Origin of the sequence: Haloferax mediterranei ATCC 33500, assembly GCF_000306765.2 — an archaeon.
GTDB classification, from domain to species: domain Archaea; phylum Halobacteriota; class Halobacteria; order Halobacteriales; family Haloferacaceae; genus Haloferax; species Haloferax mediterranei.
Window position 1 is genome coordinate 1,227,623 of the sequence record NC_017941.2, and the last position, 54,796, is coordinate 1,282,418.

Annotated in this window: 67 protein-coding genes and 2 CRISPR repeat arrays (1 of these 69 only partly in view); of the genes, 44 read left to right on the top strand and 23 right to left on the bottom strand. The window is 57.5% G+C overall.

All coding sequences use genetic code 11. The features are described 5' to 3' along the window. Positions 1-93: 93 nt before the first annotated feature. From HFX_RS06300 to HFX_RS06350, 9 genes are all read right to left on the bottom strand, one after another. Complete coding sequence (locus HFX_RS06300; RefSeq protein WP_004057244.1) at positions 94-1,644, bottom strand: hypothetical protein; 1,551 nt, start codon at positions 1,642-1,644, stop codon at positions 94-96. 187 nt (positions 1,645-1,831) lie between these two features. Next, a CRISPR array of direct repeats spans positions 1,832-2,914; the repeat unit is 30 nt; unit sequence GTTACAGACGAACCCTAGTTGGGTTGAAGC. Positions 2,915-3,019: 105 nt separating this feature from the next. Beyond that, positions 3,020-3,277, bottom strand: a complete 258-nt coding sequence (locus tag HFX_RS06305) for a hypothetical protein (RefSeq protein WP_004057243.1) — start codon at positions 3,275-3,277, stop codon at positions 3,020-3,022. A gap of 577 nt (positions 3,278-3,854) precedes the next feature. Further along, positions 3,855-4,043 (bottom strand): hypothetical protein, encoded by a 189-nt coding sequence (locus tag HFX_RS06315; RefSeq protein ID WP_004057242.1) that lies wholly within the window; start codon positions 4,041-4,043, stop codon positions 3,855-3,857. A 215-nt stretch (positions 4,044-4,258) separates the two neighbouring features. Next, a complete protein-coding gene (locus HFX_RS06325; RefSeq protein ID WP_014732265.1) occupies positions 4,259-4,546 on the bottom strand; it encodes a hypothetical protein in 288 nt (95 codons plus the stop codon). A 5-nt stretch (positions 4,547-4,551) separates the two neighbouring features. Continuing rightward, positions 4,552-4,782, bottom strand: coding sequence for a hypothetical protein (locus HFX_RS06330; RefSeq protein WP_004057239.1), 231 nt, complete (start codon positions 4,780-4,782; stop codon positions 4,552-4,554). Beyond that, positions 4,779-5,303: a class I SAM-dependent methyltransferase gene (locus tag HFX_RS06335; protein WP_004057238.1), complete on the bottom strand. Its 525-nt coding sequence runs from the start codon at positions 5,301-5,303 to the stop codon at positions 4,779-4,781. The genes HFX_RS06330 and HFX_RS06335 overlap by 4 nt, the downstream gene beginning before the upstream one ends. 162 nt (positions 5,304-5,465) lie before the next feature. Next, the gene (locus tag HFX_RS06340) at positions 5,466-6,419 is read right to left on the bottom strand and encodes a hypothetical protein (protein ID WP_004057237.1); all 954 of its coding nucleotides are present in this window, start codon (positions 6,417-6,419) and stop codon (positions 5,466-5,468) included. Further along, positions 6,416-6,982 carry a hypothetical protein gene (locus HFX_RS06345; RefSeq protein ID WP_014732266.1) on the bottom strand — a complete coding sequence of 189 codons (567 nt, stop codon included), beginning with the start codon at positions 6,980-6,982 and terminating at the stop codon, positions 6,416-6,418. The genes HFX_RS06340 and HFX_RS06345 overlap by 4 nt, the downstream gene beginning before the upstream one ends. Further along, the gene (locus HFX_RS06350; protein ID WP_231512902.1) at positions 6,972-7,280 is read right to left on the bottom strand and encodes a hypothetical protein; all 309 of its coding nucleotides are present in this window, start codon (positions 7,278-7,280) and stop codon (positions 6,972-6,974) included. The genes HFX_RS06345 and HFX_RS06350 overlap by 11 nt, the downstream gene beginning before the upstream one ends. Positions 7,281-7,421: 141 nt before the next feature. Here HFX_RS06350 and HFX_RS06355 point away from each other — a divergent pair, with 141 nt between their 5' ends. From HFX_RS06355 to HFX_RS06450, 20 genes are all read left to right on the top strand, one after another. Further along, entirely contained in the window at positions 7,422-7,907 is a 486-nt protein-coding gene (locus HFX_RS06355; protein WP_004057234.1) for a hypothetical protein, read from the top strand. Between the two features lie 47 nt (positions 7,908-7,954). Next, positions 7,955-8,383, top strand: a complete 429-nt coding sequence (locus HFX_RS06360; protein ID WP_004057233.1) for a hypothetical protein — start codon at positions 7,955-7,957, stop codon at positions 8,381-8,383. After that, on the top strand, positions 8,380-8,679 hold the full coding sequence (locus HFX_RS06365) for a hypothetical protein (RefSeq protein ID WP_014732268.1): 300 nt from the start codon (positions 8,380-8,382) through the stop codon (positions 8,677-8,679). Before HFX_RS06360 ends, HFX_RS06365 begins: the two co-directional genes overlap by 4 nt. Beyond that, positions 8,679-9,269, top strand: coding sequence for a hypothetical protein (locus HFX_RS06370; protein ID WP_004057231.1), 591 nt, complete (start codon positions 8,679-8,681; stop codon positions 9,267-9,269). Before HFX_RS06365 ends, HFX_RS06370 begins: the two co-directional genes overlap by 1 nt. 6 nt (positions 9,270-9,275) lie before the next feature. Next, positions 9,276-10,142 carry a hypothetical protein gene (locus HFX_RS06375; protein ID WP_004057230.1) on the top strand — a complete coding sequence of 289 codons (867 nt, stop codon included), beginning with the start codon at positions 9,276-9,278 and terminating at the stop codon, positions 10,140-10,142. Next, positions 10,143-10,601, top strand: a complete 459-nt coding sequence (locus tag HFX_RS06380) for a hypothetical protein (RefSeq protein WP_004057229.1) — start codon at positions 10,143-10,145, stop codon at positions 10,599-10,601. Further along, positions 10,602-13,382 carry a hypothetical protein gene (locus HFX_RS06385; RefSeq protein WP_004057228.1) on the top strand — a complete coding sequence of 927 codons (2,781 nt, stop codon included), beginning with the start codon at positions 10,602-10,604 and terminating at the stop codon, positions 13,380-13,382. After that, a complete protein-coding gene (locus HFX_RS06390; protein ID WP_004057227.1) occupies positions 13,382-13,636 on the top strand; it encodes a hypothetical protein in 255 nt (84 codons plus the stop codon). Before HFX_RS06385 ends, HFX_RS06390 begins: the two co-directional genes overlap by 1 nt. Further along, complete coding sequence (locus tag HFX_RS06395; protein ID WP_004057226.1) at positions 13,633-13,908, top strand: hypothetical protein; 276 nt, start codon at positions 13,633-13,635, stop codon at positions 13,906-13,908. Before HFX_RS06390 ends, HFX_RS06395 begins: the two co-directional genes overlap by 4 nt. Continuing rightward, positions 13,908-14,534, top strand: a complete 627-nt coding sequence (locus HFX_RS06400) for a hypothetical protein (RefSeq protein WP_004057225.1) — start codon at positions 13,908-13,910, stop codon at positions 14,532-14,534. Before HFX_RS06395 ends, HFX_RS06400 begins: the two co-directional genes overlap by 1 nt. A 66-nt stretch (positions 14,535-14,600) precedes the next feature. Beyond that, positions 14,601-16,664, top strand: coding sequence for an autotransporter outer membrane beta-barrel domain-containing protein (locus HFX_RS06405; RefSeq protein ID WP_004057224.1), 2,064 nt, complete (start codon positions 14,601-14,603; stop codon positions 16,662-16,664). Positions 16,665-16,667: 3 nt separating this feature from the next. Continuing rightward, positions 16,668-17,039 (top strand): hypothetical protein, encoded by a 372-nt coding sequence (locus HFX_RS06410; protein WP_231512901.1) that lies wholly within the window; start codon positions 16,668-16,670, stop codon positions 17,037-17,039. Beyond that, on the top strand, positions 17,036-17,329 hold the full coding sequence (locus HFX_RS06415; RefSeq protein ID WP_004057222.1) for a hypothetical protein: 294 nt from the start codon (positions 17,036-17,038) through the stop codon (positions 17,327-17,329). The genes HFX_RS06410 and HFX_RS06415 overlap by 4 nt, the downstream gene beginning before the upstream one ends. Then, the gene (locus HFX_RS06420) at positions 17,326-17,571 is read left to right on the top strand and encodes a hypothetical protein (RefSeq protein ID WP_014732270.1); all 246 of its coding nucleotides are present in this window, start codon (positions 17,326-17,328) and stop codon (positions 17,569-17,571) included. The genes HFX_RS06415 and HFX_RS06420 overlap by 4 nt, the downstream gene beginning before the upstream one ends. After that, positions 17,568-17,921 carry a hypothetical protein gene (locus tag HFX_RS06425; protein WP_004057221.1) on the top strand — a complete coding sequence of 118 codons (354 nt, stop codon included), beginning with the start codon at positions 17,568-17,570 and terminating at the stop codon, positions 17,919-17,921. Before HFX_RS06420 ends, HFX_RS06425 begins: the two co-directional genes overlap by 4 nt. A gap of 1,092 nt (positions 17,922-19,013) precedes the next feature. Then, entirely contained in the window at positions 19,014-19,841 is an 828-nt protein-coding gene (locus tag HFX_RS06430; RefSeq protein WP_004057219.1) for a polysaccharide deacetylase family protein, read from the top strand. Between the two features lie 263 nt (positions 19,842-20,104). Further along, on the top strand, positions 20,105-21,082 hold the full coding sequence (locus HFX_RS06435) for an outer membrane protein assembly factor BamB family protein (protein WP_014732271.1): 978 nt from the start codon (positions 20,105-20,107) through the stop codon (positions 21,080-21,082). Between the two features lie 878 nt (positions 21,083-21,960). Continuing rightward, on the top strand, positions 21,961-22,965 hold the full coding sequence (locus HFX_RS06440) for a Cdc6/Cdc18 family protein (RefSeq protein WP_004057217.1): 1,005 nt from the start codon (positions 21,961-21,963) through the stop codon (positions 22,963-22,965). 363 nt (positions 22,966-23,328) lie between these two features. Then, positions 23,329-23,655 (top strand): UPF0175 family protein, encoded by a 327-nt coding sequence (locus HFX_RS06445; RefSeq protein WP_004057215.1) that lies wholly within the window; start codon positions 23,329-23,331, stop codon positions 23,653-23,655. Next, the gene (locus tag HFX_RS06450; RefSeq protein ID WP_004057214.1) at positions 23,652-24,158 is read left to right on the top strand and encodes a hypothetical protein; all 507 of its coding nucleotides are present in this window, start codon (positions 23,652-23,654) and stop codon (positions 24,156-24,158) included. Before HFX_RS06445 ends, HFX_RS06450 begins: the two co-directional genes overlap by 4 nt. A gap of 88 nt (positions 24,159-24,246) precedes the next feature. Here the strand turns inward: HFX_RS06450 and HFX_RS06455 are convergent, their stop codons facing one another. From HFX_RS06455 to HFX_RS06460, 3 genes are all read right to left on the bottom strand, one after another. Next, a complete protein-coding gene (locus HFX_RS06455) occupies positions 24,247-24,696 on the bottom strand; it encodes an HVO_A0114 family putative DNA-binding protein (protein WP_014732272.1) in 450 nt (149 codons plus the stop codon). A gap of 119 nt (positions 24,697-24,815) precedes the next feature. Further along, positions 24,816-25,205 (bottom strand): hypothetical protein, encoded by a 390-nt coding sequence (locus tag HFX_RS19630; RefSeq protein WP_049917413.1) that lies wholly within the window; start codon positions 25,203-25,205, stop codon positions 24,816-24,818. Then, positions 25,202-25,723 carry a hypothetical protein gene (locus HFX_RS06460; protein WP_231512898.1) on the bottom strand — a complete coding sequence of 174 codons (522 nt, stop codon included), beginning with the start codon at positions 25,721-25,723 and terminating at the stop codon, positions 25,202-25,204. Before HFX_RS06460 ends, HFX_RS19630 begins: the two co-directional genes overlap by 4 nt. Before the next feature lie 314 nt (positions 25,724-26,037). Here HFX_RS06460 and HFX_RS06465 point away from each other — a divergent pair, with 314 nt between their 5' ends. Then, the gene (locus tag HFX_RS06465) at positions 26,038-26,310 is read left to right on the top strand and encodes a hypothetical protein (protein ID WP_004057211.1); all 273 of its coding nucleotides are present in this window, start codon (positions 26,038-26,040) and stop codon (positions 26,308-26,310) included. Between the two features lie 38 nt (positions 26,311-26,348). Here HFX_RS06465 and HFX_RS06470 read toward each other — a convergent pair whose 3' ends face one another. Then, entirely contained in the window at positions 26,349-26,618 is a 270-nt protein-coding gene (locus tag HFX_RS06470) for a helix-turn-helix domain-containing protein (RefSeq protein WP_320055129.1), read from the bottom strand. A gap of 6 nt (positions 26,619-26,624) precedes the next feature. Further along, a complete protein-coding gene (locus tag HFX_RS06475; RefSeq protein WP_004057209.1) occupies positions 26,625-26,903 on the bottom strand; it encodes a helix-turn-helix domain-containing protein in 279 nt (92 codons plus the stop codon). 189 nt (positions 26,904-27,092) lie between these two features. On the opposite strand from HFX_RS06475, the gene HFX_RS06480 reads away from it, so the two are divergent. The 7 genes from HFX_RS06480 (at position 27,093) to HFX_RS06515 (ending at position 34,079) form a co-directional block, all read left to right on the top strand. Next, a complete protein-coding gene (locus tag HFX_RS06480) occupies positions 27,093-27,296 on the top strand; it encodes a hypothetical protein (RefSeq protein WP_004057208.1) in 204 nt (67 codons plus the stop codon). Between the two features lie 3 nt (positions 27,297-27,299). Continuing rightward, the gene (locus HFX_RS20605) at positions 27,300-28,055 is read left to right on the top strand and encodes a helix-turn-helix transcriptional regulator (RefSeq protein ID WP_004057207.1); all 756 of its coding nucleotides are present in this window, start codon (positions 27,300-27,302) and stop codon (positions 28,053-28,055) included. Beyond that, positions 28,052-28,825: a hypothetical protein gene (locus tag HFX_RS06490; protein WP_231512897.1), complete on the top strand. Its 774-nt coding sequence runs from the start codon at positions 28,052-28,054 to the stop codon at positions 28,823-28,825. The genes HFX_RS20605 and HFX_RS06490 overlap by 4 nt, the downstream gene beginning before the upstream one ends. Then, the gene (locus tag HFX_RS06495) at positions 28,822-29,139 is read left to right on the top strand and encodes a hypothetical protein (protein WP_004057205.1); all 318 of its coding nucleotides are present in this window, start codon (positions 28,822-28,824) and stop codon (positions 29,137-29,139) included. The genes HFX_RS06490 and HFX_RS06495 overlap by 4 nt, the downstream gene beginning before the upstream one ends. Continuing rightward, positions 29,132-29,431 carry a hypothetical protein gene (locus HFX_RS06500; protein WP_004057204.1) on the top strand — a complete coding sequence of 100 codons (300 nt, stop codon included), beginning with the start codon at positions 29,132-29,134 and terminating at the stop codon, positions 29,429-29,431. The genes HFX_RS06495 and HFX_RS06500 overlap by 8 nt, the downstream gene beginning before the upstream one ends. Continuing rightward, positions 29,419-30,462, top strand: a complete 1,044-nt coding sequence (locus HFX_RS06505; RefSeq protein ID WP_014732275.1) for a tyrosine-type recombinase/integrase — start codon at positions 29,419-29,421, stop codon at positions 30,460-30,462. The genes HFX_RS06500 and HFX_RS06505 overlap by 13 nt, the downstream gene beginning before the upstream one ends. Before the next feature lie 1,013 nt (positions 30,463-31,475). Further along, positions 31,476-32,818: a CRISPR direct-repeat array (repeat unit 30 nt; unit sequence GTTACAGACGAACCCTAGTTGGGTTGAAGC). Positions 32,819-33,809: 991 nt separating this feature from the next. Then, complete coding sequence (locus HFX_RS06515; protein WP_004057202.1) at positions 33,810-34,079, top strand: DUF7571 family protein; 270 nt, start codon at positions 33,810-33,812, stop codon at positions 34,077-34,079. Positions 34,080-34,504: 425 nt separating this feature from the next. Here the strand turns inward: HFX_RS06515 and HFX_RS06520 are convergent, their stop codons facing one another. Next, entirely contained in the window at positions 34,505-35,152 is a 648-nt protein-coding gene (locus HFX_RS06520; RefSeq protein ID WP_004057201.1) for a DUF4097 family beta strand repeat-containing protein, read from the bottom strand. 431 nt (positions 35,153-35,583) lie between these two features. On the opposite strand from HFX_RS06520, the gene HFX_RS06525 reads away from it, so the two are divergent. The 3 genes from HFX_RS06525 to HFX_RS20610 all read left to right on the top strand — a co-directional run bounded on the left by HFX_RS06525 (position 35,584) and on the right by HFX_RS20610 (position 37,393). Next, the gene (locus HFX_RS06525) at positions 35,584-36,528 is read left to right on the top strand and encodes a halocyanin domain-containing protein (RefSeq protein ID WP_014732278.1); all 945 of its coding nucleotides are present in this window, start codon (positions 35,584-35,586) and stop codon (positions 36,526-36,528) included. A 215-nt stretch (positions 36,529-36,743) separates the two neighbouring features. After that, on the top strand, positions 36,744-37,106 hold the full coding sequence (locus HFX_RS06530) for a winged helix-turn-helix domain-containing protein (RefSeq protein WP_004057199.1): 363 nt from the start codon (positions 36,744-36,746) through the stop codon (positions 37,104-37,106). Continuing rightward, positions 37,103-37,393: a DUF7521 family protein gene (locus tag HFX_RS20610; RefSeq protein ID WP_004057198.1), complete on the top strand. Its 291-nt coding sequence runs from the start codon at positions 37,103-37,105 to the stop codon at positions 37,391-37,393. The genes HFX_RS06530 and HFX_RS20610 overlap by 4 nt, the downstream gene beginning before the upstream one ends. A 933-nt stretch (positions 37,394-38,326) precedes the next feature. Here the strand turns inward: HFX_RS20610 and HFX_RS06545 are convergent. Next, positions 38,327-38,935 carry a class I SAM-dependent methyltransferase gene (locus HFX_RS06545; protein WP_004057196.1) on the bottom strand — a complete coding sequence of 203 codons (609 nt, stop codon included), beginning with the start codon at positions 38,933-38,935 and terminating at the stop codon, positions 38,327-38,329. 176 nt (positions 38,936-39,111) lie between these two features. On the opposite strand from HFX_RS06545, the gene HFX_RS06550 reads away from it, so the two are divergent. From HFX_RS06550 to HFX_RS06560, 3 genes are all read left to right on the top strand, one after another. Then, positions 39,112-39,597 carry a dihydrofolate reductase gene (locus HFX_RS06550; protein ID WP_004057195.1) on the top strand — a complete coding sequence of 162 codons (486 nt, stop codon included), beginning with the start codon at positions 39,112-39,114 and terminating at the stop codon, positions 39,595-39,597. A 64-nt stretch (positions 39,598-39,661) separates the two neighbouring features. Further along, positions 39,662-40,942, top strand: a complete 1,281-nt coding sequence (locus HFX_RS06555) for an MFS transporter (RefSeq protein WP_004057194.1) — start codon at positions 39,662-39,664, stop codon at positions 40,940-40,942. A 54-nt stretch (positions 40,943-40,996) separates the two neighbouring features. Further along, complete coding sequence (locus HFX_RS06560; RefSeq protein WP_004057193.1) at positions 40,997-42,136, top strand: sensor histidine kinase; 1,140 nt, start codon at positions 40,997-40,999, stop codon at positions 42,134-42,136. An 18-nt stretch (positions 42,137-42,154) separates the two neighbouring features. On the opposite strand, the gene HFX_RS06565 is transcribed toward HFX_RS06560, so the two are convergent. The 5 genes from HFX_RS06565 to HFX_RS06585 form a co-directional block, all read right to left on the bottom strand. Beyond that, entirely contained in the window at positions 42,155-43,219 is a 1,065-nt protein-coding gene (locus HFX_RS06565) for a glycosyltransferase family 4 protein (protein WP_004057192.1), read from the bottom strand. A 1-nt stretch (position 43,220) separates the two neighbouring features. After that, a complete protein-coding gene (locus HFX_RS06570; protein WP_004057191.1) occupies positions 43,221-43,598 on the bottom strand; it encodes a 6-pyruvoyl trahydropterin synthase family protein in 378 nt (125 codons plus the stop codon). Between the two features lie 6 nt (positions 43,599-43,604). After that, positions 43,605-44,603 (bottom strand): zinc-binding dehydrogenase, encoded by a 999-nt coding sequence (locus HFX_RS06575; protein ID WP_004057190.1) that lies wholly within the window; start codon positions 44,601-44,603, stop codon positions 43,605-43,607. A 3-nt stretch (positions 44,604-44,606) separates the two neighbouring features. Continuing rightward, positions 44,607-45,392, bottom strand: a complete 786-nt coding sequence (locus HFX_RS06580) for a GTP cyclohydrolase III (protein ID WP_004057189.1) — start codon at positions 45,390-45,392, stop codon at positions 44,607-44,609. A 160-nt stretch (positions 45,393-45,552) separates the two neighbouring features. Beyond that, a complete protein-coding gene (locus tag HFX_RS06585) occupies positions 45,553-45,807 on the bottom strand; it encodes a hypothetical protein (protein WP_004057188.1) in 255 nt (84 codons plus the stop codon). A 104-nt stretch (positions 45,808-45,911) separates the two neighbouring features. Between HFX_RS06585 and HFX_RS06590 the strand changes: the two genes are divergently transcribed. The 3 genes from HFX_RS06590 (at position 45,912) to HFX_RS20465 (ending at position 47,603) form a co-directional block, all read left to right on the top strand. After that, entirely contained in the window at positions 45,912-46,691 is a 780-nt protein-coding gene (locus HFX_RS06590; protein ID WP_004057187.1) for an HAD-IIA family hydrolase, read from the top strand. A gap of 108 nt (positions 46,692-46,799) precedes the next feature. Further along, positions 46,800-47,396 carry a DJ-1/PfpI family protein gene (locus HFX_RS06595; protein WP_004057186.1) on the top strand — a complete coding sequence of 199 codons (597 nt, stop codon included), beginning with the start codon at positions 46,800-46,802 and terminating at the stop codon, positions 47,394-47,396. A 72-nt stretch (positions 47,397-47,468) separates the two neighbouring features. Then, positions 47,469-47,603: a hypothetical protein gene (locus tag HFX_RS20465; RefSeq protein ID WP_004057185.1), complete on the top strand. Its 135-nt coding sequence runs from the start codon at positions 47,469-47,471 to the stop codon at positions 47,601-47,603. 138 nt (positions 47,604-47,741) lie between these two features. Here the strand turns inward: HFX_RS20465 and HFX_RS06600 are convergent, their stop codons facing one another. Together HFX_RS06600 and HFX_RS06605 are read right to left on the bottom strand one after the other, a co-directional pair. Further along, positions 47,742-48,140, bottom strand: a complete 399-nt coding sequence (locus tag HFX_RS06600) for an OsmC family protein (RefSeq protein ID WP_004057184.1) — start codon at positions 48,138-48,140, stop codon at positions 47,742-47,744. A gap of 109 nt (positions 48,141-48,249) precedes the next feature. After that, complete coding sequence (locus HFX_RS06605; protein WP_004057182.1) at positions 48,250-48,966, bottom strand: metal-dependent hydrolase; 717 nt, start codon at positions 48,964-48,966, stop codon at positions 48,250-48,252. A 204-nt stretch (positions 48,967-49,170) separates the two neighbouring features. On the opposite strand from HFX_RS06605, the gene HFX_RS06610 reads away from it, so the two are divergent. The 7 genes from HFX_RS06610 to HFX_RS06640 form a co-directional block, all read left to right on the top strand. After that, positions 49,171-49,902, top strand: a complete 732-nt coding sequence (locus tag HFX_RS06610; protein ID WP_004057180.1) for a fumarylacetoacetate hydrolase family protein — start codon at positions 49,171-49,173, stop codon at positions 49,900-49,902. Between the two features lie 81 nt (positions 49,903-49,983). Beyond that, on the top strand, positions 49,984-50,241 hold the full coding sequence (locus HFX_RS06615) for a hypothetical protein (protein WP_231512896.1): 258 nt from the start codon (positions 49,984-49,986) through the stop codon (positions 50,239-50,241). A 150-nt stretch (positions 50,242-50,391) separates the two neighbouring features. Continuing rightward, complete coding sequence (locus HFX_RS06620; RefSeq protein WP_004057176.1) at positions 50,392-50,991, top strand: gluconate 2-dehydrogenase subunit 3 family protein; 600 nt, start codon at positions 50,392-50,394, stop codon at positions 50,989-50,991. Further along, positions 50,984-52,576 carry a GMC family oxidoreductase gene (locus HFX_RS06625; protein WP_004057174.1) on the top strand — a complete coding sequence of 531 codons (1,593 nt, stop codon included), beginning with the start codon at positions 50,984-50,986 and terminating at the stop codon, positions 52,574-52,576. Before HFX_RS06620 ends, HFX_RS06625 begins: the two co-directional genes overlap by 8 nt. A 121-nt stretch (positions 52,577-52,697) precedes the next feature. Further along, complete coding sequence (locus tag HFX_RS06630) at positions 52,698-53,651, top strand: substrate-binding domain-containing protein (protein ID WP_004057172.1); 954 nt, start codon at positions 52,698-52,700, stop codon at positions 53,649-53,651. A 48-nt stretch (positions 53,652-53,699) separates the two neighbouring features. Continuing rightward, positions 53,700-54,785 (top strand): histidinol-phosphate transaminase, encoded by a 1,086-nt coding sequence (gene hisC / locus HFX_RS06635; RefSeq protein ID WP_004057170.1) that lies wholly within the window; start codon positions 53,700-53,702, stop codon positions 54,783-54,785. Beyond that, positions 54,782-54,796 carry the beginning of an adenylate kinase family protein gene (locus tag HFX_RS06640; protein WP_004057168.1) on the top strand. The gene runs 495 nt beyond the window's last position, so only the first 15 of its 510 coding nucleotides appear in the window; its start codon is at positions 54,782-54,784; its stop codon lies beyond the right edge, outside the window. The genes hisC and HFX_RS06640 overlap by 4 nt, the downstream gene beginning before the upstream one ends.

Sequence of the window (54,796 nt, forward strand, 5' to 3'; positions counted from 1 at the left end):
GGCTTCGATGCGCCGGAGGTTACGAGAATAGGTTATTCTCGGAACTAGTTGAAGATCGAAGGGTAACTACAGAGGGTTCCGGTCGGCAGTGGATCAATTAGGTGACTCGACCGAGAAGGCTGACGCCAATTTCCTAGCCACCTGTTGATCAACGTCTTCTCCGTTCAGCACATACACCTGCCCGTCCAAACTGGCGTCATCCACATCGTGCGTCTCGAAATTCACGAGGATGTCTAGGTGATCCGTGACGTCATCATCGTTCAGTTCAGGTCCCGACTCTCCTCTCACTATCACTGGTTCATTTGCGTCTTCTGGGAGCACAGCCATTTCAGGACCGGCTGCATAACTCTCCACTTCGACGTGTTCAAACCGTGACGCCTCGTTTTTCATCACAAGCATCGTCAAGCCGCCCGCTTCCTTCGCTTCGATTATCTGGTCCGCTTTCCTTGTCACTATCGTTCGCACATAACTCTTCTCTGGATCTGCCGTCGCGGTCCAAAAGTCACCAACCGCAGCTGACTCCGTCGGGTCCGGATGGGTTATTTCAACCCAAATCGGGTCCGCCGTGCTCGTGATCTTACAGTCAACTTGGCTGTCACCAGCTGTACCAGGAATTGTCGGCTCCACTTCTACAGTGTGGAACTCTCTACGGAGGGCGTCTACCACTTCTAATTCGGCGATTGCTTTCTCGAACTGCGGGCGGTCTAAGAGACGATCTCTGAGTTCCCCCGTCGGTTCGTTCCCCACGTCAATCACGTCAATGAGACGGTCGTAGTAATCGAGGATTCGGATTTTTCGAAGTGATCGCTCTGCTTTCTGCTGTTCCTTCACTTCAGCGTCGTTATCTTGCAGTATGCGATCCGCTTCAGATTCTGAATACGGGTGGGAAAGGTACTTCGCCAGCGCATGTTCGTTATGCTCGGTGAGTTCGTCCAACCAAGAGTCTCGTTCCCGCAGAAACTCTTCTAAGTTCGGGTATGAGGCGATATTCTGTTTAATCCGGGCTTCATCAACTTCTGCCCAGTAGATGTCGTCCAAGAGATCATGCGTTTTCTCAAGGAGCGTGTTCCCACCGGTGTTATCTTCCGGGTCAAGTCCCTCCGCGTCAGCTATCTTCTTGAGTTCCGATCGAATCGTTCGAATCCCACCACTGAACTCTTCGCTCGGTTTTGCGGCGTCTCGAACGTAGTGAACCAGTGTTTGATCGACTGCGCGGTACCAGAACCATTCGTGTTTGATTCGCCAGGTCTCGAATTGTTCTACGAGGTCGTCTTCGTTCCCGCGGTAGAGGTGTGGTATGAGTGAATTTAGAGGATGAACGTCCTTGATCGGGTTATTGTCAAGCGTGTTGATAACGAACTTGTTGACCGTGTCGATATCGGCGTCACCGACGGCTTCCAACCCGTTCCGCAGGTCACCACTGTAAGCGCGAATCTTGGTTGCTATGAGGAACGCTGTTTCTAAGCACAGTTCTGGTTCGGTCGCTGCACAGTCCTCCATTATAATTGAGACGTGCGAGAGGGACTGGTAGGAGAGTGAATCAACGATACTCTGCACTTCAGTCAGTTTTTCTGAACACGACAGAGAGTCATCCACTTCGAGGTCTACGACGTGCCAGACGGGAAGTTCATTGTCCTCGGCCATGACTGGTAGTATAGTTGCCTATCTGATAGCTCTACTCCGAGAAAACCCGAATCTCGGAAGTCCGTTACGTGGGTCCTGACCTGAATTTCCGTCGACCCCCGGGGGGGGTTGAGGGTTATTGGGGGTCGACGGAAACTGTTGAGTGTGAGCAGTGTGTAGGAGACTGTATGCCCTCAGATTGGGCATGGTTACAGACGAACCCTAGTTGGGTTGAAGCTCCCGAGGAGTCGTCCGCGTCGACGCGGATGAGTTGGTTACAGACGAACCCTAGTTGGGTTGAAGCGTGCATCGCCGAGCGGTCGTTCGGGTCCATCTTGTGTTACAGACGAACCCTAGTTGGGTTGAAGCTGATGATGGGTCCATCACCACCCACCCCCTGCGTGTTACAGACGAACCCTAGTTGGGTTGAAGCAAGAACCATTGACTGGAACGCAACGACGCATCCTCGTTACAGACGAACCCTAGTTGGGTTGAAGCTGGGGATGTCTCGGACAATCTCTGACCGTGTGATAAAGTTACAGACGAACCCTAGTTGGGTTGAAGCTGACTGGAGAGCGTGCAACGGCCTATAAGATAGACCTGTTACAGACGAACCCTAGTTGGGTTGAAGCTCAACTGTCCCCTTGTCCGCTTCGTCGCCTGAGCGGTTACAGACGAACCCTAGTTGGGTTGAAGCGTACTTCTCTCCATCTTCGAGATTAGTGACGTTCAGGTTACAGACGAACCCTAGTTGGGTTGAAGCGTACTAAAGTGTGGCACGGAAAACACGAACAGCCCTGTTACAGACGAACCCTAGTTGGGTTGAAGCCCATCGTGGGTTGATTCGATACTCGACCGCAACGGTTACAGACGAACCCTAGTTGGGTTGAAGCTCGACTTGCGAGATAATGTCGTCTTGCTCGGTGGTGTTACAGACGAACCCTAGTTGGGTTGAAGCAAATATGATACCACCGAACCCGTTTGTAGCGCCCAGTTACAGACGAACCCTAGTTGGGTTGAAGCGTTGGTGCCCGCGCGGTTGGCGTAGGCAAGGTTCGTGGTTACAGACGAACCCTAGTTGGGTTGAAGCTGAGGTCTTCCCTAACTTCTGCATTGGTGTGTCCCGGTTACAGACGAACCCTAGTTGGGTTGAAGCAAACTCCTCGGCGTCGACACCGAGCGCACGATCGACGGTTACAGACGAACCCTAGTTGGGTTGAAGCCGTTTCCTCATCGAGGACTATTAAATCTCCTGACGAATGTTACAGACGAACCCTAGTTGGGTTGAAGCTTGCATCTCTTCCAGACTCTCCTCTATGCTCCGGTTACAGACGAACCCTTTCTCGTGAGGACTTCCGAAAATAGTCGATTCTCGGAGGTACCCTGACGGGCGACATCAGTGAATCCTTCGTGGACCGATGGACATCATCACCCAAGTAACGAGGATAATCACAAGGATGGGAAGCACGTCAACACCGGCCATCCACCACGGATTGACTGTTCGCGTCACGGTGACCGTCTCCTGATGAAACCAAACGTGTCTCGGTGGCGATGTTGAGAACCAAGAGACGCCGAGTGTGATCGAAACGACGACTGTGAGCACTGCGACTGGCTTCGATACGTGCTTGATAGCACCGAGCAACTTGCCACTCATAGTCGCTTCCTCCTACCTCGTGGTTCGTCGAGGCCGTCGCCATTCTCCCGAACGTGCATCCAGCCGAGCGCAGTTCGGAGGTAGTCAATATGGATGGCCATCTCACGATGAGTGCGTCCGGGGGACTCATCGGTCACTTGCCTCACCTCTGAAAGTGATATCCACGTTCGAGATCCGCCCCTCACCCCACCGCCCGTCCGTTTTTTGTCGGAATGTAGGACCATCTGGGCGCGCGATCTCTGCGAGGCCCCCACCATCCGAATCGTAGCTCGCCTGGAGACGCCACTTGCCGCCCTCCTCGTCGCGACAGACAACGTTTCGATAGCCAGCGGGCCAGAGTCGGCCATTTCGACGCAGCTCGCGTGTGAATGACTCTACTACTGTAAGTAGTTGAGACACGATCCCGGTGTTCTCTTGGACATTTCCCGGCGCATTAGGGTTGAACGCCCTTGTCCCACCCTTCGCGTCAAGTTTGATCTCATCACCACTCCGCAGGGTGAGCAGCACACCGAAGTAATTCATCGGCCCGCAGTAGTCGGGGTCCAAAATTGGTCTCTCAGCACCTTCTGAGGACATCTCACTCACGGATGAACCGCCCCCTGACTTCGCCGTCGACGACGATCTCCAGCACGCTCTTCTCCGTCGGCTGTAATGAGCGGGCCGACATCGTCAAGCCGTCTCCGTCGACGGCGTCGGCCGTACCCGTCATCACGAACTCGACGTCGTCCCACGAGTCGACCGATGCGCGGTAAACCTCATCTGTCAATCTAACGCACCTCCAGCATCTGCGTGTGTTCGTAGAGTCCGGCACCGACTACCCCTATCGCAACTGCACCGCCGAGCAAGACGACGCCAAGTTGATCAAATCCCAGGATCAGCGCAATCCATCCCAGAGACATCAACAGACTGAATACAGATACGGTGACTCGGCGGAGTATCAATCTCCCAAGGGAGTCCCGCTCCATACGCCCTTGCTGTCGATCAGTCATGCGGACCACCTTCGCTTTCGTCAAAGTCTCTGAGAGCCAGAATTGCACCACTTAGGTCAATGATGAACGGACAGAACAACCCAAGCAAGATACAGGCGATACCGATACCACCGAGACCGGTCGGATCGCCGCCAGCAGCTTCGAAGCGTGCCGTCGCCAGTGCAATCAACAACAGCGATATGCCGACACGCCATGTCCACGTCCAGACTTTAGGAACAAGGACGACTATCTCTCGATTCCGGTCCTCGTACGCTTCAGTGAACGATTGTGCTATCCTCATTGTAATCACCGATGGCTCTCCAGAATCTCGACTCGTTTCTCGTAGTACTCGCGCTCGGCCTCGAGGAGATCGAGCTGCTTGTTGACGTCAGCAGGGTGCTCAACCGACACCAGTAGCGAGACAAACCACACGGGGAACGACGACTTGCCCTGGAGCGACGCCATTGTGTCCTCGATATCAGACAGCCGAGACCGACAGAACCCGAGCTTGATTCGACGGCGTAAGCGACGAATCATCGCTGAACCTCCAAGACGACAGTCCACGAGTCAATCCCAAACAGACCGAACGTATCGCACACCCAGAGCGCGAACCGGTCACTCGGCAGTAGTCGGCCCACACGCACACGAGACACGGACCAGTCGACTACCGAAAGCTCTGGGAACAACCAGTCACCATCCTTGAGGAATTCTACTGGATGCATCTGGCGCGTGTGATCGAGCCGAGCCGATGATGGATTGTTTGGGTACGGTGCGACGATCTCCAAACGACCACCCGGCGCGAGTACTCGAATTGCTTCCTTCATCGCCTCGACTGGATCGACCAAGTGCTCGAGAACATTATCGAGAAGGATACGCTCTGCCGAGTCATCCGGCCATGGCCATGGCGTCTCGTTGAGATCGTGCATCTCGTCAGGCTCAACAACGTCGCCTCGAACGCCCATCTCTCCAGGACGGTAATCGACGTTGAGCCACCCCTGTTTGATGTCGTCACCACACCCGAGGTTGAGCTTTAGCGGCGATGCGACTCGATTGCTCATCGTACACCTCCCAAGGACCCCGTGAGCGGCGCGCCCGCCGGGCGTACACGCGAAGAAACGCCGAAGGACTGCCGAAGACGACGACCCGGTGAACCGCTACTTGCGTATCTCAACTTAATATAAACACAAGGGTGTGTGGGGGTGGGTGGGTGTCCCGAAACTCTACATGACATCGAGGTCCGCCTCCCTAACCACGTATTTCTTGATTTGTTTCGACTCTGCTTCGCTCACGCCGTAGTCCATCTTCAAAATGTCTCGGTCGAAGTACTCGCCACCCGACGCTTCACTGATGTACTCATCGACGCGCTCATCGGCGAGAATCTCTTTCGCTACCTCCACCGGCGACAGTTGTTCAGCCTCGGCTTCCTTCGACTCGGCACGCACTCGTTCGAGGAGGTCGTCGATCAGGTCGTCCGTATACTCTCCCTTCGTCGCCTCGTACTTCTCAACGAGTTCAGGCGACGGAAGACGGAACTTCATCCACTTGTGCCGACGCAGGACACCATCGTCGCCGATCATCCGATGGTACTTCTTGTACATCTTCCCCGTCTCGTTGTTCGTCTGGATGTACTTCCACCGGGCCTTGCTGATACCCGCCTGCTCGTCTTTCCCGACCATGATACCGAGGTGGTGAAAGCGGCGTTGGACGTGCGAATCGACGAGGTCGAAGTCCGGCGCGGTCATAATCGCACCGTGGTTACGGTGCCGCCACGTCTGCGTTAGAGCGTCGAGCACCTGATTCGCAACCGTGTACCAATTTCGGTTCCCGGCCGCGACGCCCGCCTCTTCGAGAACGAGAATCGAACCCTCCGGAAGGTCCGACGCCGCCAGTTCGAGGAACTCTTCGACCGAGTACGTGACTCGATCCGGGCCGAAGTTCGGGTCGAGAGCCTCCGCGAGTCGGAGTGCGGCGTAGGACTTCCCGTCCCCCGTCTCACCGGCCAAGAAGCACATCCAGTTTTCGTTGTAGACGTTCATCCGCGGCCACACTTTCCGACGGAGAATCAGGTTGTTCCGAACTGGCTCGGGCATCTCCGAGTAGTAGCTCGTGAGGTTCTTCGGAGCAGTCTGGGCCGCCATTCGGTCGATGATCTCCGGCTCGGCCTCCGAACTCATACCGTCTCACCTGCCGCGTCCTGCAGTTCGATAGACGGTGCGAAACCGAGTTTCGTCGCCGCGTCGTCGAGCACGCCTGCGATGTCCACGAGAATCGACGCATCGAGCACCAACTGTCGAGAAACGGTCTCTTCACGCTCACCGCGCATGTCGCTTACCGAGACGACTTCCGATTCCGTGGCAGTCTCGACGTCTTCCAGGATGCCCAACCCACGATACGGAATCTGGTCGGTGATCGGCTTCTCGACCTCCACTAACTCACCGTCGTCGGACTCTTCGAGTACGGTCTCAGTATCGACGACTGCAGTTCTTGTCCACTCCTCTGAGAGTTCGACAGAGGACCACCAGTCCTTGATGAGTCCCTCAGTCCGAAGCGGTCGAAGTGCGTAATAGTACGCGATAATGGCCTCCTGAAGCTCTTGTCTCCATGCTCGAGGGACACCATCGTACATCAGCCGAACACGAGTGACTTTCGAGCGGGCTTCGTGGACGTCAACTTGGGCTTCTTCGATGAGCCGTTCGCGCATCGTCTTCTGCGGTGGCCCGTCGTTTCTAGAACTCATCTGCATCCTCCCGAGTGATGACGATTGCATCAGGGAACGTCCGAACACGGACGCGGTCGCCTCGTGAGAGACCGAACCAGTCGACCGCGTCGACTGGCGCGTTGATGTACAGCCCCCCGTTGTTTGCGATGACGCTCCGAGTTTCGGCGTTCAGCGCGCTCTCGTCGAGACTCGACACGTCAATGTGCTCCCGAATGAGCGCTTTTAGCCGGACGCTCTTTCTGTGCCCGAAGTTCACCACCGGCGACAGTCGCTCGCCATCTGTCTTGCCCGGATGGGTGGATGTCTGGGATGACATACAGTCAGGGAGACTAGCCTATTGTATGTATAATATTGGGTGGCCATATGGCCCACCATATGGTTCTTCAGCCCTTCTAACCACTATTTTCATTATTAGGTAAAGTGAAATTATATACTGTAGCATCACATGGTCGGAAGTATGTCTGCATGTGCAACCGCAGGCGTCGGAGGGCTGGAACGACCGGCTTCTCAGACCGACCTCGAAGTCACACCAGTTGACAGTACCGAACAGACCGAAGACGTGTTCGACCGTGCCGTCCTCGAGCACGCGGGAACAGAGATGGGGACTGCCATCGCCCGGGGCGTCGCGATGGCCAACAAGCTCGGAGCCGAATCCCGAGACCTCTCCGAAGAGACCACTATCACCGCGAAAATCGGTGGTTCGGTCATGGTTGTCGCCCGTGGTATTATCGTCGCCGTCGTCGCCCTCATCGTCCTCGGTGCACTCTACTCCACGCAAATTGTCGCCAACCCCGACAACCCGAACCAGTGGACAAACATGACTGACACCTTCGCCAACTACGGGACAACCGCGTTCACGCTCATCGGTGTTGGACTGATCGCCGTCGGCGCAGGCGTCGCTCTCTCCTACTTCGGTGGGATGGGCGGCGGTGGCGGCCGGTAACCCAGCAACCACGACCAACTTCCTTCCGTTTACCACCCGTCTGAGCCATGAGTTCACAAATCCAAACGTTCGCCGCAATCCTCATCATCGGCGTTGTCGCCGTCGTCGGCCTCTCAGCCGCTTACTCTGAGAGTGGTGTCGTCGCCACCACGAGCGAAGACATCACGCTCTCGGACGCCGGGAGCTACGTCGATGAGCGAGACGCCTTCGAGTACGGCGACAACGAAACCGTCGTCCACAACGGCACGACCCTCACCCAAGGAACTGACTACAGCTGGAACACCTCGACAGGTGAACTGACTCGACTCTCAGGGTCAAGCGCACCCGATGGGTCCACAGTCACCATCGACTACGCGTTCGAGATGCCCAGCCAGACAACCAAAGATATCCAAACGACCGTCTCTGCCGCCAGTTTCGCTCTCCCCTACATCGTCCTCTTCCTCGCACTTGCTGCCATCTGGGGGTGGCTCTCGTGAGTCTCCTCGTCTCTCAATCTCACGCGCTATTCGCGTTTGGGACGCTCTCGCTGCTCGTCACGCTCGTCGTAGACCAGCACCGGAATGTCGGTCTGTTCGCGCTTCTCGGCGCATTCGCGTGGGGAATTCTCGCGCATCGCGCCGGTGCTCTCGACCTCGTGACTGAAACTGGCGCGACGACGACTATTGTTAGTCCCGAGATACAGCTATTCGGTCTCGCGGGGACGCTGACCTCTCTAATCGTGCTCTACGGTGCGGTTATCACCCGCACTGAAAACACCGAGGTGACTCAATAATGCCAAACGAAGATAAACGCCACCAGCACCGCCAGCAGGAACTCCAAGAGCGCGCCGCGAGCGACCTCGAACGCACTGCCGCACAACGTGCGTCGAGTGAAGGCCCGGCGATGGACGTCCTCGCCGAGATGGATGCCGACGAACTCTGGGAGAACCTCACCGGCGTCGACGTCGAATCCTCCGAATACGAGTCCATCGTCTCGGTGCTCAAGCCCTATCTGTCGTCCGGCGAGATGCTCGCCAACCACGGCGACGACTACTACGACGACCGGAAACGACGTCTCCTCAACGAGAACCTCGCCGACCGCATCATCCTCGGCCGCGAGTACAACGACCTCTGTACCGGCGTCTTCCGCGAGGTCGCGCAAGATGTCGATGGCGACAATTTCGACGGCCAACGCCGCGACTGGTCGCCCGCAGAGAAAGAAGCCATCCGCGTTATCCTCGAGGAACTCCGAACCGACCGGCAGTCGCTCGGTGACGGGACACTCCTCCGCGCCATCATGGAGACTCACGTCTCCACGGAACGACGCGGCGCTGAACAGCCATCGAAGAGCGGTGGCCTCAGTTCTCTCCTCCCCTGGAAGTGACCACTCATGACTGACAACGACCCACTCGACCCAACAGACGACCCGACCAGTACCGACGACGAACAGACCAGTTTCCGAGCACGACTCGACGAGACGTTCGCTGGTACAGCCGAGACTGGAAAGAAGCTCGGCGAAAGCTCCGGGAAAGTGACAGCGATGGCTCTCAAGGGCCTTCTCTCGTTGGTTGCGATCCCGCTGTACCTCGTTCTCCGTATCGTTCCGAAGAGCCACAAACTCGGTGAAGCTCTCGTTGACGCTGGCTACAAGACGATGCTCAAAACCACCGGTGCGGACACCATTGTCAACACGATCTACGGCGACGGTGTCGTCAAGCCCATCGCTGGGTCGTGGCACTCCGACGAACACGAGTTCCAGACTACTGACGGTCAAGCGTACAAAGCCGACCGCCTCGGCTTCCCCTACCGTCAGAACGGCAAATACTCGATGGTCTGGGCACTCCGCGAAGGTCGCGAAATCACCGACCCGCTTGAGGCCTACATGGGTGCTCAACGGCGTCTCGGTAACTACGACGAGCATCTTCGGACCGATGGGAGTGGCAAGGATGTTGCCATCCACGCTGAGACTGACAGATACGAGGGACGTGCGCTCTCGTTCCGCGATGGCTGGAGACTCTTCGGTAGCAAGGTCACCCAGCAAGACATGAAGCGACAGGAGACGCGCGGCAAACTCGCCGAACTCGACTGGAGCACCCGACAGCAACTCTACTTAGTGCTCATCTTCGCCGGTGGCCTCGCACTCGGAATGTTCGGTCCCGCGCTCGCAACGTCCATCGCTGGCGGCGGTGGAGGCGGCGGCATCGGTGGTGGAATCAGTCTCCCGCTCTTCGTCAGCGCCCTTCCGGGGGTGTTCTGAATGTCGGGCCGATTCTCAGACCGCGTCTTCACGCTCTCGATGATTCTGATGCTCCTAGTCATGGACGTTGTTCAGTTCAACTTGCTTCACGATCTGGGGGCTATCGACCAAACGGGAGTTGAAGCGATCAGAACTGCACTATGGCCCAGTTCGGGACTCTTGATTGTCTGGGGGCTGAATAGTGTTCTCAGCATCGTTACCGAACTCTTCGAGCGGACCTACGGCCGGAGACCAGAGTACTGGCTCATCTTCGCGGTCACCACTCTTGGAGTGGCCTCCACTGTCTTCATTTCGCTGCCACCACTGTACAACTCGTTCGAAGCGTTTAGACTGGGAATCACACTCGGGCTGATCGCTGGAATCCCAGTCGCTACTGCGACGCCACAGTGGGACACGTGGACCACCACTCTCGCACGTCGCCTCAGCGATGATACTGAAGACACCAAGGAGGTGATCTAAATGGGACTTCCCGGTGATGTCGGTGATTCCTCGCCCGAAGATCGAGAGGCTGCCAGAGAGTACGAGGAGAACGTTCGCGACGCGCGTAACGAGAGCCGTAACAACGATAGTGACGACGGTGGTGGAAGTTCATCGCGAGACTCCTCTTCGTCATCTGACTCAACATCTCAAGACACCAGTCGAGAGGCAGACCGCGAGGCCATCGAGCAATATAAACAGCAGGTCAGGGAGGCCAAGCACCAGAAGGAACAGAACTCCAACGACGACGAGTCGAAAGACAAGCAAGACTCGACGTCGTCCGACTCGTCTCCGCAATCGAGTCGTGACCGGGACCGCGAGGTGATTGACCAATATAAAGACCAAGTCAGGGAGACACAGCATGAAAACGAGCGTCGCAACCGAGACAGAGAGCGCTCGTCACCTGAAGTCGTCAACCGGACGGGCGATATTTCGACCGATAATTCGCTTATCCAGCGGCAAATCAACAAGTACGAGCGCAGTATCGACCAACAGTACGGCGACCGTCTCGGAAACGACGACTACCAATACGTCGTAAAAGACTCCGGGCAGGTCGAAGTCAGACTGACCGACTCGGGGAAGGATAGGCTTCAGGACAGCCGTGAACTCGATACTGTCGAACAACGCGCTCGGAGTAGTGTCGACGGGAGAGTCAAACGGGTCGAAGTCAACGAAACATTTGAAGACGGCTACACTGCCACGGTCTACACCGCAGACGGGCGTGAAATCGAACAGCAGTATTCGTTCTCTCAGGACGCATCAGAGAAGTTCGTAGAACGTGCCCGCGAACGCCGACCAACGAATCATACGGGGTCGTTCATCGACACTAACCGCGAGGGAGAAGGAGTCGTGCGGGTGGCCGGCTCGGAACAGCTTGAGCGCCAGCGCGATGCGCTTGAAGGGATTGGGAGTAGTGAACGTGAGCAAGCGCGGGACCGAATCGCCGAGAAGGCCGGTGTTGATCCTGAGCAACTCGACAACGTCCACCGTACTGAAGACGGCCGCTGGGTCGCTACCATCGAACGAGAACGAAAACCATCCGAACGGCCCGACGAGCAGTTCGGTGATCTCCCGATCAACCTCGGTAACGACAAACGCGTCGAAGACTATCTTCGCGCTGGAGCCGCCACCTACGACGATTTCGTCAAGGGTGCTGTTGATTTTAATTCGAAGTACAATCCGCTGTTCATTTACAATCGGAAAGTAACCGAGGCCGTCACATCACACGCACCGGATTGGTACAGCAACCACACTACTAATCCCACGACCGGACGAAAACGTGGCGAAGAATTTGTTCGTGGCGCTCTCTCCGGTGCTGGACAGATTCTGAACGTTCCTTCGGTTGTCCTCGGACTCAAAGAAACCGGTGAATTCATCGGCTACGCTGGCGCTGAAACCGTGAAAGGACAAGGTGGAGAGGTCGTTGGCGACACCAGTGAGGCGGTTAGTGCAGCAAAAGATGAGGGTATCAAAGCATTGGAAAAGAACCCCAGTAAGTTGGCAGGGGGAGTTGTGGGTTCACTCGTTGGGTCTGCCGGTGCAATGGGTACGGCGGCAAGGTACTCAGGACGTGCAGGCCGTGTTGCTCGGTATGCTATCCAACCTGGTGAGGAAATACTCAGCGACACCGCGACTGCAGTGCTCTCTCGGTCTTCACGTGGACAGCGCGTTCTCAACAAACTTCCAGGTGGTCGTCTCGATAACGAGGAACTCGCTTACGCCGCCTACAAGCGCGGTGTGAAGCCCAAGGCCTCGAAGCTTTCGCGGCGTATCCGACGCACCAAGTACGACTTTGTCGATAAGTTCGCACGCCAAGAGGCCTCAAAAATCAACGAGTTCGTCAAAGGTGCCGGACGCGGGCAACTCGAACTGTCGGGACCTCGCGGACGGGATACTGTCGCTGCCGACGATACTCCCGGTCGCATGTCCCCGGAACTTGACCCTGCTGATGCTGCCGAGCAGAACCTTGGGCAGACGCAATACGAACTTGAACGGTTCGCTGAACAGGAGCAAGCTGCCCGTCGCGAACAGCTAGAAGACGTCGGTCCCGAGGTACGCCCTGACTCCGAACTTTCCAAACGTACTCGCGCCGCCCAGTCGGACAAGTACACTGTTGATCAGGACGTCCTCGAAGAAGAGATTCGTCGCCAGCGTAGGGCGCTCGAACGCGGTCTTCGTGAACCTCGGCGTCGCCGACGCCGTACTCAACGTGACCCTAGCGATCTCGGGGAACCGTGGGACATCAGCGAGATCGAACACCGACGCAAGCAGGCGATGGAGCCCAGCGTCAAAGCCGAAGCAGAATCTATCGAGCGACAGGCGACTGGCGCGGAGGTTGATGCGTTCGACCCCGTTGCGCGAGAACGCGAGCGCCTCGACGTTGCAAGCCGACCAACCGCTGAGCCACGTCCGTTTGAGTCTGAACTGACGAGCGACCTCGAGCGCGAACTCGACCGTGAGACGACGTTCGAACTCGAACGGACCACGGAACTTGAGCGGGAGCTTGAAAGCGAGACTGAGCGAACGGGCGTTGAGTTCGAGACCGAGTCCGTCTACGAGATGGAGCGTGAGCTTGAGCGCGAACTTGAAATCGAATCCGAGTTCGAGTCCGAATACGAGCGTGAACGTGAGCGTTGGCCAAAGGACCCGACAGACAACGTCTTTGATGAAGATACGGGCGGGTTCGGTGTCGACGAGGATATTTGGCGGTCATCTATCGCCGATGCTGACGATCTCCTCCGTGATCTTGGAGGTGGTTGGTGATGCCTACGCTCTCGACGTATCTCCAACTCGCCGTCACGTTCATCGTCTCCATTCCTGTCAAGGATGTCCTCGATGCCATCGTCGGTCCGTTCCTCGACATTGGGTGTTCCGCTGACACACCAGTTGTCGTCGAGGGCGCACGGAACTGCCTCTACATGCAACAGGCGATGACGTGGTTCCTCGGGTTCGTCCTCGTCGGCATGTTCGTCACCGCTGTCTCTCGCGGTGTGATTCTTGGAGGTGTCCGTGCGTGAGAGTCCGCACGCTCGTCTTCGTCGCATTCGGCCTTGGGCAGGTCGCTGCGTTCGTCGTGTTTCTCAATACCGGCGTCGCGGAGCTTATCTTACTCGCCGAGTCGCTTCCCTACGTTACTGAGACGTGGGTAGCGACACCTCTCCAGCGCATTAAGAGCGCTGCGTACCTGCTCGTGGTACCCATCTTCCTCCTTAACATCATCCTCTACGCGATCTACTCAGGACACCAGGAGGAGAAACAGCAGGAGCGACTCTATCGGGGTGGCTACTGATGCGGCGGTTCAGTATCGTTCTGTTCGCTCTACTCGCTTCGGTTCTTGCGGTCTCTGCGACACCAGTTAGTGCGGCCGACGCGGGTCTCGAGCTTGCGTCACGAAACACGACCTCCTCGGACTTCAACGACGCAACGACCCTCGAAGGGTTTGAAGTCAAATCATCTGGGGACGGAGAACTCGTCGCAGCTTCAGGGATCAGTACATCTGTCCCAGACTCGTTTGAGGACGGGGATATCGCCGAATACGGCGGTTCAACGAGCTATGCGTCCGTCATCTCGAATAGCACCTTCGATGGGTCGAAGGTGCTCAATATGGAGTCGGATGGGTCCCATCAAACCATCTCCTCAACCGACACGGGAAGTGCACCCGTTCGCGGTACAACATGGCGTGTCGGGTACTACGCTGTCGGCTCCGGGAACCGTGGGTCATTCTTATGGGCCACATCTCAGGAAGATGCCAGCCCGACTGGCTACGCCCTCTCGGTTCGATGGCCCGATGACAAAATCCAGTTAATTCGGACAGACGGCGACACTTCGCCGTGGACTAATGGTGAAGTGCTTGACGAGGCGAATCTCGAACTCTCAGGCTACACTGACGAGAAACTCACCGCAGTCATCTCGTAGACAGACGGGACGATAACTGCCGACATCTATGATTCGACCGGCACGAAGTTCGCGACCGTCACCGGCGTGGACACAACGTATAGTTCGGGTGGTGAGGGCTATCACTCGACGGGAGTCGGTTCTTCGGATGTTCTCTTCGACCGTTCAGACGCAAAAGTCGGTGGGTCGTCAACCATTGACGCGACCTACGTGGGAAGTTCCCACAAGGCCTCGGACATCGAGACCGGGTTCGTCGATCTGGACCTCACCAATGCCTCGGCAACTATCACGTGGCAAGGGTCGGACGACGGGTCGACGTGGTCGAACATCACGTCGACAACTATCTCGGCGTCAGCCAACGAGACAACCGACCTCTCAACGACCTCGTACTCGCAGTACCGCGTTCGCGTCGACGCAACTGATACGGGAAGCGACGCATCAGCAACCATCTACGAGGAAGGGGTCTTGTTCAATGCCTCGACGCCAGCCACCGTAGGCGGGACCGCGATACCTGCAGATGACTCAACGATCCGTTTCAGCAACACTACCCTTTCAATCGACGTCACCGACGCCGACTTCGCGACAACACAGGGTGACTCAGTTACTGCCGAGTTCTTTGTCGACGGTACGAGTGTCGGCTCCGACACACTCACCTCGAACGGTACGGTGTCGGTGGCTACGACGGGCCTCGCAGAGGGTGACCACTCGTGGCACGTCGAGGTTGAGGACAGTTACGGTGAAACCTCTTCGAGTTCGACGAGAACCTTCGAGGTTGACCACTTCGAACCGGTCGTCAACAACTCGTCGCTTACCCCCGAAGACGGGTCCCAACTGACGTCACAAACGGTCAATCTCTCAGCAGAAGTCACTGACAGCGACTTCCAATTTGATGGGGATTCCCTCACTGTTGAGTTCGTCGTTGACGGGAGTGTCGTCGGCACAGACACCCTCTCCAGCAATGGGACTGCAACCTACACGTACGACGCTGGGTCTGGGTCGTTCGACTGGAACGTCCAGGTCAGCGACCAGTACGGAACTGGTGTCGACACGGTATCGGCAACCCAATCAGTCGCCTCTCCTTCGACCGTCTACATCCGAAACGTCTCCTCTGGTAGCCTCATCACCGAGACTGCATCTGTCGAGGCACGCCTCTTCTCAGGTGAAGAGATCTTCTCTAAGAACGCCACCAACGGTACAATAGATCTGACTGGTGTTTCCCCCGGGCAGGGCTACATCCTCCAGCTTCGCGTCGACGACTATGTCCTCCGGACCATCGCAGTCCGCTCGATCTATGAACAACAGACTGCGTATCTCCTCCCAGAGAACGAATCGACCGTCTACAACGAGTTCCACCTCGCCGACAACACCAACGAGTTCGATACCAGCGAGACGGTCCTCTACGTCGAGCGACCCATCGACAAGAACGGTACACTTGAGTGGCGGACAGTCACGGGCGACTACTTCGGTAGTGACGGGGTATTCAAAACGACGCTCGAAAAGGACCAGCGCTACCAGCTGACCATCGAAAACAACGACGGTGACCGGCGTGAACTCGGGAGTTACATCGCAGCCGCGAACACCTCTGCGACGCTCACTGTCGGCGAAATCGTCTGGAAGAGTCCCAGCGGAGACACCTACCAGTGGGACGCGTACATCGACAAAGAGGACGACCCTCACGTTTTCAAATTCGTTTACTCAGACCCAGAAGACCAGACAACTGCGCTCAATGTGACTGTCTTCGAGCGTGGGAACGAGAGTAACGTCCTCTTGCAGACTAACCAAACAGGTTCTATCTCGTCGTTCCAACGGAGTGAACCACTTTCTACGGCAGAGAGTCAGACTCAGTGGATCGTCAACTTCACCGCCACACGAAACGGCTCAGTTCGACCCGTTCAAGAACCAATCTCGGGAGTGTCTGGAGTCAACATCCCAGTCGACCAACGATGGGCAACCCTCGGCGGATACCTTCTCGTCATCGGGATTGGTGCCCTCTTCCCCTCGACGATGGCTCGGGCCGGAGCGGTCACCGTCGTTGCCGTCGCTACTGGGCTCTCGTGGCTCGGACTCGTCCCGATTCCTATCGAGGTCATCGGTCTCGGTGGTGCAATCGCACTTCTCGGCGTCGTTGCCGAGTTCAACAGCAGGTACTAACAGATGAGAGTCACAGTTCCAATGCTCATCGTCATCTCGTGTGCGGTCGCCGGAGCCATCATGGAAGGTTCCGGATTCAATACGGCCGTCGGTATCGGGAAAGCGACGGGGCTGCAAGACGACGCTGCACAACTCGGAAACAACGCCTCAGAGTTCCGCGCCGAACGGGCCGGTGGTGGTAGCGGGTCCTATCTCGGCCTCACCGCTGACTCAACACGTGCCTTCGTCGGAATCCTCAAGTGGAGCCTCATGCTTCCGCTGGCGCTCCAAAACATCGGGTTCCCCGGCTGGTTCGTCATCCCACTTGGCTGGCCGATCCAATTCATCAACTACGTCGGCATCTGGCAGATAATCCGGGGGATGAGAGTCTCATGAGTATCGACTGTTGGTTCCAATCCGACGCTCACACGTGCATCTTTGGTGAGCCAGGTTGGTCCGGTGCTATCGGCGAGTCGACACTCGCGATTTTTATCGTCGCCATTGTCGTCATCCCGATCTACAACAAGACCGGGGACTTCGTACTCCCAGCGGTGCTGCTCGCTCTCATCTCCGGGATGGCTCTTCCGCTACTACCCGGAACCATCGCGAGCATCGCGTGGACTGTCCTGTTTATCTCAGTCGCTGGCTCGCTGTTCATCCTCCTCTTCCGGATGGTGATCGAATGATACACCGACTCCAGACGTCCTGGGCGAGACTCGTCCAGGCCGAGGACTCGCTCGATGGTCGCGAGCGTGCGCTCCTCGACCTCGTATTCATCGACTGGTTGCTCGTCGCCGTCATGGTCGCACCGACCTCGAAACACGTCTCCCTGCCACCCGTGGTCAGCGAGGTCGCAACCTACCTCGCCATCGGAATGGTAACAACGACAGTCGCACTCCCCCTCGTCGCGGAGGTCCTTGACCGATGAGCCTCCTTTGGCACCTGCTGACGCCGTCTGTTCCCCTCCACGAACTCACTCACGCACTCGCAGCGCTCCCGTGGGCTTCAAACATCGACGCGAGTCTCCTCCGCGATGACGCACAGGTTGATGTGACACTTCCCGAAGGGACGCCACTGTGGGCCGTCTATCTCGTCTCACTCGCGCCCACACTCGTAGGACTCGGTCTCCTGCTCGGCCTTATTGCCCTCTTCGGCGTTCCGTCGGTCTCAGCGCTATCGGGGTTTGCCATCCACGAACTCGGTCTTCTCGTCATCCTCGCGCTCAACTGGGTGATCTTCACGTACCCATCACGGGGAGATCGTCGCCCGCTCGGCTAGTTCGGCGACCGAATTTTCCTCAGTACCCAGTCGACCGCGTCGAGCACATAGCCTAAGATGGCGTGGGTAAACAGAATCCCAACTGCGACGGCTGATACAATTATGAGGGATCTAGGGAGAACACTGTCAAAAAATAGACTCATGAGTGCGGTGAGTTGGCCTTCCAGTTGGAATCCAAGAGATGGGTGGTGTCCAGAGGTAAACCGATTGAGATATTCACGATGAGAAATAGTGCTACAAGTATAGAACATTATTTTGAATAGTATCGACAGCAATTTTAGAAATCCAATATTACTGTCTATTGGATATATATATATATATATATATATATATATATATATATATATATATATACGACCACGAGAAACACAATTGAGGAGCTTGAATTTCGTATCAACCAGATCCTGCGTTAGTGTCTGATCCTTGGGTTAATCCTCTTGATCCCCAATTAGTATCCTCGGGATGACATTTCTCACATGTGAGATATATAAAGCGGGAGATCGAATGCAAGAAGGTCGTTGAGTTATGTTGATAGATTGTTCGCAGAGCTGCCCAACGAGTGTCCCTTGGTGTTGAACTGTCCCACCAAGCTGTTTGGCAATGGTACGTCGGGTCGCTGACTGCGGTCACACAGCTAAAATTTCGATTGATGAAACTACGGCCACGACAAATGATGGGTAGCCTTGTTGTTCACTGAATAAGCATCGAGACAAAGTTGACTCCTGATGCCGAATCATTTGGGTGGCATGAAGCAGGCCAACTGTGTTTCTTGTTGACGGTTGGGCTATCAGTCAGTCCTCTCTTGATTAGAATCTGGCAGTCAGCTCAACTACGTGAAACGGAATCACATCGGAAGGTGGTTCCATACGCTCAGAATACGAGTTGACCGCACCCATAATTCGTAGGTACGGAACCACATGAGTGTCCGGGTGGCCCATATAGGTCGCGCAGCCCTGTAACTTCCAACGACCACATCAATCGCTCGACTGAAGAACATCAGTCGAAGAGATGCCAACCAATTAATGAAACAGAAAGTATTTTGTTCTAACATTATTAACAAGGAATTGAATGCCTAATCAACGACGAAGGCAAATGTTGAAGAACATTGCAACGGCGGGCGTCGGTCTCTCGATCATGGGGACGGCTTCTGCAGACAATGATGTTGCTGCGCGAGAAGGTACAGGAGGGTTCACTATGGATCTCTCGGGGTCGGAGATGAAACGTCCCGAGGAGATGCGAGAGATCGCAAAGAATACAGCAGACAAACATAATACTGACGCCTCCAGTATCGTGCCAGGTACTGACGACGGTGGGTTCGGCACGATGAATCAGAATCCTGATCTAAGCGGTTGCGACGAAATCGGTGGATGGAACAACTCGTACTACATTACCGACGACGTCAGCAATGTTAAGTACGCGAAGGTAGACAACTTGGTCATGCTGTACCGAGCGTACGAGCCTGAACCTAACGGTCGTTGGACGTACGCGGTGTGGCTCTGGTCCGGCGGAACGCCCCTCGATAAGCCGTACTCTCCTGGTGGGATTGATTGGATGACGAATAAGATCGACGTACTCAGCCAGTTCGACGTACTGAAATTCGATCCTGCAGTTAGGGAGAAAAAACACGGGAAAAACGTCTCATTCGGTATTACGGTCGGTACTGGTAGCGATGCAACCCCGACTGTCGGAATTAGTGGTTCGTCAGACGTGTATGAGGGGTACGTCACGACAGTTGATGCTGACGTCGACGACGCAGGTCACGTAAAGACGAAGTTTAAAGGCAGCCCCTACGACGGAGCGCAAAAGGCGACGAGCCTGAACGCTGCTATTGCAATCCGTGGTGACAGAAAACTCGGTTTCGACACAGAACTTCCGGATTCGGACTTCAACTGGGAAGTTCATGGTTATTATGGTGTTTGATATCTAGGATTAAATCAATGAGTAGCGAAACCAGCGTCGACCAACGAACGAGGCGGAATTTTCTTTTAAGTACAGCGACTGGTGCTCTCGGCTGCCTCGCCGGTTGTAATTCGATTAATGGGTCTTCCATAGGTTCCGCGACAGACTCTCAAGAGAGTATCCCACGCGCTATTGGACAGCGGAACTGGCACCAGCTCGGTGGTGGTTCGGCAAACCTCGCCTATCGGCCAGAGGGGAGTGCGCCGAGAGCTGAAGTTGAGAAGGTGTGGTCTGTCGACACGAGACAGCGAGCTGCAACGAGTCCTGCTGTTGCGGGAGAAACGGTGTTCGTCGCGAGTTACGATGGGAAAATCAGGGCGTTGGACGAAAAGGACGGCGACGCGAAGTGGTCTACTGCGCTATCGAGCCAGCGAACTGAGGTCCGTTCTTCACCAGCCGTCGTCGGTGACCTCGTCTGTGCAGGTTCACAAGATGGTGGAGTACGTGCGTACTCCACACAAGGAGGGGAGCACAAGTGGACCGCAGTTCCATCGCAACGCTTCGTGGGGGGGATAACTGCCACCGAAAACCGTCTCTACGCAGGGAGTATTGGAGAGGATGCAGCCCTCTATGCGATAGACTCAGACGATGGTTCGGTCCAGTGGCAGGAATCGCTTGAAGATGGGACGATGGCTGCACCGGCAGTAACCGAGGAAACTGTGTTCGTCGGTGGAGTCGGATCTCCACTCCGCGCGCTAAATACAAATACCGGGAAACAACGATGGCAGTTCACATCGGTCGAACGAGCGAGTTTCGACGCTGCACCCGCCGTAGATGAAGCCTCGGTCTACGTAGCGAGTACCGATGGGAAGCTGCACGCGATTAGTCGAGACACTGGTGACCGCTCGTGGATGGTTGATGTTCCTCAGCAGACACGTTCGAGTGTAGCTGTCGCAGATGGGAGCGCGTTCGTTCTCGATTATGAGGGTACAGTACGAGCGTTCGCCACAGAAGACGGAAGCCAGCAGTGGTCGGTTGAGACTGAGCGACCGCTCGCTAGAGCTGACCCTGCGGTCGTCCGCGACACGGTCTATGTCGGTGCATTCGATGGTGTTGTTTACGCACTGAACGTAGAGGATGGGTCAATTCGCTGGCAGTACGATACTGGTTCACCGGCAATCTGGGGCTCCCCAGTTCCGGTTAACGGGACGGTGTATGTCGGAGACGCCGAGGGAACGGTGTACGCACTCGCCGAGGCTTAACAATCGACCCCATCGACGAAGTGGTCGAAGCCGCGCGGGAACGTGCCCACCAGTACTACTCATGGGTAAAACCGACGTACACCGATGGAAGACGGACTGCTGGAAATACGGTGAAGACACGCGGGTCGTGTGGCCACACGACGGCTCGCTCGACTCCGAACTTGGAGAACAGCTATCCGACCATCCGGACTACAACGTCCAGCGGGCGTTCAGCAAATCGCTCGGGAGGAAGGTCTGGAGCAACGTGTGTGACTCGTGCGACGCGTATCAGGGAACCATTCATCCGCAAAGAAGCAATCGAGTGGTCCGCACCCCCGTTGGAGTGACCTCTGTGTGGCGACGAACACGACAGGTACCCGGACGATCGGATGGGCGGCGCGTTCGGTCAAGGCGGCTCTGTTGAAATCCTTAGAACCTGACAGCAGCCGTGTGACACATATAGGGGTGTGTTCAGCACACGCTTATTGAAGAGTGGTTCAACTGGCAGCACTCTGTGACTCGAATAATTCTCCAAGGAGGAGGAATCCACCGACAGGGGACAGAACACCACCGATTGACTATTGTGCCTGAAACGGACGTATTCAGGGCTATCAGAAGATTACCACAAGCAAGGATTCCGAGATATATATTGTTCATCTGTCAACTTTATGATTCCCAGCCGCAATAAACTGTTAGCGACCACATTTCCTGCATCTATCCTGCCGCACTCACGTCAGTTGCTGACCGACTTGCACTCTATTCAGCATGAACTCAACAAAATATCAGCGAATGAGTATTTAAACAGAGCCGTCAAGGCCAATCGGGGTATTTTGGTACCGATGTTTACTTTCACTGTGGTTTGCAATTATTGAAATCCTGGTATTGCGAAGGGTCTGGGCATGATACGCGATGCCCGGGCACTTCGCGACAACTTCGTCCCTGCAGATCTCGAACATCGAAATGCCGAAATCGGACATCTCTCGTCTTATCTCGCTCCGATTGAGAACGACGAGTCTGGTGAGGATATCCTGATTACTGGTCCATCGGGGGCTGGGAAAACAACGCTCGCCAAATTCGTCACAGCCGAGCTAGAACGTGCGACGCTCGGTGCGAGGGCTGCCTACGCTAACTGCCTCTCGAACTCCACGAACGCTGGTGTCCTACACTCTCTGATGCGTGATGCGAACCTCGGCATCGAATTCGACCGCGGGAGTACCCCAGTCGGCGAGTATCTCGACAAGATTCGGGACCTCGACGAACAGTTTGTCGTCATTCTCGATGAAGTGGACGTCCTCGAAGACCCGTCGCTCATTGCGATGCTCTACGATATTCCGAACGTGACGACGCTGATGGTCTGTGTCTCCGAGGATGCGTTTATCTCCGGTCTGGACATGCGCGTCTCCTCGCGGGCACGTGCTGCGGCGTCAGTGAAATTGGAGAAGTACCGCGACCGGGAGATTGCAGACATCATCCGCGCTCGCGTCGAGTACGGTCTCGACCCGGGCGCGGTCGACGAGGCGACTATCCAACACATGGCGTCGCTTGCTGCGGGAGACGCTCGTCTTGCGATTACCAATCTCCGACGTGCTGCCGAGCGTGCCGATCAGGAAGAACTCTGTGCGCTCAGTCCCGGCCTCGTCGACGAGGTTTCCGATGGTGCGGCTGGCGAAGTCCACGAGCGGAACGTCGAGCGTCTCTCGACACACAAGCGACTGCTCTACGATATCGTTTACGAGCACGGTGAACTCTCTTCGTCGGAACTCCACGCTGAGTACGAGCGACGAATTGGCTCTCCAAAAGCGAAGGTGACGCGCCGACGCTACCTCGGTGCGCTTGAACGCTATCGACTCATCGAAAAGGAGGGTGCGACGAGAGGTACCCGGTATCGGCTTGTCGAACCCTGAACCGCGGAACTGTCAAGAGTATCGGTCCTGTACAATCAATTGCTTCTGATTACCTCATGTCGAAGAAAAAACGCACCATCGAGAGGAATTGCGTCGATTGTGGTAAAACAATCCGAAGTACCGTCTACGAGGATGGAACATATGATGGGGGTCACTATTTCGGTGAGTTCACCGTCCCGGACGAGGACAGTGGGGGTGAATACGAGAAGACAGGTGAGTGGGAGGGTCACGATGTCGTGAAGTGGACTGGAGAAGAGTTGTCCTATGAGTATTGGGAATGTGATAACTGCTACACCTCAGAAGAGGGATAGTACGCTCGGCAAAATTCATATATTGTATGAAGACCATGCATTGAGTGAAGGCATGTCCCGAACCACCGCAACCATTCCAAACGATCTTACCGACCTCATGGAGGGGGCTGTCAAAGCGGGTATCTTCGAAAACAAAAGCGATGCCATTCGCCACGTCTTACGGGCGTATTTCGAAGAAAACGAGAACGCGCGGATTGCCGCCGCGGTATCGCTTTACGACGACGGGGAGATTACCTTGGGTACTGCTGCCCGCCTCGCTGGTGTCAACCGGTTCGAGATGAGAGGCATACTGCGAGAAGAGGGAGTTGAGCTACGATTCGGCCCCGAAGATATGGCTGCCGCGAGAGACGAAATAGAAACCGCTCGTAACCTCGAATGACAGGAGCGCCGAAGAACGCGACAGTACTCAACACTACTGTCCTCTCGAATTTTGCTCAGGTGAATCACATCGAGTTATTATTGGATTTACCGCGACTCGTGACCGTGGATGCTGTCCAAGAAGAACTCGAAGAAGGGACTGAGACCCATCTGTATCTTGAACATGCATTAGCCGTACTGGAAGAGGGAATCCCCGTAGTCACTCCGTCTTCCTCAGCAGAGAAATTAGAAGAGAAGCTTCTGGAAACGTTGGACCCTGGAGAAGCGCAGGCTATAGCCGTTGCGGAGGCCGCCGATGGAACCGTTATCACTGACGATGGAGATGCGCGTGCTACTGCGAAGCAACGTGGCGTGGGCTTGACCGGGTCAATCGGACTCCTGGTACGTTTCGTCGAAGATGGTGAGATTTCGGTAGAGACCGCTGACGAGTACCTCAAACGCTGGATCGATGAAGCTGGGTTTCGGTCTCCCGCCCGTGACTTCGCCGTCTTTCTTGAAGAGTGAGTGGTTGTATTGTAGTGATTTGAGGATAGGTGAAATAAGGCTAAGACTAGGTGATCGTGTTCCCTTACTGAATTCTGTGAGAGCCTTATTATTTGGTTCTAGTTGCAGTATCACTGTTCTCCATATCGAATGGGAGGTTGATGACGAGTTCATCGAACCAGACGACTGGGCGCTTGCTCTGGCCATCTTCTTCGAAGAAGATGACGCCCAGCCGGGCAAGCCGACTGAGTTCTTCGTGGACGTTCTTCACGTCGCGGTCAACGACCCGTGCGGTCTCGTTGATACTGGATGGCTCTTCGTGGCGGATTGCCTCGATGAGGTCGAGTACACGCGGCGTCAGCGTCTCCATGAGGTCGTCGTAACTAGTGAACGAGAGTGTCGGGGTCGAGTCCACAGCATCGCCACGCTCGAGCGACCGGATACTCTCGGTAACGTCTTCGTAGAACTCGTCGGAGGATTTCACCGTGACGACGAGCGTTGATTCAGCCAGGAGCTGTTCGCGTTCCATCGGGTGCAGCGGCGACGTAGTGTCTGACATGGGTATCATCATAGGATGGCCCCACGTCAAATTAGATAATAAAGTTGACCAGCCTGACTAGCTCAAACAATACAAGCGAAATTGCCATTGAGATGGTTCACCTGGCTCCGACTTTCAATTCATACGATAATATTCATCAGAGCAATAAGAATGCCTGCGAGGGACTCACCTACAGCGTCGAGTGGAGTAGCGATAACCGTTGGAAGAGCCTGACTGGCAGAAACTGGAGCGAGGCCCACGAGCGTTAACGAAACAACAACAAACAACAATATGTCGGATGTTACTCGGTATAACCGTCCCAAAGGAGAGAACGCGGTCACGAGTCCGATGAGCAATGTAATCCGTGTTATTGCACTGAGAACAGTGTAGGGGTACAGAAGAATCCCTGCAACGAGCTCTGACGCTCCAGAGGTTTTCCTTATCGTAGTTCCACCTAAGAGTCGGTTGAATTCATGTTTGAGAGCTTCACTGAACTCTGACTTAGTCGTGCCAATGGGCTTCTGGCTCATAGTATATCACCCTGTTCAATGGCCTCTGCCATCTCTTCATCGACGTGGAAAACATAGTCTAAACTATCCCTAAGAGTGTTGCGCGAGTCGCTAGGCGGCAAGTCTCGATCTATCGTGATTGTTGCGTCATGGATCATAGTGGTGTTTTTTGGTCCTTCAACAAATGCACAACTAGCCGTAGGCCGTCTACTCACACAATTGACCCCCTCGGTGTATTCAATAACAAGGTCAGCACTTGTGCTGGAATTAACCCGGGTGAATTCGACTTCTCGGTCGGTCGTATTAGCGAACCGGGCTAGCTCTAATGCTGCGCGCTCCTCGTTATGTTCCTCTGTCGCATTGACATACACCTCAATAGTTGGCTCTCCCCACGGATTATCCGCTGTTTGGAATATTTCTGCCAATCCCAAGTTGGTTGCATCATTCCCAGATGTGTCAGCAGCTATAAAACCAGCTGACCCGAGTGCAATCAGAACCCCAACCGCGGTGAGCATTCTGATAATGTGCATTACTGACATACCAGACAAATATTGAATGGGACAATAAAATTATCGAGGGAGATATTAGTGAAAGTAGTGTATTCTCGCAGTAAATAGGTATCTAACCACTTGGTGAAATTTGAAAATCACTATCGATACTTTCTATAGCTGTTTCCAGATTCGTTCACCGCGCTAATCGCCAGACGGCGCGGTTATTCGTTCATTCGTTCATTTTCACTCATTCGGTGATAGAGCTAATCCCAAGCGGGAATTCGACGTTTTAGCCCCTCAAAATTGGAAGATTCGTTCATCACCCGTCAAACCGTATATACCAGATTATCATCGGACTCAGCATGTCCACGACAATTGGGGGAAGATCGCGCACCGGAACCAGTCGGACGCTCCGGTTGCTGAACGGTCTACAAGTCCGAATCGAGATTACCTCAGACGCTGACTATGCCGCTCGCCTCGACGTTCATCACGGCGCTCGGCGGTGGGTCTACGGAATTGATAGTAACGAGATTGCGACGCTCATCGACGGGTTCGATGATGAGGGACGGGTTGACGACCCCAGAGAACCGGAGTGGATGCGCGAGGTCTTCGTGCAGTTGGGGGTCGATTGGTAGTGTCGAACCTATGGTTCCTTGAGAATCGGTGGTTGGGATTAGAGTTCAGGTGGCTCGAACTCCTCGTTCAGATACGCCAGACCATCGTCTGTAATCTGGTAGTAGCCGCCTTGCTCGCGGACCATCTTTACGAGTCCTGCCTCTTCCAGCATCGGCAGACGACGCTTCACAGTCGAGTAAGATATGTCGATATCACGGAGTTCGAAGTTAACCATGATAGCCTTCTTGTTAAGCGCCAGACGACCCTGAGCGAGGAGCTCAAGGATTTTATCGTCATTTCCGGTCATCCATCTGGCTCGGCGGCGCATTCAGACTCAGGGTTCGGGAAGTTCGTCCTCATCGACGTTCCCAGCGAGGAACTCGCGGCCGAACTCCGTGAGTTCGTAGATACCCTCCTCGTTAGAGAAGAGGCCTGCATCCTCCAATACGCGCATTCGTTTGTTGACGTACTGTCGGTGGTAATCGATATTGGCCGCAATCGATTTCGCTGTCACAGCGATGTCGTGGTCCTCATAGAACAGCATTATCTCGTAATCTACGGGCGAGAACCACGAGATTCGATTGACCATCTCTCTGAGGAACTCGTCAGACATTGTTCAAAAATCACGGCTATCGTAGTTAAACCCATCTACTATAGGGGAGTCTATTTCTCTACGATAGTGGATAGAATTTATATCGGATGCCTCTCATTGTCGATACTGACGACTCTCACCGGATGCGACAGGTCCGAGGAAAATCCCGGACCCCTGCTGGAACAGGAGCCCGGTCAAGGGTCGTCGGCCATGATGACGACCGCTGAAACCCTCTCGGGGGTAATTGATAAACCCCCCGACACGACCGCAGAACGGTCTGCAAACTGCCTCGCGTGTGGGAGTCTCATCGAAGGCTTCGCCGCGAGTGGCCCCGGCCGTCACACTGTTGAGCCGTGTGGCTGTGAACTCGGATTCGTCCGCGCGAGCGATATCGCGCAACTGGAGGACTTCTGAACCATGAGCTACGACTCTGAGAACCTCGATTGTATCGTCGCGCATCTTCGCGCGGAAATCACTCCCGGTGACTGGCTCGTCTACACGGCGCGCCGCATCGCCACCGAGACCGGCCTCAGTAGCCACGAAGTCGGCTACTGGCTCGGGCGCATCAACGGCTCTCATGACGGCGTTGAGCCGATGGACGTTCCCGGTCTCAAGTTCACGAAGTGGAACCCCGGCGCGTCGAGTCCGCTCCGCTGGAAGATTGAGCGTGTTGCTGAGGATTCTTCTGAGCGTGCTGTCGCCGATGGCGGCGTCCGCTGGATTGACCTAAGAGAAATCCAGCAGCAACTCGTGAAAGCCATCATCGAACTCGAGAACGATGGCGACGTCCCGTATGGTCTCGCTATCAAGGAAGTCCTTAGCGAACGCTACGGGAAGGAAGTGGGTCATGGTCAACTCTACCCGAATCTCGATGACCTCGTGGAGATGGACGTCGTTGAGAAGGGCGAAATCGACCGCCGGACGAACTCCTACGCGTCGACCGGACTCGCTCGTGCGATGGTCGCTGGAGAGGCTGAACACATGGCCCACCTCGCCGGTCTTGAAGTCTCCGAGGCGGTTGCTGACGGTGGCGAGTTCCAACTCCCAGAAGGGACGACTGCCGAAGAGTCGAGTGAGTGTCCCAAGTGCGGCTCAGGCGATGCAGTTGTCGCTGCCGGTGAAGTGTACTGTTGGGACTGCGGCCACGGTCATCAGGAGGGTGAAGAGCGGTGAGTTGCAAGCGCTGCGGGTCGCCGTCCAAGGGCGCGTACTGCTCTCCCTGCGAGATGGAGATGCGCCACGAGGACGAACGCGAGTGGCGGATGGCCGATATCGACCGCGACCTCGAGGGCGGCGAAGGGATGTTCGTTCACAAGGTCGGCCTCGCGTCGGTCGACCGAGGGGACGGTATTGAGACCGACGGCGGTCGCGATGTTAACGAGAACCCGTTGGAGGACCTTCTCACGGATGCCGAAGAGCAGAAAGAGCAGTTCAACGAGGCTCGCGAGCGACTCCAGAACGTTCGTCAGAAACTGAAAAGTCTCGTTGAGGAACTCCACGAGGAGGATGCGCTGAACGATTACGAGACCGAGAAGATCCACGAACTCATCACCGACGGGAAGTACGGTGAGGCGCGCGAGGCAATCGTCGGCGCCCGTGCGAAGCACGAACTCGCGTTCGATGACGAGGAGAAGGACCTCTTCGCGAAGCACTTCTCTGAGTCGTGGTCCGAACATGTCGAGGCGGTCGAGCAAGTTCGGACGGCACTGCTCGACTTCTCTCGGGACCTCAGTCGTGAGGACCTCGTCGCGTACCTCTACGGGAAGCACTCTGGACTGAACAAGGGCGATATTCGGGCCGTCTTTGATGCATTCGATGAAGTCGACCGAACCGGTCTCGACGTGAACCAGATGGCCCGACTGCTCACCGCCTACAAGCACGACCTTCGGGTTCAACCGACCGTCGACGTTCTCGAAGCCATTGAGCAGGAGGCAGAACGATGACCGCCGCGATTCATCGTCTCCAGGAGGCACTCGACGATGTGAATCACGAGCGCAGTCGTCAACTCATCCGTGAGGCGCTCCAGTACGAGGAAATTCACCTTTCTGAGTGGCTCCAGACTGTCAACGGCCTAGAAGGCGTCCAGCACATCGAGTGCGACCGTGACGGCTCCGAGACGGTCTGGTTCGACCCAAACGACGTGTTTGCTATCGAGGCGACGCTGGATGTCGCGCAGTCGTTCGGGTGGTCCGTCAAGTCGGTGAGCTTCGACGGTCGCTCGATTACCTTTGCTCGACCGGAGGTCCACGATGAGTAACGTTGAGTCCCAGCGTCTTGGTGCGACACTTTCGGACATCGACCACGTCATGGGGGTGACCCGGTCGGTCCGTGAGTCGGAGTCGAACGCTGCGGAACGTGGTCGTCTCAAGCGCGCACTCTGGAATCTCAACGCCGCTGTCGACGACATCGAGGATTACCTTCGTGGTCGGTCCGAGCGCGAGTTCGTCGCTGAGGTTTCGACGAAGATGGGTGTTGATGTCGATGACTTGGACGTTGAGTCCGAGGTCGTCGATGGTGAGGTTGTCCACCGCGCGAGGTGGTCCCTGTGAGTGGTCCGCGCGATCTCTCGCCTCGCGAGGCTCGCGAGCGGTTCCTTGCCCGTCGAAAGCGAAACTCAACGGAGAGGACGGTTCGGAGCTATTCGAACCGCCTGAATGTTTTCGTGCACTGGTGTGAGTCCGAGAACATCGAGTCGATGTCGGAACTCACGGGCTGGCACCTTGACGAGTTCCTTGCGTTCCGGTCGGCACAGGACGTCGCTCCCGCCACTATCAAGGGCTCGATGACCGCCGTTCGGCAACTCCTCAAGTACTGCGTCCGTATCGAGGTTGTCGATGAAGACCTTCTGGATAAGGTCGAAGTACCAAAACTGACCAAGGACCAGCAGACAAGCGACGATAAACTCGAAACCGACGAGGCAAAGTCTCTGCTTGAGTTTTATCGAAGCTCGACGCAGTACTACGGAACCGCGTGGCACGCTCTCCTCGAAGTAGCGTGGCATACTGGTGCTCGAATGGGTGGCCTTCGTTCGCTGGACCTCTCCGATTTTGATGCCAGTGAACAGACGTTCCAGTTCGTTCACCGCCCTGATTCTGGCACGCCACTGAAGAACAAGACCGATGGTGAGCGTATTGTCGGCGTTCCGAAGACGGTTGTCGATGTTCTCAATACGTACATCGCCCGCGAGCGGTCCGACAAACGCGATGATAGCGGGCGAGAGCCGCTGTTCGCCGCTCGTCAGGGCCGTCCGTCAGATACGACGTTTCGCTGCTGGTCGTACCTCGCGACGCAGCCGTGTCTTTACCGCGCCTGTCCTCACGGTCGTGATCGCCATTCGTGTTCGTACACGAATCGTAACAAGTCGAGTCAGTGCCCGTCGTCGCGGTCTCCGCATGCGATTCGGACGGGATCGATTACGTGGCAACTTGACCGTGGCATCCCGATTGAGCTTGTCGCGGAGCGTGTGAACGCTGCGCCTGCGACGATTCGTCGCTACTACGACAAAGCCGACGAGCTTGAGCGATTCCGTGAGCGCCGTCAAGAAATCGCGCTCGAACTCGATATCGAGGAAGGTGCGTGAGATGCTTTCAGAATCGACCGACAGCAAGGCGGTCCCTTCGGTTTTCCCGTCTAGTGCACATCCCTCCGGCCCCATTTTCTCTCAAAAATCACCCACATAGCGAGCGCTCCGTCGCGCGCGGACGGCGTGATTTTGTGTGTAAGGCACCCGGAGGATTTAAACCAGGGAGCGTCGCGAGCGAAGCGAGCAGAGCGACTGAGGTTCAAATCCCACCGTCCCAATATCCCATGCAGGCTGCAGTCTGCTCTCCATCCTACAGTTCTTCATATCCGCCGCAAAGCACTCGATGTGCAGGGCTGCGAGTATTCCGAGCAACTAACTCAACGACCTACTCGCTTCTCAAACTGGGTTACCTATAGTAGCGTTTGCAAGTCATTGCACACTCGATCGACCGCTATCGTGCGATTGGCTGTGTCACCAGTTGCAAACGCTACTATAGACAGTGCCAGTCTAAGAGTGTCATTGGAGCCCAGATCTGAAAAACTGAAGAATAATCACAGACCAAAGAAACAGACCCAAGCCATAGCAGATTAAAATAATTCGAGTACTGTCCGTTCCAGATGTTGATGGTAAGTGAATATTCCCAACCACTCCTCTGCCAATGGCTTCTTTTTCCTGGACGCCTTCACTAGTCACATTCGTCCTTCCTGCTTGACCACCACCGAGAGCTACCAACACGACCCCGATAATTGCGGTCAGGACGAGATATAACCCAGAGTGTGTCGTTAGATAGATAGCACCGACAGTAATGATTCCCGCGAGAATCGTATAGATGAGGACTGTTACTGCGACTACTCGCTTGTCCATGTCATAAGTAGAACGACAGTTAGTTTAATTTTTATCATTTTGAGGAATTGGTGTATCGCGCGTCCCGGTGTTCTCGGAAGTCCGTTACGTGGGTCTTGACCTGAATTTCCGTCGACCCCCCGGGGGGTTGGGGGGTATTGGGGGTCGACGGAAACTGTTGAGTGGGAGTAGTGTGTAGGAGGCTGTATACCCTCGAATCGGGCATGGTTACAGACGAACCCTAGTTGGGTTGAAGCGAACAGGATGGCGAACGCGGTGTCTGCGCCAGTTGTTACAGACGAACCCTAGTTGGGTTGAAGCCACGACAATCAAGTCTGGTTGCATGGCGACACGGAGTTACAGACGAACCCTAGTTGGGTTGAAGCCTGTGGCCTCCAGCGGCCGTCAGACAGTCGCATCCGAGTTACAGACGAACCCTAGTTGGGTTGAAGCAAGAAGCCGCTCGCCGTCCTCGATGACGGGCGGGCGGTTACAGACGAACCCTAGTTGGGTTGAAGCGACAAGACTCGCGACGAAGCCGAGTCGAAACGCCGCGTTACAGACGAACCCTAGTTGGGTTGAAGCCTCTTTATCCCTCCTGCCCGAATGTCTACGAATATCGTTACAGACGAACCCTAGTTGGGTTGAAGCGAACCCACTGGTGAAGAAAAAGTTGTAGAGACCCTAGTTACAGACGAACCCTAGTTGGGTTGAAGCACGACAATCAAGTCTGGTTACATGGCGACACGGATGGGTTACAGACGAACCCTAGTTGGGTTGAAGCTTCCACAACGTCGGGGAGGGCGAAATTAGCCAAGCAGTTACAGACGAACCCTAGTTGGGTTGAAGCTCCCGCTGGGGATGTCGGGAGTGCCGGGCGAGCCAGTTACAGACGAACCCTAGTTGGGTTGAAGCCCCGGCCCGTTGCCCCCCACGGCAATCGTCTGCTGTTACAGACGAACCCTAGTTGGGTTGAAGCCGTCTGTGTTATTCTGTGCGTCTGCCGCGACAACGTTACAGACGAACCCTAGTTGGGTTGAAGCATTGCCTGTCCCCGTCGTGTAATCAACTCGGAATCGTTACAGACGAACCCTAGTTGGGTTGAAGCGAGATGTGCGACCGCGGCGAAATGAGCAGTTCGTGGTTACAGACGAACCCTAGTTGGGTTGAAGCGCGACATGGGGACCGTCGAGAACGCGCTCTATGGGGAGTTACAGACGAACCCTAGTTGGGTTGAAGCCGAGGGTCCCGGTGTCGAGAGGACCGGGACGGACGGAGTTACAGACGAACCCTAGTTGGGTTGAAGCTCGGTAATCTGGGAGGCGTCAGTCTCGGCCGAGTAATCGTTACAGACGAACCCTAGTTGGGTTGAAGCCTCGCCATCGCCGCGAACTCGGTCCTCCTCGGGGTGGTTACAGACGAACCCTAGTTGGGTTGAAGCAAGCCTTGAGAGTGTCTGTTGGTATGATGAATGTTGTTACAGACGAACCCTAGTTGGGTTGAAGCAAGTAGACCGCGCTCAGTTACGACAGCTGCTCGAGTTACAGACGAACCCTAGTTGGGTTGAAGCACGATGATCTCGCCAGTCTGCAGCGTTACATTGGGTTACAAACGAATCTTTTCTCGTGAGGACTTCCGAAACTAACCTCTTCCCGGAACTAGTCGAAGGTCAAACAGTAACTACAGGGCGTGAGTGTATCAACTCGCCGCTATTCAACGACCTCGAATGGCGCGGCGAGTGCGATGCCTGCATCATGTTCGGAGAACCCCCAGTAAATGAATCGGTACGTGGCTGGTGTGTGTGCCGTACACCGTTGGAACGGACCTGAAAATTCGTTAGCGCTAAGTGTCATTTCCCATCGGAATTCTTCACCAGGCTCCAGCACTCGCTGAGACGGTGACCACTCATATTCTTCGGGCACACCGATGGTATTCCGCCACGTGTCGTCAGAGCTTAACCGCTGAATCATATAGCGCGGTTTCCCAAGTGTGGTGAGTGGGTCAGTGGACTCGTTTGTGAGTGTCGCCACGAATTGCTCACCTGGCGAAATAGATTGTGGCACCGTCAACGACGCATACCGAAGGTAGTCCACTATCGACCGCTTCATGAACACTTCTCCGACGTCACGATAGCCCGAAGAGCAGACCTGCTGTTCGTTTCCTGTAACGGCGTCAAGGCACCCAGCGGAGGGCAATTCCCCCGGCTGAACCACCGAGTGCGAGAAGCCGACGACGTGAGAAGGGAGGGCTCATAGCAAAATCGACTTCATCTCGAAGTATATATATATATATATATATATTTTGCCACTACTCTCGCATTGAACTGGCTGTTAGACTCGCACACCCACCTATCAGATAGTTCAGTAGAAGTCGGCTGAAATAACAATCAGACAGGCCTCAGCTGGAGGCTAACCAACTCCAAAAAACCATTCTCGGAAGCAATCGAGTCTCGAAACTGCCCAAGTGCGTGGCATTGACTCGCAGACTGTGCGACAGCGAATTCCTCAACTCAGTGCCAATAAGTTTTTGTTTCATGGTTTCATGTGTCACGGCGTATCGCTATGAAGCCATGTCACAGTTGTCAGGCGGTTATCGACGAGTACATCTTGGATAAACAACTCGAATCCCTGCGCGACCTCACAGTTGACGACTTCAACATCTGTGCGGACTGTGCAACCATCGTTGCTGATGCGTGCGTGGAGTGCGGTGGCGGAGTGTACGTCCCGCAGAATAAATCGGATACGCCCGACTATTGTCCGGCGTGTCGATCCGACCTCATCGACCGCACCGGACACGACCCCGGTTGGAATTGCGATATCGCGTCTCCCTAACCGACACTGGAGACCTCACAGTATTTTGGCTCCCGTAGACAGTTGAGAGACACCTCTACCACCCAACTGGTGCAGCATCAATGCTCCCCCGGCGAATTCGTAGCCGGTTACAGATGAGTCCCATCGGTTAGAGCTATAGTAGCGTTTGCAAGTCAGTGCACACTCGACCGACCGCTGTCGTGTGATTGGATGTGTCACCAGTTGCGAACGCTACTATAGAAGCCAGTGCTCTAGACGATTCACTGCAATATGCCTCCAATAGCCTCGTGGTTCGTGCTTTGAGGTTCCCCACTCGGCGTGGGTATCGACCTCAGCGACGCGCAACTAATATCCGGTGCGGTGGCCAGCAGAATCAAGCCGCCTTCTCGCACAGAGCAAAAATGACGGCGGAAAAATCGACGCGTGTTTTGACTATATTTGTATATTTATTGGCGTGATCGCAATACAGTCCTGATGTCGAGTGTGTCTGTTTCGATGTCGACTCTCTGGCCGTCGAATTCGAGTTCGAGGTCAGGGTTGTCACTCTCTAGGTCGAGTTCAGGGTCGGCGTACTCGACGTCGAAGTCGTCTGTCTCGATATCGACCTCACCGTCCGAGTCGATCTCGATATCGAAGTCTCTGCTGTCGATTTCGACGTGGCTCCTGAAGATTTCGATGTCGAAGCTGTCACCTTCGATCTCCACGCTGTCGCCGTGGCTCTCGATTTCGAGATCCCCGTTGTGACTTTCGACCTCCCATTCACCATCTCTGAATTCGATGTCGAAGTCATCGCTCTCGACATCGAGGTCGTCACCGTCGTCGCGAAGCTCGAAATCGAGGTCGTTGTCTCGCCCCTCGACCTCGATGTTGGAGCCGTCAATTTCGACATCGAGGTCGTCGCTGTCGATCTCAACGCGGTCGCCTTCGAACTCGTAGTCGACGTCACGGGTGTCGATTTCAGCCCTTCCGGACCGGAGGTCGATGTCGAAGTCGTCTGTCTCGACCTCGATGTTGTCTCCGCTGTGTTTGACCTCGACCGAGTCGCTGTGACGTGCTGCAACGGGCCCGGCCGTAAATGCGATTACGACGAACAATACAACACTGGCTGTTAGTATTGTGTGAAAGCCTCGGCTCAATGTTGTCATAAGGGTTCTCCCCAGTATTCAGTACGTGAACAGGAAGCGTCACTTACCCGAGCCACCCGCATGCTAGGATGTAACACAGGCGTACTAAGTTCCGAATGGTTTCGACTAGTTCCCGTGGTGTGCTGGGCAACACATGGTTCAAGGCAGAACACAGGTGGTAGACACCCGGAGCAGAGACTACCGACGAGAGCTCATAGAGGAGCCCAAGTGCACCCAGTTCGATACGCAGGCTACTGATTGGAGAAAAAGCATTGAATGTGGTTATCAGTTCGGCCAGTGTGTTCGACCTTCGTGTACTGTTGCCGTGCCCCTAGGCATTTCCAGATTCTGGAAATTGTTCCTCAGTTATTGGTTTTCAGAGAACAGTACAACAAATTGCAATGGATTGGACACCCACACGTAGACGGCTCCTCCAGGGAAGCGCCCTCGTCACCCTCGGCTCGATGGCCGGGTGTCTCTCTGCTGCTAGTTCAAGGCAGGAGAACACGCAAAACGTCGCTGGCGCCGACTCGACCAGCGAGACGACGACTTCGAGCAAGCACACGGAGACAACTACTGACAACTGTGCTGACGGCGAGACAACTATCGAGGCCACCGAACTGTCGGAACCGGACTCACTTGACGAGTGGCTCTCGGACGCCAACGAGTACGATGGTGAGTCACGGCGTTACGGTCCAGACGAGAAAGTATCGGTCAGCGTCGGAATACCGACTGACGGAGGACCCGCGTTCGACCCGCCACTAATCGAGGTCCCGCCGATGACGAACGTCACGTGGGAGTGGACCGGACACGGCGAACACAACGTCGTCGCTCTCGACGGGACGTTCGATAGCGGCCGAACCAACGCACAGCGAGGAACGTCGTATCACTACGTCTTCGACGAACCAGGAGAGTTCCTGTTCGTTTCCGAACCGCACTATAACGGCGGAATGAAGGGTGCCGTTGTCGTTACCGAACCACCTTCGACAGGGTACGAAAGAGTGGATGAATGGATGATAAACAGCAGTAACTTCGACGGGACCGTCGCCGACGAGACGGATACCGAAAGCGTATCCGTTCGAGTCGGTACGTCCGGAAACGGTGGAAACTACGCGTTCGAACCACCTGTCTTGAAGATCTCGACTGGAACCACAATTACGTGGGAGTGGACCGGCAACGGTGGTGGGCACAATATCGTCTTCCAAGAGGCTGACGTCGACTCGGGAGAGATTGCAGTCGACTCAGGAGAGACGTTCAAACATACGTTCGAAACGACTGGCACGTACTGTTACGCCTGTGAGCCACACAAAGGACTCGCGATGAAAGGCGCAGTCATCGTGGAGTGAACTGAACCACAAATATTTATATTTGTTGACAGCTTATTCGAAATCGTTCGCGGCTACGTCCCTCCTCTACCAATGCCCGACGATGCAAATCGGCTGGTCGCACAGGCAACTACGGGACTACATACCCTTTCCTGGCAGGTGTTGCTAACACGCGGATGCTGTGTCACGATGTGCAAGTTAGCAGTTCCGTCGCAGTGGTGTCTTCGGAGGGCCGAATGACTGAGTCTGATTCCTGTGCGGTCGAAGCGGTGTGTACAGCACTTGCCGACGAGGAGTGCAGACGTCTTCTCCGCGCGCTTGACGAGCCACTAACGGCATCTGACGTTGCGCAGCGTTGTGACCTTCCACAGACGAGTACGTACCGAAAACTGGGGATGTTGAGCACTGCTGACCTCGTCGAGGAGCGGACAGAGATACGAGACGATGGTAACCACACGACCCGATTCGTCCGCAACGCGACCGGGGCGTTCGTGACGTTCGAAGACGGACAGTCGTTCGACGTCGAACTCATCACCGACGATGAAACGCCAGACCAACGTCTTGCGCAACTCTGGACAGCGGTCAGTGAGGAACTATGAACACGGAACTCCCATTTGCAGTGGTCGCACTGAAGACAGTGACACTCGTTTTGGGGTGCCTCGTAACGTACTTTGCAGCCAAGGCTGCCAGAAGAACAGGTGTGACTGGCCTGGGCTATCTTGCGGTCGGCTTCGGTGTCGTCACGCTCGGGTCGTTGCTTGCGGGGGTTGCTCACCAACTCCCGCTATTCGCTTCGGATACTGCGCTTGTCGTCGAGACTGCGCTAACGGCGGTTGGGTTTGCGATTATCACGCTTTCACTGTATGTGACTCGCCAGTCAGTGTGACTCGACTCCACCTCGTGGCGGAGTGCGGAGGTGGTCTCTGCGCTGCTCCTGCCGCTTACGAAACAACCGCTATAGTAGCGTCTGCAACTGGTGACACATCCGACCGCACGACAGCGGTCGATCGAGTGTGTACTGACTTGCAAACGCTACTATAGTCGAATTTCTCCTCCCAACGGTAGCGACACCCACTCTCAGACAAAGGTCCGCCGAGACACTCCAAAGTCGACATAGATGTCAGTTGGAAGAGCACCAAAAGCACCATCGATGGAAGCGAGAAGAAAAGCGTCCGAATCGTCACGGGATTGCGACGAGACCTACCACCGTAACCTTCGGTGGGTCGTGCCAGCGGACAATTTGTGTGACTCGGGTGAGAGTACGTGGGCGAGTCACGGCTCTGCGTATTTTTTACGCCCGGTGGAACCGACTTGGAGAGTGAGTCCCCGAAACACGCACCGCGAGAATCTGTATCACGTAAAACATATTATACTCGTTGACAAATTAGTAATTGCGGCTGTCAGAGGCATGCTCCATTGAGCAACCACCTTTTGGGTCTATTACTTGTGTTGAGATAGTGGTTCTCGGCGGCGTTGATCCCGGTATCCTCACGAGGTGAAACGCCACGTGAGCCGTTTTTGGTTGTGATTGGACCGACCGCAGGTGACGGGCACATATCACCAAAACTGATTTTGTCGTGTTGGTGCCTCGTATAGGCACCCTCCATGGACAAGACAGAGATTTTCCAAGCGTTGACGCTCTGGTTTGTTGTACTTATTTTCCTTCAAACAACACCCTCTCAGTCAGGGGTGGTCCACACGGTGATCGGAGTTGTCGCCCTCGCTCTTATGTGGGTAATTCCGATATACCTCTTCGTTAGAGCATTCAACGGAGTGGCGGCTCGGTGAAGTGCTATTGCTGTCCACAACTACGGCGCAATCAAACCGGGGAGGTTCGACTGTCGATGCTCGCGAGGATGTTCAACCACTTGTTTCCACCGTCGACGTTCATCGTGTCAATATCTATCGAGCTGAACCCCGCGTCGGCGAGAAGCGACCGGATTTCCTCAGGAAGATAGCGCTCGAAGTAGCGACCATCGTGGTCGTAGCCGCTGGTTTCGCCGTGTTTGAGTGAGAGATAGGCGACCCCCTCGGGAGCGAGCACGCGTCTAAACTCGCGGAGCGTCTCCGGAGCATTCGCACGAGGAACGTGGAGAAATGACGCGCAACTCCAGACACCATCGAATGTTTCGTCACGGAATGGGAGTCGACGCATATCGCCTCGAACGAACGAGGCGTCAGGGACCGTCGCGTGAGCGGTCTCGATGAACGACGCAGTGAGGTCGAATCCGACAACGTCGAACCCGTCGGAACTGAACGTCTCAGTATCAGCGCCGGGACCGCATCCAACGTCTAACACACGTTTGCCGGATAGTTCCGTGTAGAAGTCGTCGCCGAAACGGGCCGCAACCGACTCCGAACGGTACTTTTCGACGAACGCCTCGGAGTTGCTTTCGTAGACGGTGGACGTGCTAGTGACCTCATCCATATCCGGTCCTCAGTATCGAGTGTTGTTACTTTTGTCACTCACCTGCCTTCTGTGTCAGTAGATTGGGTTCGGATGTACGTCGGTTCGACTTCAGGCCCTTCGACCCAAGATGACGTCCCATCCGTCGCCTTCCTCGGTCACAACGGTTTTTGCCAGACAATCCAACGGCAGTTGTGATGGAACTCGTCTCTGTCGCCGCGCTCGCCGAGAACCACGTCATCGGGCGCGACGGCGAACTCCCGTGGCCGAGCATCCCCGAAGACAAGAAGCAGTACCGCGAGCGAATCGCGAACGACCCGGTCATCCTCGGACGGCGGACGTTCGAATCCATGCTCGATGACCTCCCGGGGAGCACCCAAATCGTCCTGAGCCGAAGTGAACAGGACTTCGAAGTCGACACCGCCGAACACGCGAGTAGCGTCGACGAAGCCATCGAAATCGCCGAATCGATGGATGCTGAAACCGTCTACGTCATCGGCGGCGAGGCAATCTACGAACTGTTCCAACCGCATCTCGACCGGATGGTGCTAAGTCGTATCCCCGGCGAGTACGAGGGAGACACGTTTTATCCCGAATGGGAGACGGACGACTGGGAACTCAAGTCGGAGACCCCTCACGAGGAATTCACGCTCCAAGAGTGGATTCGGACGGACCGCGAGTAACGCGTCGCGACGAGGCACGCTGCGGCGAGTAGATTGATGCGTCGGAGGCCCTTACCGGGCGACGATGGGGCTCAACCTCGATACGCGGATTCTAGCACTCGCGCTGGCGCGGATGGCCGACGCGCTTGCCAACTCCTTCCTCGTCGTCGTGTTGCCGTTGTACATCGGCAGCCAAGTCGTGTCTCTCCCCGCGTTCGTCGGGACGACCGTCCAACTCGGCGTGGCCGAATTCATCGTCACGCCCGAACTCCTCATCGGTATCGTTCTCTCGCTGTTCGGCTTTCTCAATAGTTTTAGCCAGCCGTTCACAGGATCGCTGTCGGACCGCACCGGCCGCCGAACGGTCTTCCTGTTGACCGGACTCGCGCTCGTCGCCATCGGAAGTGCCGGCTACCTCGTCTTTACCGACTATCTCTCGATTCTCGTCATGCGCGCATTACAGGGAATCGGTGCGGCGTTTACGATTCCCGTCACGGTGGCGCTGGTCAACGAACTGTCGGCAGACGACGAACGCGGCGGGAACTTCGGCCTGTACAACACCTTCCGGTTGCTCGGGTTCGGGATTGGGCCGCTCGTCGCTGGTGTCGTCGTCACCGCCGGGCCATACGCAATTTCGGGTGTGGAGATATCCGGATTCGACGCCGCGTTCCTCGTGGCGGTCGCCGGTGCCGTGATTAGTTTCGTGTTGATTGCCCTGCTCATCGACGACCCAGAACGGACGGAAAGCGAGGCAGCAGACGACATCTCCATCACGATTTGGAACCGCGACGGACCGGGGTTAGACCCGGTGTTTGCGCTCGGAGTCGCGACTATCGTGATGGCGCTGAGCATCGCGATGTACGCGCCGCTTGCCAACGTCATCAACGACCGACTCGACCAGGGGACGTTCCTGTTTTCCGTCCAGTTCGGCGCGACGGTCCTCGCAAACGTCGTCTTCCAGTATCCAATCGGTCGACTGAGTGACCAATACGGGAGACAACCGTTCTTGGTCGGTGGCTTTCTCCTCTTGCTGCCGACCACGCTCGCACAGGGGTTCATTCTGTCCTCGGGGATAATGGTTCTCGCACGGTTCCTGCAAGGTATCGCCGTTGCGGCCGTGTTCGCGCCGTCGCTGGCGCTCGCTGGAGACCTCGCGAAAGATGGCCAATCCGGCTCGACGCTCTCGTTGTTGACGATGGGGTTTGGACTCGGTATCGCATTCGGAGCGTTGTTCTCGGGAGTTCTCGTTGGGTTCGGCTTCGCCGTGCCGTTCGTCGCCGCGGCCGGTCTCGGGGTGGTCGGCCTGTACTTGGTATCCACGCAAGTCGTCGAAACAGTCTCAGTAACCCCCCTTAGCGGGGATTAACCTGCAGAACGCTTAACCCCGAAGGGGCAAACATGTCGTTATATTCCCACACGCATGGGTGACGAAGGCCATTCCGGGAACACCGTCTCGATTGTTCGTGCCGTGGCGATGGACACTCAGTGGCGGTGGCTCACACTCGAATACACCGTCGTCGTTATCGCTCTTACACTCGGGTCAAGCGAGTTGTTTCTGCCGCAACAGGCCCCAGGACACGGTGTTGCGAAGTTCTTCGGGCTTTCGCTGCTCTCTATCGGGACCGTCTACGGGACGTTCTGGCTCGTCAAAACCGGCGCGTCGGCCGAAAAGATACGCTCTGTGGTCCGAATTAGTCTCATATTCGGTGTGTATGGGATATTCGTCGCGGGAATCGTCGCTATTTCCCACGCGCTTGGTAATTCGACACTCTTCGACTCGTTATTTTTACTGGCTGCCGGCGGCCTTGGTGGCGAGGCTATCGGCGTCCTCGTCGGAGACTGGTACACCGACCTCCAGCAGGCGAAACAAGAGACACAGAAGCGCTTGCAGCGGGAACAAGACGTGACGAAGCGGTTCAGCGTTCTCTATCGCGTCTTTCGGCACAACCTCCGAACGCAAGTGAACATTCTGCTCGGGTACACCGCGTTACTCGAAGCATCAGACCACGCCGACGAAGCCGACGAGTATGTGGACATAATCCAAGAGCATCTCACCCAGTTGGAGTCACTCGCGGAGAACGCAAACCGCCTCAGACGCGTGTGGGAGACAGAAGACCAACGGGAGACGAAACTGGTGAGTGAGCTGTACGAAGACGGTCTCATCCCACTCGCTGACGAATTTCCCGAGGCGACGGTCCGAATCGAGACGCCACCGGACTGTCCCGTCGACTGCCATCCGTTTGCTCACTGGGCCCTCGAAGAAGCAGCAAAGAACGCAATCATCCACACTGGCGACGATTCGACCGTCGAAGTCACCGCTCGCAGAAACGGGAGCGACGTCGTCATCGAGGTCACCGACGACGGTGATGGTATCCCGGAACTGGAACAGGAAGCGCTCGCCGCACAAAGCGAGACGGCGCTCACCCACGGGCGAGGACTCGGGTTGCAGACGATTTACTGGACCGTTCGGGCGAGTGGTGGCGAAGTCGACCTCTCGGACGGTCGCTCGGGAGGCGCAGTCGTCTCGATGCGGTTCCCGCTCGCCTCGCAATCCGAGTGATTTTCGTCCGTCGTTGCCTCACGAAACGAGGCCGACGAGGAATTCGCGTACTGTCGTCGACATTTCGTCCCACGTCGTGTGGTCGACAAATCGGTCACGTGCCGCGAGTGACAGCGGCGTCAGCAACTCTCGGTCCCGGCACAATGGGGCAACGGCGTCGGTTATCGCCGACGGGTCGGTCGGGTCGACGAGAAAGCCGTCTTCGCGGTGCGTGACGAGTTCGTTCGCACCGCCCGCCGACGAGACGAGCGCCGGAAGGCCGAATCCCATCGCCTCGACTGCGGCAATGCCGAACCCTTCGTAGTGCGACGGGAGTGCGAACAAGTGCGACTGTCGGAGTGCCGTGGCGAGGTCTTCATCTGAGAGTCGACCCGCGAACGTCACTCGGTCGGCGACACCGAGTTCAGAGACGAGGTCGTGTAGGGAGACCACGTACTCGTCGTCGACCGTCGCGCCGACGACGGTTACCTCCCAGTCGTCCCTGACGCGTGCGAGGCCGCGAAGCAACCCGTCGATGTTCTTCCGCGGTTCGAGGTTGCCGACCGAGATGAGACGAAGCGGCCCCTCGGCGACACGCGCTCGGATTTCTTCGTCGTCGAGAGGCGTCCCGTACTCGGAGAACCGGTCGCCTGCGGGGTACGCCACGACGCTCGGGTCGGGGTCGGTGACGGCCGAAACGGTCTCTTTTGTCGTCTCGCTGTTGAACACGAACGCGTCGACTGAGTGGAGATAGCGTGTCTCAATTGCCCGCCGGATATACCGCCGGAACGTTCCGAGGTTCTCAAGCGAGTTGAGGTGGTGGACGACGGAAACGACTGGTATATCGTCACCGAGTCGCGGGTTCACGCCGACGAGCGAGGGATGACACAACTCGTCTTGGAGAAGTACGTCCACGTCGAGAGAGCGCAGGCGGGAGAGCGACGTAACGTTGTCTCGGAGGCGATGTCGGTACGGTCGCTCCGGGAGCGAAATAACGGTCACCTCGTCGCCCGCGGCGCGGAGACCGCGAACGAGTTCGAGGTCGTATCGGTAGCCACCGGACCGACCGTCGAGCGGTCCGTAGACGACGAAACCAACCCGCACGTTAAATCGAGGTTTCGTACGTCGCGCTCGCTACGTCGTCCTCCCAGATACGGACTGAGACGCGCTCCGGTGTTTCGAGGCTCGCTGCTTCGATGAACTGGGTGCACACCTCGCGGGCGAAACGCTCGACGCTCGGATTCTGCCCGGAAAACTCGACAAGGTCGTTCATCGTCTCGTCGCGGTATCGAGAAAGCGTCGCATCCAGTGCAGCCTTCACGTCGTCGATGTCGACGAGATAGCCGTACTCGTTCAGCTCAGGACCGGAGAGTTCGACTTCGACGGTGAATGCGTGTGAATGGAGTTCACCTTCGGGACCGGGGTTGGGGACCGTGAGATAATGCTGGGCGATGAGGTCCCGCTGGACCGAGACGCGGTACATGACCTGTCAACCGTCCGCATACGTAAAGAGGATTTGGACGGCCTCATCGGGATTGTCTTCGAGAAGTCGATACGCGCGTGCGGCGTCACCCACGTCGACGCGGTGCGTCACGAGCGAATCGAGCGGTAGCTTTCGGAGATACTCCCACGCTAGCGAGAAGCGTCGTTCCGTGTCCCACCGGCCGCGAAGGTCGGGGTCAATCGTACTCACCTGACTACTCTCGACGTTGATTCGCGACCGGTGGAATCGGCCGCCGAGGTCCAATGTTGCCGGTTTGGTGCCGTACCACGACCCGACGATGACGCGACCGTCGTACCGTGTTACCGCCAGTGCGTCGTCGAGTGCAGTCGGGTCGCCGGAGAGTTCGAACGTCAGGTCCGCGCCGTCGGACGGAGCATCCAGTGACTCCGGGTGGATGGCCGTGTCGGCTCCGAGGCCCAGTGCCAGTTCGCGCCGTTCAGCGATGCAGTCGGCGGCGGTGAGGCTTCCGAGCGGGAACTGGTCGAGGAGGGCCGTCGTCATGAGACCGACGACACCCTGCCCGAACACGACGACGTGCTCGCCGATGAGTGGGCGGCCGTCCATCACGAAGTTGAGCGCGGTCTCCATCGTCGGCAACAGCGCGGCTCGCTCGTCGCTCACGTCGTCGGGGATGTGAGTGAGTTCGCCGGGGGTCGCGAGAAATCGGCTCTCGTGTGGATTGAACGCGAAGACGCGGCTTCCGAGAAGTGTGGACGGAACGTCGTCGCCGACAGCCTCGATTTCCCCGACGGCGGCGTAGCCGTACCGGAGCGGAAACGAGAGGTCGCCTTCGAGCGCGGCGATAGACTCGTCTGCCGGGAGGTCGGTGGGTGCCTCGCCGCGGTAGACGAGCCGCTCGGTCCCTGAGCTTACGGCGGAGGTCAGCGTTCGCACGCGAACCTCGTCGGGACCGGGTGTCGGAACGTCGCGGTCGCGCACTTCGATGCGTTCCGGCGCGACGAAGTAGACCGCACGCCCCTGCATCGTTCAGTCGTCTGCGGTCTCGACAGATGCGTCTGCGAATTCGACGGTCGTCCCGAGGTGACGGCAGTCTTCGAGCGCGTGCTTGGCAGCGAAACCTGCCTCGTGCGCGTTCGAGGCCGTGCCGACGCCGACCTTGAGTTCGACATCCGCGTCGGCCTCGACGTGGTCGATGGCGGCGCGGTACTGCGCTTCGGAGAGGTCGGGAGTGACGGCGATAATGTTGTCGCCGCCGACGAAAAACGACAGCGCGCCGTGTTCCTCTCGGAGATAGCGCATGAGCGACGCGTAGCCCTGTTCGATGTGGATGAACGTGTCGAACTCGTTGAGGCGGTCGGTGTACTTGCCGGTCGCGTCGTTCACGTCGAAGTGTGCGATTTGGAGGTCGGTACCGGACCGGTCGTCCTCGGCGAGCGTCTCGCCGGAGAGGACTTCCCGGCGGTCGCCGTCCTGCGCGCTTCCGGCGCGTTGGATGCCGTTGGTGGCGCGTTCGAGAGCGACTGCGGGCGAGCGGTCGGTCCCGATACCGAGACTGAGCGTCACCGGGTATCGGTTGGCGATGGACTCCTGCAGCAGTTCGTGGTCCTCGCGGTCAAGTCCGTTCGTGACCGCGACCATGTTGTCGAAGCGGGTGAAGAAGACGTACCCGTCTCGAGAGCCGACGAACTGGGCCAAGTCGGCGAACAGCCGCGATTGGAGCGTCTGAAGGTCCATCTCCCGTCGCGGCTCCGGAGTGACTGTCCACGGCCCGTAGTTGTCGATCTGGACGAGTGTCAGCTGCGTATTCGTCACGGTAGACGAGTAGAGGGACGCGCATATCGTTCTTTGGTTCTCAGACGACTCCGCCGATACTTGCTCGGGGAGCGTCTCTCCGTGGCTGGCTTCCGCAGAAATGAACCGCGACGACGATGGTTCCTGAAAGACCGCGACGACGACGCTCCTCGAAGGAACGCTACGACGACGGCTCTCGGAGGGTTCGACTCGCGACGATATCGAGAATCGCCCACGTCACGACCCACACGACGATGGTTGTGAAGATGATAACCGTCGTCGACAACAGGGGGACGACGACCGATAGCGTGGCGACAATCGAGTAGGTCAAAAAGAGTGCGACCATCGCCGTCACGAGTCCGTAGATACCCATCGCACTGTTTCCGGTCGCGGGACCGCGGAGCCACCGCACCAGTTGTTTCGAAGAGCCACCCATACTGTGGTATATGGTATGAATGAACATAATAATTCTCGCGGGCGAATAAACACAGTTGTTCTCGCGGGCGAACGTTCAACAGGAACGACTCCCTACCGAGAACGATGGAGTTCCGAGGTGTCGTCCTCGACGTGGACGGAACAGTAGTTCGTGGTGACGAAGCGATTCCCGGCGCGCTCGACGGGCTTTCGGCTATCGAGGCCGCCGGACTGGACCGCCTGTTCGTCTCGAACAACCCGACGAAAGCCCCGCCACTGTACGAAGCGCGACTCCGGGGGGCCGGTGTCGATGCGACCGCCGACGAAATCGTCACCTCCGGGACGACGACGACGGCGTATCTCGCCGACAACCATCCCGGTGCGCGGACTTTCTGTATCGGCGAATCGGGATTACACGACCAACTCAGAGACGCGGGTCTCGAACTCGTCGGCGCACACGACGACCCCGAAGTCGTCGTCGTTGCCATCGACCGCGAGTTCCACTACGACGACCTCCGGGACGCTTCGGTCGCCCTGCGCGGTGGAGCAACCTTCTACGGGACCGACCCGGACATCCTCATCCCCGCTGCTGACGGCGATATTCCCGGGTCCGGTGCAATCATCAACGCCGTCGCCGGTGTCGCCGAGCGCGACCCGGATGCGATTCTCGGAAAGCCCTCGTCGGTCGCGCGCGAGTACGTCCTCGACCGACTCGGACTCCCGCCCGAAGACGTGCTCATCGTCGGCGACCGCCTCGATACCGATATCGCGCTCGGTCTCGCCGCAGGAATGGGGACCGCGGTGGTTCGAACCGGCGTGACTGACGATGCGGCATTGGAACAAAGTGAGTACGAACCCGACTACGTCCTCGACGGACTTGGCGACATCGAGCGCATCATCTCGTAGTCGACATACGTCGTCGAAAACAACACATATCGGAACTGAACGTCCGTTTTCTGACGCCTGCACAACCATTATCGTTCTTACGCGACAACTACACCGTGGGTGAACCCCATGTCCGCAAAGAAAATTCTGCTCCTCGCCGGCGACTTCGTCGAGGACTACGAGGTGATGGTACCGTTTCAGGCGCTCCAGATGGTGGGTCACGAAGTACACACAGTCTGTCCCGAAAAGGAAGACGGCGACCGGTGTAAGACCGCCATCCACGACTTCCGCGGCGACCAGACGTATCTGGAGACACGCGGCCACGACTTCGTGCTGAACGCGACGTTCGACGAGGTAGACCCTGCTGACTACGACGCCCTCGTCGTCCCCGGCGGACGCGCCCCGGAGTATCTCCGCGGCTACGACGAGTTACTCGACACTGTCCGGCACTTCTTCGACGAGAACAAGCCCGTCGCGGCAATCTGCCACGGTCCGCAGATTCTCGCCGCCGCGGACGTTCTCGACGGCTACGAGATGACTGCCTACCCGGCGGTCCGCGCAGAAGTCGAGCACGCTGGCTGCTCGTGGGTCGAAGAAGTGACCGTCGATGGCAACCTCGTCACCGGGCAGGCGTGGCCGGACCACCCCGAGTGGCTGGCGGCGTTCCTCGACGTGCTCGGAACGGAAATCAGCCACGAATCGGCGACTGCCGCCGCGGACGACTGAGCCTCGAACCCGTATTATCTCGGGTGAGAATGTCTGACAAAGATTTTTATCAGGGGAGACAAAGGGACAGGTATGGAAGAGCCGAACAGCCCATACTTCCGCGAACAGGTCGACGATACCGTCGAATCAGACCCTCTGGACGGAGAGGTCATCATCGTGGAGGGACAAGCAATGAGCCTTCGAAGTTATAAGAAGCGTCACGACTAGCCGTCGAGACGCACTGGGCTGTCAACTGCGACGTTCGCTGTCGCCTGCGGGCACTGTTGACTACGTGCCCACTACTGACTGCGGTGCTCACGAGCGTCGTACAGTGATTTTCTGAAAAAGAAACGACGTGAGCGGTGCTTAGAACGCGTCGCCGACGACGGTCACGTCAGCGTGCAGCTCCTCGCGGAGCGCGTCGTGGACGTGGCAGATGTCTTCGGCGAGTTCCGTAATCTCCGCGAACTCGTCGTCTGCAAGGTCGGCCTCGACGAAGATGTCGAAGCTGATGCGTTCGAGGTCGTCGTCGTCGTTGAGGTCAGCGTCGGCGTCGATCTGAACCTTGCCGAGACCGTCGAAGCCGGTCTTCTGACCGCCGACGCGGAAGGCGGGGAGGAAACAGGAGGCGTACGTCGCGACGAGCGTCGCGTTCGGGTTCGGGCCGGTCTCGTCGAGCGCGTCGATCTGGAGGTCGAAGTCGCCGACCTGACTCGTGCTTGCGAAACCTTCCTCACTGACAGTCGAAGTTTGAATATCGGACATCCATCGGATGGAAAGAAGTACCCGACCCTAAAAGTTCCTCAATCGGACGATTGTGTGCACAAGCGACGGAAAAATGTCATCTCGGGCGGCGAGCGCGACGAGTCGACGGCTATTCGAGCGTGAACGATTCGTCGCCGTCGAGAACGTGCACTTCAGCAAGGCTTCCCGTGGCCTTGACCTCGCGTTCGAAATCGCTGATGTCGATTTCGATGGCCGGGAACGTGTTGTAGTGCATCGGGAAGACGCGGTCGACACCCAGCCAGTCGCTCGCGACGGCGGCCTGCCACGGTCCCATCGTGTAGTGGTCGCCGACCGGGAGCGCAGCGGCGTCGGGTTCGTAGTAGGGACCGAAGATTTCGCGCATGTCGGTCATGAGTCCCGTGTCGCCAGCGTGGTAGAACGTCGTCGCCTCGTCGTCGGACTGCTGGGTCGGCTTCGAGTCGCTAATCATGTAGCCGCCCGGCACGCCAGCGTCGTGTTCGTAGCCCGTGTTGATACCGTTCGTGTGGTCCGCGCGAACCATCGAGACGAACGCGTCGCCGAGTTCGACGGTCCCGCCGATGTTCATCCCGATGGTCTCGTCGACGCCCATCTCGGCTTCGACGTAGCCGGTGAGTTCGGGCGTGCCGACGGCCGTCGCGCCGTCGAACTCGCCAGCGTGGGCGATGTGGTCGGCGTGACCGTGCGTGAGAAGGACGTAGTCCGGCGTCTCTACGTCGCTCGGGTCGAGGGACGTGGCGGGGTTGTCGAAGAACGGGTCGATGAGAATCGAGGTCTCTCCGACTGTGACGTGCCATGTCGAATGACCGTGCCAGATGAGTTCCATAGCACGCCAACGGTAGGCGCGAAATACACAAAAAGGTACTCGGAGGCGGTGGTGTGACTGGGTTTTTGTGTGTCGAATTCGAGTAACGGCGTCGGAATACGCAATTCACGGGAAGCCACGAAACCCGACTCTCACGAACACGGCAAACCGGCCAGATGCAATGGGATGCAAAAACCTATCACGACCCATCCCAACCCGTCGGCCATGCACCACGTTCGATTCCGCGACCCGGCCGGTGCGGTCCGGCAAGGGAAGTGGCACGGAGACGCTGTTTCCTTCGGCGGTGAAACCTACAACCTCGACGAGGTGGACGTGCTTCCGCCGTGCGAACCGACGAAAATCGTCTGCATCGGCCGCAACTACGCCAAACACGCCGAGGAGCGGGACGAAACGGTTCCCGACCGGCCGCTTCTCTTTCTCAAGCCGCCGAACGCGGTCGCCAGCCACGGCGACACCGTGACCCTCCCCGCCGGAAAAGAAAACGTCGAACACGAGGCCGAACTGGCCGTCGTCATCGGCGAGCAGTGCCGAAACGTCGCCCCCGAGGACGCCGAGTCGGTCGTCGCGGGCTACACCGTCATGAACGACGTGTCCAACCGCGACGACCAAGATATCGAGACCAACTGGGTTCGCGGCAAGGCCTTCGACGGCGCGGCCCCGCTCGGTCCGGTGCTCGCCGACCCCGAACACCTTCCGGACGATGCCAGTATCTCGCTGCGTGTGAACGGCGAGGTCCGACAGGACTCCAGCATCGAACATCTCATCTTCTCGATTCCGGAACTCGTCGCCGAGATTACGACCTACATGACGCTCGAACCGGGCGACGTAATCTCGACGGGCACGCCGGAGGGCGTCGGCCCGCTGGAAGACGGCGACCGCGTCGAAGTCGAAGTCGAGGGCGTCGGCGTCCTCGAACACGACGTTCGGCAGGTTTGAGCGATACCCGTTTGGGGGTCTTACGGGTCGTTCGACTCCACAAAGAGGTAATTTAATAGAGTCATCAGGTTATCATTTAGTGTGTCCTCCCCAGATTCGAAATTGGAACAGTCCGTGTCGTCTTTGTATCGAGCGATACTCGGGAGTCTCCTTGCAGTCGTTGGAATATTCATCTTCGGAGCGCTACGGCAACTGTCGACGGACAACCTCATCTGGGGCGTCATCGGCTTTGCGGCGGTCATCGTCGTGGCCTACTGGGTATTGATGCTCTTTCTGGAGGGAATCGAAGATGGTGTTGACACGGGATACCGAACGCACTCTGGAGATGACCGACCGTAGCGGGTTCGACCGAAGCGAGGTATTCGGTCGCGCCGTCGCTGTCTCCTCTTCAATCCCCAGAGAAACACCACCCTGCCGTCGTGTTCGTCGTCCAACGGTAACGTCCGCGGAGGACAAGCCATATGTTTAGGCTCACCTAACACCGGGCGAATGCGACTGACGCGACGGGACGCACTCGCGGTGCTCGCCGGTCTCGGCATCACCGGCGGTGCCGTCGCTGTGAGCCAGTTCGACCCGCCGACTGCCGATGCAGATGGCGATAGCGAGGTTGACGACGGTGAACATCCCGAAACGGACGCCGACCTACTGGCGACGATGAGCGCCGCCGCAGAAGTCATCTATCCGAGTCAGGCGGAGGGTATCGACGAGTTCGTCGAAACCTACGTCGTCGGGCGCGCAACCGACGAGTCTCGGCGGGCCGCGATAGTCGAGGCCGTGACCGAGTTGGACGAGGTCGCCCGCGACTGGTACGGTGCGCCGTTCGCCGAACTCTCGGCCGACAACAGGGATAGTCTCCTGCGCGAACTCGGCGTGGCGGCCGCCGACCCCGTCCCCGACGGGAACGTCTCCGAACGACTGCGCTTCCACGTCGTGAACGAACTGCTCTACGCCTTCTACTCCTCGCCGACCGGCGGCCGACTCGTCGGCATCGAGAACCCAATCGGCCACGCCGGCGGGACCGAGAGTTATCGGCGGGCGACGATGGACGAAAGGCCGAGCGAAGCGAGTCGGGAGGACACCGATGGCTGACGAACCGGACCGAGCGCCGGTCGCCGACGCGGATGTGTGTATCGTCGGTGCTGGCCCCGCAGGCGGCATCGTCGCTCACCAACTCGCCGAGTCCGGGGCGAACGTCGTCGTTCTCGAAGCGGGACCCCGGTTCGACGGCGACCGACGGGAACAACTAGAGCGACACATCCGCCCGGGTCTCGGAAACCCGTGGGAGATGGGCGGCCCGCGCGACGAGTTCTCGTCGTCCGGTGAGTCGTTCTATCCGCTGAACGCCGCCCGCGTGAAGGGCGTCGGCGGGACCACGCTCCACTGGCAGGGCATGGTGATGCGACTCCACGAACGCGACTTCGAACTCGACTCCCGACACGGCGTCGGTGCCGACTGGCCCATCGGCTACGACGACCTCAAACCCCACTACGCCGAGGCGGAGCGCGAACTAGGCGTTGCTGGCGCAGTCGACAATCCGTACGCACCGTCGCGGGACGACCCGTTTCCACTCCCTGCGTTCCCGCCGTCGCACTCGGATTCCATCTTTGCCGAAGCCTGCAAACGACTCGAACTCGACATGCACTCCGCGCCGAGCGCCCGCAACTCCGAACCGTACGACGGTCGCTCGTCCTGCGTCGGGTTCGGGACGTGCAAACCGGTCTGCCCGTCGGGCGCGAAGTACACCGCCGAATCGCACATCGAGAAAGCCGAAGCAGCAGGAGCGAGAGTTATCGACCGGGCGCGCGTGCGCCGACTCGAACACGACGACTCCGGCGAGCGCGTCGTCGCCGCCGCCTACACGACCCCAGACGGCCAAAGTCACCGACAGAAGGCCGCACAGTTCGTCCTCGCCTGCGGTGGCGTCGAAAACGTCCGACTGCTCTTGCTCTCGGAGTCCGACCGCTACCCCGACGGTCTCGCAAACTCGTCGGGACTCGTCGGCCGGTACTTCATGGACCACCTCTTCGCCGGAATGGGCGGCCGCCTCGACCGACCGACCAGACAGAACCACGTCGGCTTCAACACCAGCGAGTGTCACCAGTTCTACGACGATACCGACCCGGTCAACGGCGTCAAACTGGAATTTCTCAACTACGCCGGGCCGTCGCCGGTCATCGACTCGCTCCACGCCGATACGTGGGGCGACGAGTTGCTCGCGCAGTTGGATGAGGATTACGGAACCCACGTTTCGATGGGCGCGCTCGTAGAACAGTTCCCCCGCGAGGACAACTACGTCGGTCTCGACGGGGAGACGACCGACGATTTGGGTGACCCCGTTCCCGACGTTCACTGGTCGGTGGACGACCAGACGAAGGCCGCCCTCAAGCGGGCCAACGAGATTCAAGCGTCGGTGATGGACGAACTCGGCGTCGATGTGGAGTGGACGGTCGGCCCGGACAACACCGGCCCGGCGTTTCACCACATGGGAACTACGCGGATGGGAGATGACCCAGATTCGAGCGTCGTCGACGCTGAGTGTCGGACACACGACCTGCAAAATCTGTGGATTTCGGGGTCGAGCGTGTTCCCGACCGGCGGGGCGATGAACCCGACACTCACCATCGCGGCGCTCGCGCTCCGACTTGCTGATTCGGTTCGACAGCGGGTTGCGTGACGACGATTCGAGAGCGCGTTTCCAACTCTGGTTCTGCGGTGCACCCCGTAATCGAATACGATTACAACAATCTGAGAACGACACCGGAGTGATTTACGTTTCGGCTGAGAAACGGAGACCAATGCTGCGGCGGCGATACATCCAGGCAATCGGTGCGGTCGGGGCTATCGGTACCGCAGGTTGTCTCAGCGGCGACGATGCAGGTGAGGACGAATCTGAAGTCGATGAGGCCAGCCACTCGAACACGGCCACAGACACGACCGCGGGCACCGGCACCAGCGACGGCCTCGTGCTCGCCACGGCGACGACGGCTTACGACACGGGCCTTCTCGACGCGCTCCACGAGGGGTTCGCAGACGAGTACGGCGTACGCGTCAAGACGCTGGTACAGGGGACCGGAGCGGCGCTTCGAACCGCCGACGACGGCGATGCCGACGTGGTTATCACCCACGCGCGAAGCGCCGAAAACGAGTTCCTCCGAGCCGGACACGGTATCAACCGCCGCGACCTGATGCACAACGACTTCCTCGTCGTCGGTCCCGAAGACGACCCCGCCGGTATCGACGCCGTCGGCAACGACCCGATTGCTGCGTTTCGGCGAATCGCCGACGCGGACGCGCTGTTTCTCTCCCGCGGTGACGACTCCGGAACCCATCTCAAAGAGCAATCGCTGTGGGACCGCGCCGACGCCGACAGGAGCGGCCGCTGGTATCAGGCGACCGGCGACGGCATGGGCGACACGCTCAGACAGGCGAGTCGGCGCGGGGCGTATACGCTCGTCGATAGGGGAACCTACCGCGTGATGTCGGATTCGACACTTCTTGCCGTCTTCGTCGAAGGCCCGCTCGGCGGCGGCCCCGACGTGCTGCGGAACGACTACGCCGTCATTCCGACGAACCCGGCGCGGCACGAGGTGAACTATCCGCTCGCGATGGCCTACGTGGGGTATCTCACCGGGCGTGAAGGCCAGTCGATAATCCGGGATTTCGGCGAGACGACGCTTTTCGTCCCCGACGCGCTCGACGAAGACCCGTCGTTCGACCAGTACCGTCCGGTCTCCGACACAGAGCAATAGTGACCCAGAGTACGCATCCTTAAGAACCGCGACCCGCATCTTCCGACCATGCAACCACGGGACCTCTCCGCACACACTCCCTACGTACCCGGCCGCGGAACAGAGGAGGTCGCCCGCGAACTCGGGATGGACCCCGAGGACCTGACGAAACTCTCCTCGAACGAGAACCCTCACGGCCCGAGCCCGAAGGCTATCGAGGCCATCGAGGACGCCGCGCCGACCGTGAGCGTCTACCCGAAGACAGCACACACCGATTTGACCGAGGCTCTCGCCGACAAGTGGGACCTCGAATCCGAGCAGGTGTGGGTTTCGCCCGGTGCCGACGGGTCTATCGACTATCTGACCCGCGCGATGCTCGAACCCGACGACGAGATTCTGGAACCGTCGCCCGGCTTTTCGTACTACTCGATGAGCGCCCGCTACCACCACGGCGACGCGGCCCAGTACGAGGTGTCGAAAGGCGACGACTTCGAGCAGTCCGCCGACCTCGTGCTCGACGCCTACGACGGCGAACGAATGGTCTACCTCACGACGCCGCACAACCCGAGCGGTTCGGTCATCCCGAGAGACGAACTCGTCGAACTCGCGGAATCGGTCGACGACCACACGCTCATCGTCGTCGACGAGGCCTACGGCGAGTTCGCCGACGAGCCATCCGCAATCGACCTGCTCTCCGAGTACGACAACATCGCCGTCATGCGAACGTTCTCGAAGGCGTACGGCCTCGCCGGTCTTCGAATCGGCTACGCCTGCGTTCCCGAAGCATGGGCCGACGCCTACGCCCGCGTGAACACGCCGTTTGCGGCCAGCGAACTGGCCTGCCGCGCGGCCCTCGCCGCGCTGGAAGACGAGGAACACGTCGAGAAGACGGTCGAATCCGTCGAGTGGGCACGCGACTACCTCCGCACCGAACTCGACGTTCCGACGTGGGAGAGCGCCGGCAACTTCGTTCTCGCCGAAGTCGGTGATGCGAGTGCCGTCTCCCAAGCCGCCCAGCGAGAGGGCGTCATCGTCCGCGACTGCGGGAGTTTCGGTCTCCCCGAGTGCATTCGCATCTCCTGCGGCACCGAAGCACAGACCAAACGCGCCGTCGAAGTCCTCAATCAGGTCGTCTCGGAGGTGCCGACAGCGTGAAAGTCGTCGTC

Excerpts from the sequence above, each read along its gene's own strand:
- HFX_RS06460 (WP_231512898.1), bottom strand. The coding sequence starts at position 25,723 with ATGTCAGTAATGCACATTATCAGAATGCTCACCGCGGTTGGGGTTCTG.
- HFX_RS06415 (WP_004057222.1), top strand. The coding sequence starts at position 17,036 with ATGAGTATCGACTGTTGGTTCCAATCCGACGCTCACACGTGCATCTTT.
- HFX_RS06305 (WP_004057243.1), bottom strand. The coding sequence starts at position 3,277 with ATGAGTGGCAAGTTGCTCGGTGCTATCAAGCACGTATCGAAGCCAGTC.
- HFX_RS06330 (WP_004057239.1), bottom strand. The coding sequence starts at position 4,782 with ATGATTCGTCGCTTACGCCGTCGAATCAAGCTCGGGTTCTGTCGGTCT.
- HFX_RS20465 (WP_004057185.1), top strand. The coding sequence starts at position 47,469 with ATGGAAGAGCCGAACAGCCCATACTTCCGCGAACAGGTCGACGATACC.
- HFX_RS06400 (WP_004057225.1), top strand. The coding sequence starts at position 13,908 with ATGCGGCGGTTCAGTATCGTTCTGTTCGCTCTACTCGCTTCGGTTCTT.
- HFX_RS06445 (WP_004057215.1), top strand. The coding sequence starts at position 23,329 with ATGTCCCGAACCACCGCAACCATTCCAAACGATCTTACCGACCTCATG.
- HFX_RS06450 (WP_004057214.1), top strand. The coding sequence starts at position 23,652 with ATGACAGGAGCGCCGAAGAACGCGACAGTACTCAACACTACTGTCCTC.
- HFX_RS19630 (WP_049917413.1), bottom strand. The coding sequence starts at position 25,205 with ATGAGCCAGAAGCCCATTGGCACGACTAAGTCAGAGTTCAGTGAAGCT.
- HFX_RS06360 (WP_004057233.1), top strand. The coding sequence starts at position 7,955 with ATGAGTTCACAAATCCAAACGTTCGCCGCAATCCTCATCATCGGCGTT.
- HFX_RS06465 (WP_004057211.1), top strand. The coding sequence starts at position 26,038 with ATGTCCACGACAATTGGGGGAAGATCGCGCACCGGAACCAGTCGGACG.
- HFX_RS06515 (WP_004057202.1), top strand. The coding sequence starts at position 33,810 with ATGAAGCCATGTCACAGTTGTCAGGCGGTTATCGACGAGTACATCTTG.
- HFX_RS06350 (WP_231512902.1), bottom strand. The coding sequence starts at position 7,280 with ATGTCATCCCAGACATCCACCCATCCGGGCAAGACAGATGGCGAGCGA.
- HFX_RS06390 (WP_004057227.1), top strand. The coding sequence starts at position 13,382 with ATGCCTACGCTCTCGACGTATCTCCAACTCGCCGTCACGTTCATCGTC.
- HFX_RS06340 (WP_004057237.1), bottom strand. The coding sequence starts at position 6,419 with ATGAGTTCGGAGGCCGAGCCGGAGATCATCGACCGAATGGCGGCCCAG.
- HFX_RS06430 (WP_004057219.1), top strand. The coding sequence starts at position 19,014 with ATGTTGAAGAACATTGCAACGGCGGGCGTCGGTCTCTCGATCATGGGG.
- HFX_RS06420 (WP_014732270.1), top strand. The coding sequence starts at position 17,326 with ATGATACACCGACTCCAGACGTCCTGGGCGAGACTCGTCCAGGCCGAG.
- HFX_RS06595 (WP_004057186.1), top strand. The coding sequence starts at position 46,800 with ATGTCCGCAAAGAAAATTCTGCTCCTCGCCGGCGACTTCGTCGAGGAC.
- HFX_RS06550 (WP_004057195.1), top strand. The coding sequence starts at position 39,112 with ATGGAACTCGTCTCTGTCGCCGCGCTCGCCGAGAACCACGTCATCGGG.
- HFX_RS06375 (WP_004057230.1), top strand. The coding sequence starts at position 9,276 with ATGACTGACAACGACCCACTCGACCCAACAGACGACCCGACCAGTACC.
- HFX_RS06605 (WP_004057182.1), bottom strand. The coding sequence starts at position 48,966 with ATGGAACTCATCTGGCACGGTCATTCGACATGGCACGTCACAGTCGGA.
- HFX_RS06590 (WP_004057187.1), top strand. The coding sequence starts at position 45,912 with ATGGAGTTCCGAGGTGTCGTCCTCGACGTGGACGGAACAGTAGTTCGT.
- HFX_RS06610 (WP_004057180.1), top strand. The coding sequence starts at position 49,171 with ATGCACCACGTTCGATTCCGCGACCCGGCCGGTGCGGTCCGGCAAGGG.
- HFX_RS06560 (WP_004057193.1), top strand. The coding sequence starts at position 40,997 with ATGGGTGACGAAGGCCATTCCGGGAACACCGTCTCGATTGTTCGTGCC.
- HFX_RS06545 (WP_004057196.1), bottom strand. The coding sequence starts at position 38,935 with ATGGATGAGGTCACTAGCACGTCCACCGTCTACGAAAGCAACTCCGAG.
- HFX_RS06300 (WP_004057244.1), bottom strand. The coding sequence starts at position 1,644 with ATGGCCGAGGACAATGAACTTCCCGTCTGGCACGTCGTAGACCTCGAA.
- HFX_RS06600 (WP_004057184.1), bottom strand. The coding sequence starts at position 48,140 with ATGTCCGATATTCAAACTTCGACTGTCAGTGAGGAAGGTTTCGCAAGC.
- HFX_RS06470 (WP_320055129.1), bottom strand. The coding sequence starts at position 26,618 with ATGCGCCGCCGAGCCAGATGGATGACCGGAAATGACGATAAAATCCTT.
- HFX_RS06555 (WP_004057194.1), top strand. The coding sequence starts at position 39,662 with ATGGGGCTCAACCTCGATACGCGGATTCTAGCACTCGCGCTGGCGCGG.
- HFX_RS06575 (WP_004057190.1), bottom strand. The coding sequence starts at position 44,603 with ATGCAGGGGCGTGCGGTCTACTTCGTCGCGCCGGAACGCATCGAAGTG.
- HFX_RS06355 (WP_004057234.1), top strand. The coding sequence starts at position 7,422 with ATGTCTGCATGTGCAACCGCAGGCGTCGGAGGGCTGGAACGACCGGCT.
- HFX_RS06525 (WP_014732278.1), top strand. The coding sequence starts at position 35,584 with ATGGATTGGACACCCACACGTAGACGGCTCCTCCAGGGAAGCGCCCTC.
- HFX_RS06495 (WP_004057205.1), top strand. The coding sequence starts at position 28,822 with ATGACCGCCGCGATTCATCGTCTCCAGGAGGCACTCGACGATGTGAAT.
- HFX_RS06625 (WP_004057174.1), top strand. The coding sequence starts at position 50,984 with ATGGCTGACGAACCGGACCGAGCGCCGGTCGCCGACGCGGATGTGTGT.
- HFX_RS06630 (WP_004057172.1), top strand. The coding sequence starts at position 52,698 with ATGCTGCGGCGGCGATACATCCAGGCAATCGGTGCGGTCGGGGCTATC.
- HFX_RS06620 (WP_004057176.1), top strand. The coding sequence starts at position 50,392 with ATGCGACTGACGCGACGGGACGCACTCGCGGTGCTCGCCGGTCTCGGC.
- HFX_RS20605 (WP_004057207.1), top strand. The coding sequence starts at position 27,300 with ATGAGCTACGACTCTGAGAACCTCGATTGTATCGTCGCGCATCTTCGC.
- HFX_RS06570 (WP_004057191.1), bottom strand. The coding sequence starts at position 43,598 with ATGTACCGCGTCTCGGTCCAGCGGGACCTCATCGCCCAGCATTATCTC.
- hisC (WP_004057170.1), top strand. The coding sequence starts at position 53,700 with ATGCAACCACGGGACCTCTCCGCACACACTCCCTACGTACCCGGCCGC.
- HFX_RS06410 (WP_231512901.1), top strand. The coding sequence starts at position 16,668 with ATGAGAGTCACAGTTCCAATGCTCATCGTCATCTCGTGTGCGGTCGCC.
- HFX_RS06455 (WP_014732272.1), bottom strand. The coding sequence starts at position 24,696 with ATGTCAGACACTACGTCGCCGCTGCACCCGATGGAACGCGAACAGCTC.
- HFX_RS06325 (WP_014732265.1), bottom strand. The coding sequence starts at position 4,546 with ATGAGGATAGCACAATCGTTCACTGAAGCGTACGAGGACCGGAATCGA.
- HFX_RS20610 (WP_004057198.1), top strand. The coding sequence starts at position 37,103 with ATGAACACGGAACTCCCATTTGCAGTGGTCGCACTGAAGACAGTGACA.
- HFX_RS06345 (WP_014732266.1), bottom strand. The coding sequence starts at position 6,982 with ATGAGTTCTAGAAACGACGGGCCACCGCAGAAGACGATGCGCGAACGG.
- HFX_RS06385 (WP_004057228.1), top strand. The coding sequence starts at position 10,602 with ATGGGACTTCCCGGTGATGTCGGTGATTCCTCGCCCGAAGATCGAGAG.
- HFX_RS06500 (WP_004057204.1), top strand. The coding sequence starts at position 29,132 with ATGAGTAACGTTGAGTCCCAGCGTCTTGGTGCGACACTTTCGGACATC.
- HFX_RS06530 (WP_004057199.1), top strand. The coding sequence starts at position 36,744 with ATGACTGAGTCTGATTCCTGTGCGGTCGAAGCGGTGTGTACAGCACTT.
- HFX_RS06425 (WP_004057221.1), top strand. The coding sequence starts at position 17,568 with ATGAGCCTCCTTTGGCACCTGCTGACGCCGTCTGTTCCCCTCCACGAA.
- HFX_RS06440 (WP_004057217.1), top strand. The coding sequence starts at position 21,961 with ATGATACGCGATGCCCGGGCACTTCGCGACAACTTCGTCCCTGCAGAT.
- HFX_RS06335 (WP_004057238.1), bottom strand. The coding sequence starts at position 5,303 with ATGAGCAATCGAGTCGCATCGCCGCTAAAGCTCAACCTCGGGTGTGGT.
- HFX_RS06370 (WP_004057231.1), top strand. The coding sequence starts at position 8,679 with ATGCCAAACGAAGATAAACGCCACCAGCACCGCCAGCAGGAACTCCAA.
- HFX_RS06585 (WP_004057188.1), bottom strand. The coding sequence starts at position 45,807 with ATGGGTGGCTCTTCGAAACAACTGGTGCGGTGGCTCCGCGGTCCCGCG.
- HFX_RS06475 (WP_004057209.1), bottom strand. The coding sequence starts at position 26,903 with ATGTCTGACGAGTTCCTCAGAGAGATGGTCAATCGAATCTCGTGGTTC.
- HFX_RS06480 (WP_004057208.1), top strand. The coding sequence starts at position 27,093 with ATGATGACGACCGCTGAAACCCTCTCGGGGGTAATTGATAAACCCCCC.
- HFX_RS06380 (WP_004057229.1), top strand. The coding sequence starts at position 10,143 with ATGTCGGGCCGATTCTCAGACCGCGTCTTCACGCTCTCGATGATTCTG.